The organism is Brevibacterium ammoniilyticum (genome assembly GCF_038429965.1).
Taxonomy (GTDB): domain Bacteria; phylum Actinomycetota; class Actinomycetes; order Actinomycetales; family Brevibacteriaceae; genus Brevibacterium; species Brevibacterium ammoniilyticum.
Genome location: NZ_BAABNP010000004.1, coordinates 228,953 through 285,658, shown reverse-complemented (window position 1 = coordinate 285,658; position 56,706 = coordinate 228,953). Strand labels below are relative to the sequence as shown.

Below are 56,706 nucleotides of genomic sequence, written 5' to 3'. Positions count from 1 at the left end.
GGGTCCCGGCGGCAGGCGCGCTCACCCGGGTCTCCATCTTCATCGCCGAGAGCACAGCGACCTCGTCACCTTCAGCCACCTCGGCGCCGTCGTCGACGAGGAAGTCGACGAGGCTGCCCGGCACCGGCGCACTCACCGCGGTCGACCCATCGGCCGACCCGTCGGGGTCATCCGCACCATTCGACCCCGCGGCACCCCCACCGGCAACGGCACCTCCACCGGCCGACCCGAGTGCCGTGAGCAGCGCATCCGGCAGACCGATCGTCGTCATCCGGCCGTCGATCTCGATCTCGAGCCGCGTCAGACCCTCTGCCGCGGCAGGGGCGGGCCGGTCCTGGGGAGCGAACTCGGGCAGCAGCTCCGATTCGATCCACTGCGTGTCGATGCCGATGACCTCACCGGCGAACGCCGGATGGCGGAGGATCGCCAAGGACGCCGGCAGCACCGTCGCGGGTCCCGCCACCTCGAGTTCAGAGGCCGCGGTGATCGTCCGCGCGATCGCGGTGGCCCGGTCGGGGCCGTGGACGATGAGCTTGGCGAAGAGCGAATCGAAGGCCGGCTGCACCGTGTCTCCCGCGCGCACACCCGAATCCCAGCGCACCCCCGGCCCACCGGGCACCGTGAGCGCCTCGATGCGACCGGGAGTCGGGAGGAAGCCGCGACCGGGATCCTCGGCGTTGATGCGCAGTTCGATCGCATGCCCGCGCACCTCAGGCGTCGCCGACAGGGACAGCCCCTCGCCGAAGGCGATGCGGAACTGCTCGGTGACGAGGTCGACTCCGGTGACCGCCTCGGTGACGGGATGTTCGACCTGGAGCCGCGTGTTGACCTCGAGGAACGTCATCGTCCCGTCGGCGGCGAGGAGGAACTCGACGGTGCCGGCTCCTCGGTAGTCCACCTCGGCGCAGATGGCCTCCGCCGACCTCTGCAGGCGTTCGCGCTGGTCAGCGGTGAGATTCGGGGCAGGCGCCTCTTCGACGAGCTTCTGATTCCGGCGCTGCGCGGAGCAGTCACGGTCACCGACCGCGACGACCCGGCCCTGTCCGTCCCCGACGACCTGGACCTCGACGTGGCGGGGGTGTTCGAGGAACTTCTCGACGAAGCATTCGGGACGACCGAAGGCCTCGATCGCCTCACGGGTCGCCGATTCGAAGGCCCCGGCCACCTCGGCGAGGTCCCGGACGATCTTCATGCCGCGTCCGCCGCCGCCGTGTGCGGCCTTGATGATGATCGGCAGACCGTGTTCGCGGGCGAAGTCCTCGACTTCGGCGGCGTCCTTGAGCGGCCGGTCGATGCCCGGTGCGAGCGGCGCCCCGACGCTCACGGCGAGCTGCCGGGCGGTGACCTTGTCGCCGAGCGTCGTGATCGACTCCGGTGTCGGGCCGATGAAGATCAGCCCGGCGTCCTCGACGGCGGCGGCGAAGTCCGCGTTCTCCGAGAGGAACCCGTAGCCGGGGTGGACGGCATCGGCCCCGGCGGTCTTCGCTGCGGCGACGATCGCCTCGATGTTGAGGTACGTCTGCGCGGCAGTCGTCCCGGGCAGGGCGATCGCGATGTCGGCGAGCTGCGCGTGGAGGGCCGTGGCGTCCTGATCGGCGTAGACGGCGACGGAGGTGTGCCCGTTCTGGGCGCAGGCGCGGATGACGCGCACGGCGATCTCGCCGCGATTGGCGATGAGGATTCTCGACATGGTTCAGCTTTCGTCGGTGGTGGCAGAGGTGTCGGGGGCGGAGACCCGGAAGCGGATGCGCACTCCCGGGGCGAGTTGGGCGGCGAGGTCGGTGTCCTCGACGCTGCCGATGATCGGATAGCCGCCGGTGAGCGGATGGTCGGGACCGAAGAGGACCGGCTGACCGTTCGGCGGCACCTGCAGGGCGCCGGTGACCGCGCCCTCGCTCGGCAGCTCGCCCGACCGTGCCCGTTCGAGCGGCACGTCGCCGCTCAGTCGCAGCCCGACCCGATCGGATTCGTAGGTGACCGTCCACTCCTGGCTGAGCAGGGTCTCGATGCCGGCGGCGGTGAACCAGTCATCGCGCGGTCCCAGCGTGACCGTGAGCTCGACGAGATCCCCTGGTGCCGGCAGGGTCTGATCCTCGCCGAGGCGGGGCCCGGGATCGACCAGGTGCGGTGCCGTCCTCGGGTCGTTGAGTCCGATGGTGTCCCCGGCCGTGAGCGCCGCCGGTCCGAGGTGGCCGAGCGTATCGGCCGATGCGCTGCCGAGCGCGGTCGGGGCGGCGATGCCGCCGCGGATCGCGAGGTACCGGCGCACCCCGCTTGTCACCGCACCGAGTTCGATCCGGTCCCCGTGAACGAGGGAGAACGCTTCGCCGAGGTGAGGCCGGAAGACCGTTCCTGCGGCAGAGGTTACCGTGATCGGGCCCTCGGCTCCCGTGACCGCGGCGACCCCGTCACCGGTGATGTCGAGGACGACCCCGCCGCCGAAGCTCTCCAGGCAGGCGGCCCCCTCGGCGTTGCCGACGAGACGGTTCGCGGCCAGGAGCGCGCCCCGGTCGGCGGCCCCCGCCCCGGAGACCCCCATCGACGCGAACCCGGGCCGTCCGAGGTCCTCGATGAGGAGCTGGAGTCCCGGCTGGACGACGGTGATGCTCGCCGAGGCGGCCGCCGCGGAATCGTGCGCCTGCGGTTCCGCTTCACCCTGCCCGTCAGCCGCCGTGGCCTCCCCGGCGGCCGCAACGGTGTCCCCGGCGACCTGGTCAGTCGCGTTCGTCCGCTCGGCCGCGCGCACGGTCTCGCGTCCGGCGTCTTTGAACGTCACGATCGTGCCCGGGACGAAGAGGGCCGGCGGGTCCCGGTCGAGGTCCCACAGCACGGCGTCGGTGCGCCCGATGAGCTGCCACCCGCCGGGGGAGCTGCGCGGATAGACGCCGGTGAATTCTCCGGCCAGGGCCACGGACCCGACGGGTACGCGCGTGCGCGGGCTTGACCGACGGGGCACGTCGAAGAGCGGGTCGTCGCCGGCGAGATAGCCGAAGCCGGGTGCGAACCCGGAGAATGCGACCTGCCAGCGGGCGCGCTGGTGGCGGGCGATCACCTCGGCGGAGGAGACGCCCAGGAGGTCGGCCACCTCGGCGAGGTCCTCCCCGTCGTAGACGACGTCGATGCTCACACTGCGCTCGTCTCCGCTCGCCCCGGATGCGAGGTCGAGACCGGTGATCGCGGATTCGAGCTCGCGCGCCGAAGTGCGGGCCGGGTCGAAGCGGACGAGCACGGTGCGGGCGGCGGGCACGAGCTCGAGGACTCCGGGCAGGGCAGCCGTCTCGAGGCTGTGGTGGAGGCGCATCGTCTCGGTGAGGTCGGCGCAGTCGATGAGGAGGTGCTGCCGGGAGGCTGTGCGGAAGGCGGTCACTGGCGGTAGTCGCTTTCGGGTGCGTCGGTGATGAACATCCGACCGGGGGAGTGGGTGATCGCGAACGGCGGCGCGGATTCGGCGATCGCGACCTGCGGGGTGACGCCGCAGGCCCAGAACACGGGGATGTCGCCGTGCTCGATGACGGGGGCGTCGCCGAAGTCGGGGGAGCCCAGGTCGGTGATGCCGATGGCCTCGGGGGCGCCGATGTGGACGGGGGCGCCGTGGACGGCGGGGAAGCGGTCGGTGATGCGCACCGCCTCGGCGACCTGGTGGGCCGGGACCGGACGCATCGAGACGACCATGTCACCGCGCACCCGACCGGCCGGTCGGCAGGGCAGGCTCGTGCGGTACATGGACACGTTCCGTCCGGCGTCCTGGTGGCGGATCGGGATGCCCGCTTCGGTGAGGCCGGCTTCGAAGGTGAAGCTGCAGCCGATGAGGAAGGCGACGAGGTCATCGGTCCACGCTTCGGTCGCGTCGTCGACCTCCGCGGCGAGCACCCCGTCTCTCCACACCCGGTAGCCGGGGATGTCGGTGCGCAGATCGCTGCCCGGGGCGAGGGCCGATTCGACCTGTCCGGGTTCGAGGACGTCGATGATCGGGCACGGCTTCGGATTGCGCTGGGCGAAGAGGAGGACGTCGAAGGCCCAATCGGCGGGCACCGCGATGAGATTCGCCTGGACGAGTCCCGGCGCCATCCCCGAGGTGGGGCCGGTGAAGCCGTGCCGAATGAGTTCGCGTGCGGCGAAGCCTGCCGAGGCGGGGTCGGTGCGGGCCCCGTGCGCCGAGGGGTTGGCTGCCCCCTCGGCGCCGTCGGTGCCCGTCGTCATCGGCCGGCCCCGACGAACGGGGCGATGACCACGCCCGCCCCCTCGAGGACGTCACGGGAGGCCTGGGCCATCTCGATCGAGCCCTGCGAATCGCCGTGGAAGCAGATCGACTGGGCGTCGACCCTGATCGTCGACCCGTCGATCGCCTCGATCTCCCCGGTCTCGACGAGGCGGACCACGCGGGCGGCGACGAGCGCCGGATCGTGGAGGACCGCGCCCTCCTCGGACCGGGAGACCAGCGAACCGTCGGGGGTGTAGGCACGGTCGGCGAAGGCTTCGGCGGCCACGGTCAGACCCGCCTCGGCGGCGACCCGGTTGGCGACGCTGCCGGCGAGACCGAGGAACACGAGGCTCGGGTCGAGCGCCCTGACGGCGGCGGCGACGACCTTCGCCTGCGCTTCGTCGTGGACGATCGCGTTGTAGAGCCCGCCGTGGGGTTTGACGTAGGCGACCGACCCGCCGACGGCCGTCGTCAGGCCGATGAGGGCACCGATCTGGTACTCGACCTGGGCCTGCAGGGTGGCCGCGGGAACGTCGAGGGCACGGCGACCGAAGCCCTCGTAGTCGTCGTAGCCGGGGTGGGCGCCGATGACGACGCCCCGGTCGGTCGCCTCGGCGACGGTGGCCTTGATCCCCTCAGGGGATCCGGCATGGAAGCCGCACGAGACGTTGGCGCTGGTGACGATGCCGAGCATCGCCTCGTCGTCGCTGACGATGCGGTCGGGGACGTTCTCCCCGAGGTCGGAGTTGAGGTCGATGGTCGCGGTCATATCAGGCTCCGATTCCGATCATGGCGAAGATGGGGCCGACCGACTGGACGGCCATGTACCAGGTGAGCAGTGTAGCCAGCGTACCGATGACGAGCAGCCACTTGGGGTAGGAGTCCGTGCGCAGCAGGTTCGGGCGGAACCAGCCGATGTACATGAAGATCGTCAGACCGATGGGCAGGATGAGGCCGTTGAAGCCGCCGACGAAGACGAGCAGGGTGGCCGGTGCGGTGCCGACGAGGAGGTAGACGACGAGGGAGACGACGATGAAGCCGACGGTGGCCAGCTGCAGCGGCCAGCCTCCGCCGAGCTTCTTCGAGAAGGCGGAGAGGAAGGTCGCCGAGGTGTAGGCGGCGCCGATGACCGAGCTCAGTGCCGCAGCCCAGAAGATCGCGCCGAAGATGCGGATGCCGGCGTCGCCGAGGACGGCGGCGAAGGCCTGACCTGCGGGGTTGGCGACCTGGCTCTCGAGGTCGAGGACGACGCCGGAGGCGACGACGCCGAGGATCGCGAGGAAGAGGACGTAGCGCATGATGCCGGTGACGACGATGCCCGAGAGGGCTGAGCGCATGACGGCCGGAGCGTTCTCCGGGCCGGTCTTGCCCGAGGCGAGGTAGCGGTGGGCGCCGGAGTACGTGATGTAGCCGCCGACGGTGCCGCCGACGATCGTCGTCACGGTCGCGAAGTTGATCGAATCGGGCAGGAACGACTGGCGCAGGGCCTCGCCGACGGGAGGCTGGGAGACGATCGCGACGATGCAGGTGAGCACGATCATCCCGATGCCGAGGACGAGGACGACGGCGTCGACGACCTTGCCGGCGCGCTTGAAGAGGAAGATCCCGATCGCGAGCACGCCGGTGAGCAGGCCGCCGAGCTTCGGGTCGATGCCGAGGAGGGCGTTGAGTCCGAGCCCGCCGCCGGCGATGTTGCCGATGTTGAAGGCCAGGCCGCCGGCGACGATGAGGATCGAGAGGACGATGCCGGAACCGGGCACCGCCGAGGACGCCAGTTGGGCTGCGCGCTTGCCCGAGGAGGTGATCATCCGCCAGATGTTGAGCTGGATGGCGATGTCGATGAGGATCGAGACGAGGATCGCGAAGGCGAAGGCCGCGCCCATCTGCGCGGTGAACGTGGCCGTCTGCGTGATGAATCCCGGCCCGATCGCCGAGGTGGCCATGAGGAAGATCGCACCGATGATCGCGCTGCGGCTGATGGCGGCCTTCGCGCCATCGGGGTTGAGTGCCGTCGGCTGATCCGGTGGCGGCGTGACGGGCGTCTGTGACATGGGCTCTCCGATGAGGTGTCGCGGATGTGTTCGATGTGGCGTGCCGCAGTGTTCTGCGGCGGTGTTCTGTGCGGAGGCGGCGATGGGCGACGGCTGTGTCGTGCTTCACGCTTTCCGAAGAATTGGTAAACAATCTAGCACTGATTGTTCAACAAGAATAGACCCAGATCACAGAAACTTCGGTCCGTCTGCCTCACATGACAGGGCGCTCTGTCGGGTGCTGAGTGGTCGAGACTGCCGGCGGTCACTACGATGGAGATGTGAATCACGAATCGTCCCTGGTCAATCGGCTCACTGATCGGCTCATCGCCGGAGAGCTCCCGCCCGGAACCCGTTTGTCCGAGGCGGCGCTGGCCAAGGAGTTCGACGTCTCCCGCAATACCCTGCGTGAGGCATTCAGGGTCCTCGGGGAGCAGGGGCTCGTCGATCATGTCCCCAATCGCGGCGTCTCCGTCGCCTCGCCGAGCACCGCCGACGTCATCGACATCTACCGGGTGCGGCGGACGATCGAGTGCACCGTGCTCGCCCATGCGCCCAGGAACCATCCCCGGGCCGCCGATATGCTGCGGGCCGTCGAGGAGGCGAAGGCCGCCGCCGAGGCGGGGGACTGGCTGCAGGTGGGCACCTCGAACATGAAGTTCCACAACGGGGTCGTCGCGCTGTCCGACAGCGTGCGTCTCATGCGCTCCTTCGGCAATGTGCTCGCCGAACTCCGTCTGGCCTTCCTCAAGGTCGAGCTCCTCGACTTCCTCCACGCCCCGTTCGTCGAACGCAACGAAGAGGTCTACTCCGCCTACGTCGGCGACAGTCCGGCGGCGGCCTCGGCGCTGTTGGCCAACTACCTCGGCGACTCCGAGCGGCAGGTGCTCGGCGCCTACGCCCGCGCAGGCCAAGGGTAGCGCCCGGGTCGCGAGGGGAATCGAAGCCGGGGCGGCTGTGGCGGCACCCCGGGGTCGCTGCGGCCAGGTCACAAGAAGTCCCCACGCCCAGCACTTGTCCTGCGCCTCGGGACTTCTGGTGAGCGGCGCCCCGAGGTGACCGCTCCCGGTCCGCAAGAAGTCCCCGCGCCCCGCACTTGTTCACCGCCTCGGGACTTCTGACAAGCGGCGCCCCGAGGTGACTGCGCCCGGGTGACTGCGCCCGGGCGGCGCCCAGGCCGCAAGAAGTCCCCATGCGCCGAACTTGTCCACCGCGTCGGGACTTCTGACGAGCGGCGCCCCGAGCAGCTGCCCCGTCTCGCCCGTGCCCTGGCTCAAGCTCTCCCGCCGAGCCCTCTTCACCCTTGACATTGATTATAATGAATATTATTAATTGGTGTGTCAGAGATCACAGCGAAGTGATCGGCATCCTGCGATTCGCAGGCGAAGCCGGGTGCCGACCGAGGAGAGGAGCGGCCCGATGAGACCATTGGTGCAGCGACTGGGATACGTCACGGTGGAGTCAGCGGACCCGGAGGGGCTCGCGCAGGACACCGCCGACAAGATCGGGGCGCGCGTCGTCGGCAGAGACGAGGACGGCACGATCCTCATGTCCTCGAATCAGCGCCATGCCGAATACATCATCAAGCAGGCAGACGGCAACCGGCACGCGCAGTGCGGTCTCGAAGCCGTCAGCGCCGATGCGGTCGACGAGGTCAGGCGACGCTGCCGGGAAGGCGGACTCGAGGTGCTGTCGACGACGCCGTCGTCGGACGCGATCGAGAAGTCGGTGACGTTCGTGACCACCGAGGGCCACGTCTTCGAGGTCCACACTCCGATGCGCCGCGACCGGGCCCTGCGCTACACCGGTCCGGGCATGCGTCCGAAAGGGCTCGACCACGTCAACTTCACCGCCGCCGACCCTGAGCGCTGGACGCACGAGATGAACCTCTCGTGCGGGTTCCTTCTCAGCGAACGCAGCACCGGTCATGAGATCGCGTGGCTACGCGGAGCCGATGGCCGCCACCACACGGTGGCGATCGTGGCCAGCGACGTCGGAGGCCTGCACCACACGAGCTGGGAGTTCAACAGCTTCCAGGACTTCCGGGGCGTCGCCGATTCGCTCATCCCCGACGAACGGCGCCTGATGTGGGGGCCGGGCCGACACGGCGCCGGGGACAACCTCTTCATGTACTTCACGAACTCCTCGGACTTCCTCATCGAATGCATCGCCGAGATGGAGGTCATCGACGACATCTACGCGGAGACGCGGGTCGTCGATCCCGGCGAGAACCTCTCGAATTGGAAGCTCGTCGACCTCTGGGGATCGCGACCGCCGATCGAATGGGTCGAGCAGAACACGGCGCTAGCACCCGCATCGAACGCTGCGGCCTGAGTTGGAAGGGAACGTGATCGATATGGAACTCACGACCATGGACTGGGGGATCGCCGGACTGCGCGTGATCCTCGCCTTCATCCTCTTCGCCCACTCGACGCAGAAACTGTGCGGATGGTTCTCGGGATCCGGGCCGGCTGCGACGGCGGGACTCTTCGAGAAGCTGGGGCAGCGGCCGGGGCATGTCATGGTCCGCGTCGCCTCGGTGTTCGAGCTGATCGCGGCGGTGAGCCTGCTGCTGGGCCTGCTCACACCGATCGGCCTGTGCCTGGCGGTCGCGACGATGATCGTCGCCGGGTCGGCGTTGAGTGCCCTCAGCGGCACCTTCTGGAATGCGCTGGGCGGCGGCGAATACCCCTTCTTCATCGCCGCGGTCGTCGCTATGCTCGGGATCACAGGCCAAGGTGCACTGTCGCTCGACTCGGTGCTCATGCCGCAGCTCGTCGGGTTCTACCCGGTCATCCTGCCGGTGGCCGTCCTCGTCGGCGTCCTCGGCGCGGTTCCCATGGTCCTGCGCACGAAACGGGCGATCCGCGAGGCGAAGGCCGAAGCCGAGGCATAGACGGCACACCGCAGGCCAGCACAGACAGCAGACACAGACAGCAGACACACACCGAACAGAAGCAGGAGGCTGATATGCCGCTCATCGGATATCTCGACAACGGGATCCGTCACATCGGCGAGGTCCGCGGGGGCGATGTCTACCCCATCGGCACCGTCGAGGCGTTCTATGCGGGGGAGGTCGATGCTCCCGCCGAGGATGCGACGCCGATCGCCCGCGCCGAACTCACGGAAGCCCCGTTCGTCCCCGAGACCGCCAGGGTCTTCTGCGTGGGCATCAACTATCACAGCCATGCCGAGGAATCGAAGCGCGGCGCCGGTCAGGATCTGCCGAAGTTCCCCATGATCTTCGGCCGCTGGGAGTCCACGCTGGTCACCGACGGCACAACGGTTCCCGTTCCGCCCAACGAGGAGGGCCTCGACTGGGAGGTCGAGCTCGCCTTCGTCATGAAGGACGAGGTGTGGATGGCCGATAAGGAGAATGCGCGCAGCCACGTGCTCGGATACACGGCGTTCAACGACATCAGTGCGCGGCGGAAGCAGCTGGCGACGACCCAGTTCACGCTCGGGAAGAACGCCGATCGCTCCGGGCCGATCGGTCCGGAGCTCTATCGTCCCGAGGAGCTCGGCGATGTCGACGACCTGTCGGTGCGGACGACGGTCAACGGTGAGGTCATGCAGGACGGCAATACGCGCGACCTCATCTTCAAGATCGAGGACCTCATCGCCTACATCACCGACACCGTGACGATGCTGCCCGGTGATGTCGTGGCGACCGGCACGCCCGGGGGAGTGGGGCTCGGCCTCACCCCGCCGAGGTATCTGGTCCCCGGCGATGTCGTCGAGGTCGAAGTCGAATCGATCGGGAAGCTGCGCAACGAGATCGTCGAACACGGCTGAGGCGGGAGCGGTGCAGGTGAGCGGACGGTCCCGAGCCGTCGAGGTGGCCGAGCTGATCGCGCAGCGGTCGCAGAAGGTCGGACCCGACACGCACCTGGGGACGAAGCAGAGTCTGTGCAGGGAGATCGGGGTGGCACCCGGCACCCTCAACGAATCGCTGCGCATGCTTCAGACGCAGGGTCTCATCACGATGCGCACGGGTCCCGGCGGCGGGGTGTTCTCCGCTGAACCCGATCCCTTCGTCCGCATCGGCCAGGCGATGATCCGGGTCAGCGGTGATGTCCGGTCCGTGGCCCAGTCGGCCGTGGTGAGGAACGCCCTCGAACCGGTGGTCGTGCTCGACGCCGCCCACCACCGGTCCGAGGACGATCTTGTCCGACTCCGCGAGAGGATGGCGCTGATCGAGGCATCGGCCGGGGAGGAGCTCGGGTTCGCGCACGCGATCTGGGACTTCCACCGGGCGATCTACGCTGCCGCGGGCAATGAGGTCCTCGCCTCGATCTGCCGCGGGCTGCTCGACCATATCGCCGGTCACGCCGAGTCCGTCCTGGCCAAGACACCTGCCCAGAAGCAGACCCGCATCGAGGGGCATCGTGCGCTGCTCGCCGCGATCGAGTCGGGTGACCCGGATGCGGTCGCCGAGGCGATGGAGCTCCATGAGGAGGCGCACCGCTGAACCGTGGCCGGGAGGAATGCGAAGAACCGCCGTCCGGATCATCCGAACGGCGGTTCTCATTCTGTGCGCCCCCCGGGACTTGAACCCGGAACCCACTGATTAAGAGTCAGTTGCTCTGCCAATTGAGCTAGAGGCGCGTGCCGCACTTGCCGTGCAACGAGAATTAATATTACTCAGGAGCTGTCCCGTCGTGCAAACCGAGAAGGCCGATTCTGCGATTTTGTGACTGAGGTCGCAGGTCAGGGCCGGAGTTCAGAGGTACATGCCCGCACTCGACGGCTCGGCCGGCGCGGAGATCGCATGGACGTCGCGTTCGCGCAGGAGCACATACGCCTGCCCCTCGAGCTCCACCTCGGCGCGGTCCTCAGGGTCATAGAGGACGGTGTCGCCGAGGTTGGCCTGCCGGACGTGCGGACCCGCCGCCACGACCTCGCCCCAGACGAGCCGTTTGCCCATTGACGCCGTCGCCGGAATGACGATGCCGGCGGCGGACTTGCGTTCCCCGGCCTCCTCGCCCGGATCGATGAGGATCCGGTCGTGGAGCATGCGGATCGGAAGAGCGGAGTCAGCCACGCTGGTCTCGACCGGAGAAGCCGACGACGAGGGCAGCCACAGCGAGCACCGCACCGGTGCCGAGCGCGATGGCCTCGACCTTGGGGGAGCCGTCCTCGTCGATGACGGTCGACTTCGCCTTGTTGACCGCGCGGGTGAGGAGGACCTTCGGGTGCAGGCGTCCCACCAGTTCGTCGATGCTCTCGGCGAGGCGCTCCTCGCGCAGGCGGATCGATTCCGACAGCTGAGCCGCTGTCGCATTGTCGACGGTCACATCTGAGGTGTAGACGTTGTCAGTCATCGGGGCGAGTCCTCCGGGTTGCGAGTGCTGTGCCGCCTGTGACCGGCAGTCACAGGCCTTGCGACCAGCTTAGCCGCAGACTTCTCGCACTGTCAGATCAGCGCCCCGGAAGGTCGAGAACTCACGCGGCACGCGCAGCATTAACGGCACCGGCACCTCACGGGGCAGCGAGGGCGTCCGCGGCGCTGAATCTCCTCAGCGGAGCAGGAGCGTCGCTCAGGCCGACTCGTCGCGCCTGCTGCGGCGACCGACGAGGAATAGGATGAAGCCGACCGCGGCCATGCCGAACGCGGCGAGGACGAACACCGGCCAGGAGCTCGCGAGCGTCGAGACGATCGATTCGCCGAACGAGGTCGCCGCCTGATTGTTTCCGCGCGGCATCGACTGGTCGCCGCCGGTGATGAGGTCGGTGTCGTCGGTGGGCGTGGGGGAGTCGGGGTTGCGCGGTACCGGGTCCGAGTAGTCCGGGTGAGGGCCGTCGCCGGTCGCCCCGGGCAGCCATTGGTCCCCGGTGTCGCCGGGGATGATGCTGCGGCCCGAGCTCGATCCGTTGCCGGTCGACGGGGCTTCCGTCGTGCGTCCGTCGTCGGGTTCGCCATCGGCCGATCCGGTGCCCGCGCCTCCGTTATCGGCACCGGAGCCGGCCCGGCCGCTGTCGTCACCGGTCGGCGACGGGTTCGAGCCGCCTTCGGAGGAGCCGTCGCTGCCGCCGCGGCTCGTCGAGCCGTCGGCCCGTGACCCCGCATTCGCCGAGGAGCCCGATCCTGAACTCGATGACCCGTCGTCACCGGGGGCCTTCGCATCGGCCGAGGTCGACGAACTGCCGCCACCACTCGAGCCGCCGGACGAACCTCCCGAACCTCCAGAGCCGGAATCCGAACCGCCCGAACCGGTGTACGGCGTGCCCTTGACGGTGATCCTTCCTTGCTCGACTTTGAACTTCCAATTCGGGTTGGTCGTGAAGCCGCTGAAGGTGAACGCCTTGGTCTCTCCGGGCAGGGTGACGTAGCCATCCTTGTTGAGGGAGAAGTTCGTGGGCGCCGCCGGTGCGCGTGCGTCGATCGGGTTGCCGCTGTCATCGGTCTCGCCGTTCGACCCCGTCGCATCAGCACCGGACCCTGTCGCATCCGCCGAATCACCGCTGCCCGAATCGCCGGGTCCCGCGGTCGAGTCCGCGCTGCCGGTCTCAGCGGACTCCTGCACCGGCACGCCGAACTGCACAGAGGGTCCCTCGAAGCTTCGCCCGATCCAGCTGAGCGGCATACTCTGCTTGACCTCGTCCGCAGACGAGTCCTGTTGTCGGGTGGGCAGTTTGAGGGTCTTCGCCTTCTTGTCCCATGCCGCCACGAGCGGCACGGTGGCGGCAACGCAGGGCGAGCCGCTGCTGTCGTCTTCGGGCCTCTTGCACGCGTCGTCACCCTTGAATGAGCTGTCCGCGTTTCCCGAAGACTCAGCCCCGTCGGCGTCCCCGCTCGATCCGGTTCCGTCGGCCGCAGTGGTTCCGTCGCTCGCGGATGTCCCGTCGGCACTCGCTGAGGAGTCCGCCGCGTTCGAGCCGTCCGCCGCCGATCCTGCGGTGGACCCGGCCGATGACGACGAGCCCGCCGACGAACCCGAGTCAGCCGCCGCCTCGGCGGTGGGAGTCGGGGACGGCGCGGCCACGGCAGGAAACGATGCGAGGGGGACGGCCAGGAGGGCAAGCGCAGTGCCGAAAGCGGCCGCGGTGCGGCTGAACTCTCGTGTGGTGATCGGCACTGTGATCCTTCGGACTGGGGTTCCCGGTCACTCACCCGTCAAGGCGACATGACGTCAGGGCGCGACGGCCACCATCATAGTGGCTTCGTGTTTCCTGTTAAAGCTCGGATCAGCCGTTCGCGGTCTCGGGCCGCTTCGCGTACGCCCGGATCGTCGAATCGGCGCCATCGACGATCGCCAGATCACCGCCGCCGGTGACGGCGAGCAGGCGGGTGTCGCTGCGGTACGCGGTCTGGCCGGCGAGCAGGCACGCGGCCTCGTTGTCGATCGTGCACGGGACGATCGTGCCGCGCGGTTCGGAGAGGTTGACGTCCGCGCGCGTCGTGTCGACGAGCAGCAGACCCGTCTCCAGGTCGAAGAGGTAGGGGCCGATGTAGGCGCGCTGCCCGCCCTGACCGCGGACCCAGGACATCTCACCGACGATGTCGGTCGTCGTCGTCACCGTCGAGAGGATCGACCCGTCCTCGAGGGAGTGGACGACGAGCTGGATGCGGTGGCCGCTGTTCGTCGACGCCCCCTGCTCGCCCCACAGGGCGATGACTTTGCCGTGCCCGGCGGAGATCCATTTGATGATCCGCAGGTCGTCGGCGGGGGATTCGAGGTCGATGCTGCGCTGGTCGCCCGACTCGATGTTCGTCGCGACGACGGGGCCGTCGTAGTCGGCGCTGTAGAGTTCGCCGTTCTCCACGGCCATCGGCGTCGACCCGCTGTCCGGGGTGGGCACGTCGATGAGTCTGTCGGCTCCGAATGTCGCGAGTTTGTTACCGGACTTGATGAGCACGCTCGTGCCCGCCGAGGAGATCCGGGCGTTCGTCGGCAGACTGTAGCTGCGCGGCGCGGACTCTCCGTCGAAGAGGGCCTGCGCGGTGTCTCCGACCTGCCACAGCAGCGCGGGCCTGCCGGCGATGAGGGTGTCGACGGCGAACGTCGGCGACTCTTCGACCGTGCCCGAGTACCGGACCTTGCCGGTCGTGGAATCGAGGACCTGGAGGGCGTTGCCGTCGACGACGAGCACTCCGCGGTCCGAGGCCGTCACCGAGGCGGAGGCGGGGATCTTCGCCTCCCAGGTCGGGGTGTTCTCGAAGCTCGGGACGACGTCGTCGGTCGCCTCCACGGTGAGGTCGGAGGACGGGTTGAGCTGCTGGCCGGAGTTGATCGTCTGCGGCGTCTCGGGGGCGCTGGTCGGGACGATGTTGGGGACGACGAACGCGCCGATCATGAGGATGGCGATGCCGATGAGGACGAGGCCGGGAACCGTGAGCCGGCCGAGTCGGCGCTGCTTCGTCCGCGGCGGCCGCTTGCGGGGGGCCTTCTGCTTCGGCTTCGGCGGTGCGGGAGCCGCGGGACCCGAGTACGGGGTGCCGAGCGGATAGTCCTCACCGCCGGCCCCCGCCTCGGCGGAGGTCGTGTCAGGATTGATGGGGAGGGTGTCCGCGTCGGCTGAATCGTCTTCGCTCGCCGAGGTGGGTCCGGGGTTGCCATCGGCCGTGGACTCAGGAATCGGCTCGGGGGACTGCGTAGATCCTGGAGCTGTCGTCGGTTCCGCAGCCGGGGTGGTCTGGAGGCTCTGAGCAGGGACGATCCTGCCGTCTGCGTCGAGCTCGACCTCGACGCCCTGGCTGCCGTCGTCGATCGTCACCGACACGGGGGTTTCGGTGGCGCGGGCATAGTCGCCGAGGTAGGTCATCGCCTGACCGGTATCCGAGTACCGACTCGTCGCCCCGTTGAGGGACAGGTAGGTGTACCCGTCCTGGGAGACAGAGATCAGCGCACGTGGCATGTACCGGGAGTCCTTGAAGAGGTCGACGACAGGGCGGTGACAATCCTAGTGAATGAGGATGGGGCCTCCCACCGATTTTCCGAAACCGTTATACATCGCTACGCAATCGTTGCACGTCAGGAGATCTGCGTCTCATTATGCACCTGCCTGCCTGTGGGTTTGCCCGACTGCGGGCCAGGAGGCTACGATGTATCTTGCTGTCTGCGCTTCGGTGCAGGCTGTGTGGTGGGTATAGCTCAGCTGGTAGAGCGCCGCGTTGTGGTCGCGGATGTCGCGGGTTCAAGTCCCGTTACTCACCCCGAAGTCCGGCCCCAGCATTGCGATGCTGGGGCCGGTTAAGTTTTTTGCGCTTTTCTGACTCCTACGAGATCAACCGCTGCCGTTGGATCATCCGTTGCATCGTTCATCACGCCATGCTTCCAGCGCACTGCCTGCCTCTCGAGCCCAGTAAATGTCAGACCCTATAGCTAGCATTTGAGCCATGAGAGTCGGGGTCTACATCGACGGGTACAACCTGTACTACGGCGGTCGCGGCCTGTGTGGCCGATCGACCCCAGGGTGGCGTTGGCTCGATCTGAAGGCGCTTGCATCCGACCTGATCGCCGCACACTCCCGCTGGCAAGACCCGATCGTGGAAAATGTTACTTACTGCACGGCGCGTGTGAGCGGAGCCAGCAACCCAGTCGGCCAACGGGAGCAGGACGTCTATCTTCGCGCGTTGGAGCGCTCTGGCTCAGTCACGCGAATCAGTTATGGCAACTACGTGGCTCGGGTCGCCACGGCACCACTTGCGACCTCTGGCAGGAATGGCAGGCCGATCATCAGCCGGCCTCAGTGGCCGCTGATGGTGCAAGATGGTGCCGAACATGACGTCCCCGACGCACGGTTCATGGCGTCAGTCGCCCGTCGGGAAGAGAAGGGTTCGGACGTCAACGTCGCGTCGCACCTACTCATCGACATTCTCACCGAGGCCGTGGACGCTGCCATGGTGATCTCTAACGACAGCGACCTGGCATACCCCATCTCATTCGCACGAGGTCGAGTGCCGATCGGTCTCGTCAACCCCACCAAGGGTTACCGTGCGGGCAAGCTCGCCGGCGAGCATACCGACGGCGTCGGCAACCACTGGTGGTACCAGATGCAGCCCTCGGACTGGTACGAACACCAGCTTCCAAGAACCATCGGCCCGCGTATCATCAAGCCCGAAGAGTGGTAGTCAGCACTCGGCGTACTTGATACACTGGAGGCATACCACCCGGCCCCTTAGGGGCCGGGTTTTCTCGTCTTGGAGAGTTGATTGCCCGGCTTCTTCGGATTTCGGTAGACTCGCGGCGCAATCAGTGGAACGACACGACTCGAGCCCCATTGCTTCGGCAAGTGCGCGCGTGACTATCCGACGACCCTCAGCCAATCCCGGACGCGGATGTCCATTCGTTCAACATCTGCGCCGGTTAAGCGTCCAGTATGTGCCAATGCCCGGCGTGTGCGGTTCAACTCCGCAAAGTATGCCGTCACCCATGTTTGGTCGCCGAGCAGTGGCTCAAAGAGATCCCAACGACTGAGGATGATTTCGCCGTACTGAGGGAAGTCCACGTAGGCCAACTGAGAGTTGCCGCGCGGACTGTGCCAACGTGCCTTCGCGTCGTCGGCAGCCCGCTTGTCAGCGCCTTTGCGGATCATCTCGTCCACGCCCTTGATCCACCAGTCCTGGGGTCCATACGCCTCACGTAGCGTGGACTCCACCAATTCGCGGATCGAGTTCTCCAAGCAATACAACAGTTCGTAGACTTTGCCCATGGCCCCAGCCTGGTCGCGGGCATCAGGAGAAAAGCTGTCGATCGTCTGTTGCGTAGGTCCGGGATCTTCAGCGTTGAGTTGACGGTTCACCGCCATGGATCGGAAGAAGAATGCCTGGAGGCTAATGTTCTCAGTCACATCAAGTTCTCCCGAAGGCTCTTAAAGATCGCGTCGTAGACCGCAACGTCGGTCGAAAGGGGTAGATGAACATGAATATCGTGTCGGAGCGCAAAGGTCCCGGCGGCACCGGAACCAACGCCTTCTTGGTGGCCGTCCCCTCCTCCGCCAGTTTCTACGTGGCTCTCGACGAGTTGTCCTGAGTCGCCGCCGTTTTCGGCAATACGGACTGAAGGTTCGACACCACCGCTAAAATCCGCGAGGCCTGCGAGCGCACTGAAGGTCAACCCCATCTTGGCGGTGACTGAGTCGCCCTTGTCGGAAAGCCGGGCGAACATCCCGGCCAGATCCTTGCCTGACCTCTTGTGCGCCTCGTTGTCGATTGCAAAGAGATCCGCGTATCCAGTTCGAATCCCCTTCGCCAACGCTCGCTTTGCCTGCGCCGGATCCTTGTACAAGCGATACAGCTCAGTTGGCCTTCCAGATTCGTCCAGGAACCCAATCGCCTTCAGTACGGGGATGATTGGACGGTCGCCTGAACTCTGAAACCCCAGTTGCTTCAAGAACTCGTGAGTGAAACTGTTGGGCGGCACCGAAGCCTTTTGGATCGCCGTGAAGATGTTCGCGGTGTTCTTCGTGCTTGTCAGGTAAGCCGTTGGGACTGCCATAGGGTGAGGCTATGCCCGATCGCAAGCAGAATGCGGTAAGCCACGCTGGCGAGTTATTTCTCTGAGTGCTGCTCGTCGCGCCTAGATGCCGGTTGGGCGGTTCGACGCGACAACGGCGATTGGCGCGCTGAGGCAGGACTGGGGACAGTAAGCCGAGGTGGATGACGTGCCATTTTTTACAGATGCGCTGATCACGGCTGCTTCGACCAGGCAAGCGCGAATAGCCTTCCGTCCGGCCCTTAGCCGCGGAGAGATCGTGCGCATCGCGATACCTCCACGGAACAGCCGCACCGCCTCAGCGCCCTCATCGATGTCCAGCCCTGACGGCGGCGGGGCGTGTTCCGGCGGCGCAGGTGGGCGAACACCGCCGCGCGGTGGATGCCGTACCGCTGCGCTAGGTCATCGGCGCTCGCACACCTCCCAGGTAGTCGCCGACCAAGTTGTCGATCCCGGCAGCGCTGAGAAGTGTTTGAGCCGTCTCGATTCTCTGGACTAACGGGCCGCAGGTGTCAGAAATCCGGGGTTCAGCAGCGCGTCGCTGATCCCGGTAGACTCCACGCTTCCAGCGGGTGACAAGGGTCTGCTCCCTCTGGGGAATGGTGCTGAACGTGTCACGGCGGCACCCCGAACGAGAGGCCCCATGATCGCAGGATCATGGGGGCTCTGTCATACCTCGGGCGAATCCGCGGTGGGCGCAATCGTCCCACCCACCGCTGCCTGGTATCGGCTGAGGACCTTGGGCCAACCGGCGTCGTATTCCTGGCGCGCGGCCACGGCGTCTGCGAACCGCTCCCACCCTGCGTGCTCGAGCACCACGAGGGTCTGGTCCCCGACCGCAGTGAACTCGACCGAAACCTGGCTGGCCTGCTCGGGGTCGTGCCCGGGGTGCCAGTTGATGGCGAGTCGCTTCGGCGGCACCCACTCGGTCACCTCGCCCCAGGGCGAGGTCGTGCCGTCCGGTGCGGTCTCGACGAGGACACCGTCGACGAAGGCGACGGTCGCACCGGTCCCGGAGATGCTCAGTGAGTCGAGCGGCCACCAAGCGCCGATGCGCTCAGTGAAGACTGCGAACGCGGTGGCGGGATCGGCGTGCACGACGATTTCGCGGTGGATGGGTGGCAGGCTGCTCATGTCTCCTCCTGGGGGCCGGAATCGCTCTCCGCCTGGTGGCCGGATTCGCGCTCTGCGATCACTCGTTCCGTTTCGGCTGCGAAGTCGCCCAGCGCTGTATCCCACATGTCGACAAGCCACCGCTGGGCGAGGTCGAGCCCGCCGGGGGCGAGTGCGTAGAGGTTGCGGGTGCCGACGCTGTGGTGCTCGACGAGACCGGCGCTCTGGAGCACCCGAAGGTGCTTGCTCACGCCGGGGCGACCCACCGGCAGTCGGTCGGCGAGTTCACCGACGGGGAGCGGTCGCTCGCGCAGCGCCTCCACGATGCGTCGCCGCATCGGTTCGCCCAATGCGTCGAAGACGACTTCGGCTGATCCAGTACTGCTCATAACCGTTACTCTACGGCAACGGTTGCTTGCAAGCAACGGTTGCTGCGGAGTAACCGTTCGGTTCGGGTGCGACAGTGTCGTCGGTCGGGCTCACTGCGGTGCTCTCAGCACTCGCACGTGATCGCTCCCAGCGGTGCGGTCAGCGGGTCGGGGGCGCGGGTGTTCGGCCCGGAGTCGTCCTCGATGGGCAGTCCCTCGCGTGCCCAGTACTCGAAGCCTCCGATCATCTCCCTGACTGCGAATCCGAGTTTCGCGAATTCGAGGGCGGCTCGGGTCGCGCCGTTGCAGCCCGGCCCCCAGCAGTAGGTGACGACCGGCAGGTCGCGGGGGATCTCGGCAGGCGCTCGGTCGGCGATTTCGGCCGTGGGCATATGCACGGCACCCGTGATGCGTCCCTGTTCCCATGCGGCGGTGCCGCGGGAATCGACGAGGACGAAGCGCGCTCCCCGGTGCTGGTCAGCATGGACGTCGGAGGGGTCGGTTTCGCAGGCGAGCTTCGCCGCGAAGTGGGCGGCCGCCTCGGTGTGGTGAGTGGTCATGGCCGCATGCTAGTGAGGCGAAGGAGCAGATGACAGACCGAACATCCGGTGATCATCTCGCCTCGGCGGGAGATTCGTGGCAGTCTGTTCACATGGCCGCGAAACTCACGATCGCTCTCGACAAGGTCGATACGGCGATCCTCTCCGTGCTCCAGGACAACGGTCGTCTCAGCGTCGCCGAGCTCGCCCGCCGGATCACGATGAGTCACTCGGCCACCGCCGAACGCGTGCGACGACTCGAGGAATCGGGGGTGATCAGCGGCTACGGGGCGGAGGTCGACCCCGAAGCGCTCGGCTTCCCGATCATGGCGTTCCTCCGCCTGCGCTACCCGAGCAGCGACTACGACCCGCTCCATGCGCTGCTGCGCAAGCAGCCGGAGGTCATCGAAGCCCATCACGTCACCGGCGACGACTGCTTCATCATGAAGGTCGTCGCCACGGATATGCGCCACCTCGAGCAGGTCAGCGGACGGATCGGCACCCTCGGGAGCGTGACGACCAGTGTCGTCTACTCCTCGCCGCTGCCACCGCGCCCCGTGCTGCCGCCGGCCTGAGTTGGACGGCCCGCCGGGCCGAGCTGAACGGCCCGCCGGGCCGAGCGAGCGATGTTCCCGATCTGACACGTCATTTGTCGTCCCTGGCACCTCTGAGCAGGAGTGATGCGGATAATGTTGGTCCGGTTGACGGGGCACACAGGATGGCCCCGCATGGGAAAGGACGAACATGACGCTCTCAGGACTCCGCTCGGCTCGGGTCGCCTCGTACACCGCGGCCATCGGGCTCGCGGCCGTGCTCACCCTCTCGGCGTGCGGCTCCGCCGGCTCCGACGAGGCTGCCGGCAGCTCCGAGGACTCACCGGCGGCGATGACCACCGAGGAGACCCAGGCGCCCGAGACCACCGCGGCAGCCGCCCCGGCGGGCGAGGGCACCGTGGTCAAGGTCGGCAAGGAGTTCACCGACAAGGAGACCGGCGACGTCGTCACCATCGTCTCCGCCGTCCGCAACAACCCCACCGAGTACTACGAGGCCAGCGACAATCCGGACGGCGAGATGGTCTACCTCGAGGTCAAGGTCGTTCCCGGCAAGGACTACGGCGGCACGATCAGCCCCGCCGACTTCTACCTCGACAGCGCCGGTGAGGAGGCCAACTACGCCTCGACCGCCGACGAGGAGGTCAAGAAGGCCGGCTACACGTACTTCGAGTCCGCTTCGCGCCGTGACGGAGAGGCCACCGGCTACGTCCCGATCTACGTGAGCAAGACCGCCGACACCCTCAATGGCTCCTACGTCCGCCCCGAGGCGAAGGTCCTCGGCGAGGACAAGAAGATCCCCGAGTTCCGCGGAGAGTTCGAAGTTCCCGCGTCCTGAGCGACCGGCAGCGAATGAGTGGTCGAGGGGGAGCCGCCGATTCGGCGGTTCCCCCTCGGCCTGCACTCACGGCTCAACCGCCCCCGCGAGACGCCCGCCTCACCCCTGCGAGACGAGCTTCTGGAGGACCTGGAAGGCGACGGCGACGACGAGCGCGTTGTAGAAGAACGCGACGATGCTGTGGAGCAGGACGATGCGGCGGGCCGGCACCCCGCAGACCTCGACGTCGGAGGTCGCGAACGAGGTGCCGATCGTGTACGCGAAGTAGAGGTAGTCGAGCCTCGACGGTGAGGTCGTCGTCGGGAAGCTCAGCTCGCGGTCGTCGTTGGCCGCCTCGGTGACCTCATAGATCTCCGCGAACGCAATGTGGAGCATGAGCCAGGAGAGGATGATGCCCCCGCTCGCCGCGTAGAGCAGCAGCGTCTGATCCGAACCGGCTTCACCCGTCCCCTGGGCGACCATCGCCGTGATCGCCGCACTGATGCCCACGAGCGCAGCGAGCAGCGGAGGAACCCACAGCCACTTGACGACGACCCTCGCCTCATCCCGGTCACCGGCGGCAGGACGCGAGTCCCTCCAGACGACGATGAACCCGACGACGAGGTAGAGCGTCGTCACCGCCTCCCAGAGGAACAGCGCCCACAGCGCGTCCGTGAAGAGATAGATGAGGCAGGTGATGACAATGAGCACCTGTGCCGCACCGCTCGTCCACATTCCCTTCGACGGCCGGGTCGCCACCGTGATCGAGTCTTCAGCCATGGCCCGAATATACGTCACCCGCCCCTGAACCAGCCCCCGCCGGTTGCGCTCCTTCCCGAGCCCCCCGCCGGCTCCGCTCCGTCCCGGCCCCGCCCGTTCCGCGCCCACCCCAGCCCCCGCGCGTTAGAGTGAGGCGTGCCCGGATTCGACATCGCCCTCACCGTCGTCGGCAGCATCAACGCCGACATCACCGCGGTCACCGACCGCCTGCCCGTCCCCGGCGAGACCGTCGGCGGAGGCAGGCTTCTGCGCAGCCCCGGCGGCAAGGGCGCGAACCAGGCGGCCGCTGCGGCCCGCCTCGGCGCGCGGACTCGGATGATCGGCGCCGTCGGCACCGACCCGGCGGGACGCGAAATGACCGAAGCCCTGCGGCAGGCAGGAGTCGACGTCGACCAGGTCGCCGAGGTGGACGCGGAGACCGGGACCGCGCTCATCACCGTCGACGCCCGCGGGGAGAACACGATCGCCGTGTGCGAAGGCGCGAACGCCCAGGTGAGCATCGCCGACCATGAGTTCCCCGCAACCGAGACCGTGCTCACCCAGCTCGAGATCCCGCTGGCGACCGTGACCGCGCTCGCCGCCGCCGTCCGCGGGTTCTTCGTCGTCAACGCCGCCCCTGCCCGTCCTCTCCCCGCCGAGGTGGTCGACCGTGCCGACCTCATCATCGTCAACGAATCCGAATTCGCAGCCCTCCCGCAGCTGCGCAAGGCCCGAGCGGTCGCCGTGACCTACGGCGCTCAGGGTGCCGCCCTGTACGAACGCGCCGAGCAGATCGCCGTCGCCCCCGCGCAGACCGTGACCCCCGTGAGCACCGTCGGCGCCGGCGACGCCTTCTGTGCGGCACTGACGATCGGCCTGCGCGCAGGCCTGAGCGCCGAAACCGCCCTGAGAGCCGCCAACGCCGTCGGCGCAGCCGCCGTGACCGACCCGAGCGCGAGACCGGCCTTCCCGGCCTTCGCCCATTTCCTGCCCGACACCGACGAGACCAGCACCGACCACCCCGCCACCGACCACCCCGCCGACGCCGACCACGACCACCCTGATTCAGGAGCCCGCCGATGACCGACTCAGCGACCTGCAGCGAGGCAGTTCCCATGCCGCTGCCGACCCCGGGCACGCCGAGTTCCGACCCGCTCACCGGCCTCAGCGCCTTCCCGCTCACCCCGATCCGCGACGGAAGCCTCGACACCGACGCCTTCGCCGGAATCGTCGACCGCCTCGTGAACGCCGGCGTCGATTCGATCGCCCCGCTCGGGTCGACCGGCTGCGGGCCCTATCTCCACACGGACGAACGCGCCGAGATCGCGCGGATCACCGTCGACCGTGCAGGCGGCATCCCCGTCATCGTCGGCATCGGCGCCCTGAGCACGCGGGACGTCCTTGCCAACGCCGCCTCTGCCGAGGCGGCCGGCGCCGCAGCCCTCCTGCTCGCCCCTGTCAGCTACCACCCTCTCACCGACGACGAGGTCGTCGCCCTCTTCCGCACCGTCGCCTCGGCGAGCGGACTGCCCCTCATCGTCTACGACAACCCCGGCACCACCCACTTCGCCTTCACCACCGACCTCTACGCCCGGCTCGCCGAGATCGAGACGGTCGCGGCGATCAAGATCCCCGGCCTGCCGATGAGCCCCGAGGACTGGCGGGCTCGCGTCGCCGCCATCCGGGCCGCCACCTCCGGCAGGGTGGCAGTCGGCGTCTCCGTCGATGCCTACGGTGCCGAAGGACTCATCGCCGGCTGCGACGCGTGGTACTCCGCGATCGGCGGCACCCTGCCCGGGCCCATGCTTGCAATCACTCGGGCCGCACAGTCCGGGGAGGCCGAACGCGCCCGCGAACTCTTAGTCCACCTCCAACCGCTGTGGGACCTCTTCGCCGCCCACGGCGGCAGCCTGCGGGTGGGTGCCGCGATCGCCGAACAGCTCGGCCACGTCACCGGTCACTGCCTGCCCGCCCCGCTGGCACCGCTCGACGCCGAAGGCAAGGAGACGGTCGCCGCGCTCATCGCCGCCCTCGGCCTGCACTGAGCGTCCGGCCCGCCGCCACCCGTTCACGCAGTCGTCATCTCCGGTTCCGAGCCGGGACACCTCACTCCATATATATGGAGAACTGCGGGCACAACTCACCCGCGCCCGCCTCGACTCGGAGAACCGATGACGACATCGAAGACAGTCACCGCCGCCCTCACCGCCTTCCTCCTCACCACCGGTCTGAGCGCCGGACTCACCGTCACCGGTGCCACTTCGGCCACCGCGGCCGAGGTGGCGGAGCCGATCAGCACCTCAGCCCCGGATGCGCAGGTCGCCCTCGGCTACCTCGGCGCGTATGAGACCGGTCAGTTCGACGAGTCCGCCGCAGAGATCACCGCCGTCTACGGCGACACCGTCTTCACCGTCAACGCGCAGGCCGCGACCGTCGACATCATCGACGCGAAGGACCCGGCCAAGCCGGTCAAGATCGGGGAGATCACCGGCTCCGGGACGGCGAACTCGGTCGCCGTGCGCGACGACGGCCTCGGCGTCATCGCCCTGGAGAACGAAGACAAGACGGCACCCGGGTCGCTGATGTTCTTCGACGCGAGGACCACCTCGGCGACGGTGCTCGGATCGGTCGGGGTCGGATCCCTGCCGGACATGGTCACGATCACCCCCGACGGCAAGCAGGCGCTGGTGGCGAATGAGGGCGAACCGGCCGATGACTTCTCGACCGATCCCGAAGGCTCGGTGGGCATCGTCGACCTCCCCGCCGAGGTGGCCGCCCCCTCGACCGCGGATGTGCGGACCGCGGACTTCCGGGACTTCGAGGACGGCGGGTCGAAGACCCTGCCCGAAGGTGTGCGCGTGTTCGGACCCAACCCCAACGGGGATCTCCCGGTCTCCCGGAACCTCGAACCCGAGTACATCACGGTCGCCGGCGGGAAGGCCTACGCGAGCCTGCAGGAGGCCAATGCGATCGCCGTCGTCGACATCGCCGCCGGCGAGGTCGAACGGATCATGCCGCTGGGATACAAGGACTACGGCACGGCCGGCAACGGACTCGACGCCTCCGACCGTGACCCGAAGGACGCCCCGACGGTGAACATCGCGACCTACCCGGGGCTCAAGGGCGCGTACATGCCCGACACCGTCTCGACGTTCTCCGCAGGCGGCACCGACTACCTCGTCACCGCGAACGAAGGCGACTCCCGCGAATGGGGCGACTTCGTCGACGCGGCCAGGGTCAAGGACCTCGGCGGCGACGGACTGGCACCGGTGTGCACGACTTCACCGCTGGCCGACAAGCTCGGCGACGATCAGCTCGGTCGCCTCAACGTCATCACCGACCTGGGTCTCAGCGCCGACGGCAGCTGCTACCAGGAGCTCTACGCGTTCGGCGGCCGGTCGTTCTCGATCTGGACGACCGACGGGAAGCTCGTCGCCGACTCCGGTGATGAGTTCGAGCAGATGACCGCGAAGGCCATCCCGCAGTTCTTCAACTCCAACCACACCGAATCCAACCTCGAGGGCCGCAGCGACGATAAGGGCCCCGAGCCCGAGGCGCTGACGATCGGCCAGGTGGGGGAGACGACGTACGCGTTCGTCGGCTTCGAGCGCATCGGCGGCATCGCCGTCTACGACCTGTCCGACCCGGCGAAGCCGACCTTCGCGACCTACTACAACAACCGAGACTTCTCCGTCTCTGTCGAGGACCAGATCGACGGGGCCGCGGATCCGGCCGGTCTGCTCTCGAGCGCAGGCGACCTCGGTCCCGAGGGGATCACGTTCCTCGAGGCCGCGCAGTCACCGACCGGCGAGGCTGCGCTCGTCGTCGGCAACGAGGTGTCGGGGACGACGAGCATCTACTCCGTCTCCGACCTCACCGATGACGGCGGCTCGGACTCGGGCGCGGCCGCGGATGCGGGCGGCAGCTCCGATGCGGGAGCAGCAGCGGATGCGGGTGCCGGGTCCGACTCGGGTGCCGGTTCGGATGCGGGCGCTGCCGCAAATGCGGGCGCTGCAGCGGATGCGGGCGCCGAGGCGGGGGCAGGGTCCGATGCGACTGCCGGAACCGATGCGACTGCCGGAACCGACGCGACTGCCGGAACCGACGGGGGAGCGGGAGGCGGTTCCGCCTCGGCGAACGGCGGGGCCGGTGCGACGGGCACGGACGCCGGAGCGGATACGAAGGCCGGCGAGGCGAAGGCCGACTCCGCAGGCGGCAAGGCCGACTCCGCAGGCAGCACAGCTGACTCCTCGGACAACACGGCCGATGACAGCAATGCCGGGTCGCTTCCGCGCACGGGTGCCGACCTCGGACAGTATCTCCTCATGGGAGTTGTCGCACTGCTGCTCATCGGACTCGGCGTCACCGCCTTCGTCGTGACGAAGCGCCGCTGAGCAAACTGACGCCCGTGGGGACGGTCGACGACCATCCCCACGGGCGGAGGAGTCAGTCGATCTGCCCGATCGGTTCGCGCTTCTCGGCCTGGAACTGATCCTCGGCCCGCCCGCGCGCCCAATAGGCCGAGATCGACAGGGACTCGCGGGGAACCTCACGGTCCTTGAGGATCCGTCGGATCGCCTTGATCGTCTCCCGCTCGCCGTGGGCGAAGACCTGCGGTGTGCCCTCCGGCCAGTCGAGATCGGCGACGGCGGCGATCAGCGCCTTGTCGTCCTCGACCCACGTCACGGTGATACCGGCCGGTACATCGGGAAGCAGACGATCCTCGGCGTGAGCGACATTCGCGATGACATGGCCGCCCGCGTCCGCCTCCATTGCCTCAATTGCTGCACTCACCGCCGGAAGCGCCGTGTGGTCGGCGATGAGCAGATGCCACGGCGCTGCCGGTTCGGGACGGTAGGCCCCTCCCGCACCCATGGCCACGAGGGTGTCACCGGGGGCGGCCGTCTTGGCCCACGGGCCGGCAATGCCCTCATCGCCGTGGACGACGAAGTCGATCGTCAGCTGCTTCTGCTCCCGATCCATCTCGCGCACCGTGTACGTGCGATTGCGCGGCAGCATCTCGGGGGAGTGCTCGCGCAGGGCGGCGAGGTCGTAGGGAGGGACGAGCCCGAAGGCGGGATCGGCGAACATGATCTTGACGTACTTGTCGCTCGACTCGTTGTCCCTGATCGCGTCGAAGCCCTCGCCTCCCGCGGTGATCCGGATGAGGTTCGGGGTGATCGTCTCGGTCGAGACGACCGTGAGGATCGCCTGCGGGCGGTCGGGGCGCTTCGTGCGTTCAGGGGCGGCTGTCGACATCGGAGACCTTTCGTTCGCGAGGAGTTAGGTTCACCTTAGCAAACGTGCTCGGACTCTCGGTGCTGCTTCCGCGAACGCTCCGGCCGCGCAGTCCGCCCGGCCCGCGAGTCGGCTACGAGGTCTGGTCGGCGAAGTCGTCGCGGACGCGCCGCAGTCCGCGCAGGTCGAGGTCGCGCAGCTCCTTGGGGGAGTCGACGATCTCGACATCGGGCAGCGCCGAGTCCTGACCGCTGCAGCCCATCGCGTTCTCGGGGTCGAGGAGGACGACGCGTTTGCCTTCGTCCTCGAGCCGGCGCAGCGCTTCGACGACCATCCGCCGGGCCACCTCGTTGATCGAATACACCCGGCGCATGTCGAGGGCGAAGACGTCGACGGCCTCGTCGGGAGCGGTGATCTCGCGCATGACGTTCTCCGCCCCGGCCCACTGGATGGCGCCCTGGAGGCTGACGATGCGGACCATATCGCCCTTCGCGTCGACGAACCGGCGGTCGCGGCGGATGATCGAACGGGCCGGCTCCGGAGCGTTCATGATGTGGAGGCCGAGGTCGGCCGAGAGCGAGCGGAAGATCTTCGCCCCGCGCACGCTCGTGCCGTGCTTGTCGAGCCGCGGTGAGAACGTCGCCATCCCGAGCTGACCGGGCAGGACACCGAAGAGTCCACCGGAGACGCCGCTCTTGGCGGGCACTCCGACCTCCGTCATCCAGTCCCCGGCGGCGTCGTACATCCCGCACGTCATCATCACCCCGAGCACCTGTCGGTTGACCCGGGGCGAGAGCACGCGCTCACCCGTGAGCGGATTCGTCCCGCCCCCGGCCAGGGTCGCGGCCATGATCGCCAGGTCCTTGACGCGGACGAGGACCGAGCACTGGTTGATGTAGCCGCGCACCACCTCGTCGGGGTCGTCGGTGATGACCCCGTAGGAGCGGAGCATGTTCGCGATCGCGATGTTGCGGTAGGCCTCCTGCAGTTCGCCTGCGGCGATGTGCTCGTCGACGCGCAGCTGCCGGCCGGCGAAGCGGGAGAGCCCGGCGCGCACGATCTCCGTGCGCTCGGCGAGCGTCGCCCCTTCCCCGCCGAGGAGGGAGTGGACTGTGAGCGCCCCCGCGTTGATCATCGGGTTGAGCGGCTTGCCTGAGGTCTTGTCGAGCGAGAGTTCGTTGAACGCCTCACCGGTGGGTTCGACCCCGACCTTGTCGAGCACGGCGGGCAGGCCGAGCGCCTCGAGCGCGATCCCGTAGATGAAGGGCTTCGACATCGACTGGATCGAGAACTCGAAGTCCGCGTCGCCCGAATCGTATTCGACGCCGTCGAGGGTGGAGATGCAGATCGCGAGCTTCGTCGGATCCGCTGCGGCGAGGTCGGGGATGTAGTCGGCGGTGGCGCCGCTGAGATCGTAGCGATGACGTTCGAGCGTCGCATCGAGGAAATCGGGAATGGGCGATCGCATGGCACCTCCTGCATCGTGTCGGTCGGGGATCGGCCGGGCGTTCGGCCCGACTGCCATTCTCACACACCCATCCTCCCTGCCGATGTGGGATCGCCCACCTCGCCGAGGCGGTCGCTGAGTACCCGGGTCGCCTCGCCGAGGCGGTCGTCCCTTACCCCGGCCCGCCCCGCGGAGGCGGTCGATGGCGAACGCGCGACGCCCCCGCACGTGACCCGTGCGGGGGCGTCGTCGGTGCGTTAGCCGGTGCGCTCAGGCAATGAGCGGTGACCTCAGGAGGCGTCGGGTCGGTTCCGCTGATCCTGCGGATCGGTCGAGGGATCCCGGTCCGGACGGACGTCGGGTCCCGGCTGACCGCCAGCAGGTCCGCGTCCATCGGCGGGGCCGCGCCCGTCGGTGCCGCGTCCGTCGGTGCCGATCGCACGATCGGCGGCGTCGCGAGCACCCTGGATCTTGTCGGTGTACTTGCCCTTCGTCAGCGAATCCGCGGCGCCGGCGGCCTTGTCGAGGATCTGGTCGCTGAACTTCTCCACCTTCTCGGAGTTGAGCTTCTCACGGACCTTGGGATCGTTGGCGAGGTTCTTCGCCTTGTTGAGGAACTTGTCGAAAGCCATGATGAGGCCCTTCTTCACAGGTGCGGTTCACAGATGTGACGGTCACCACCGATCGTAGCCAGCGTGACTGAGTCGGTCCTGTCAATCGCCTCCACCGATCCTTACGACCTGTCCCGGCACCCTCACGACGGTCACGTCGCCCAGGCTCTGTCGAATCCCCGGTCTCCTACGACGCCCCTGACCCGCCCGTCGCCGAGGTGTACCGCAGCGCCGCCTGCACCCGTGACTGCACGCCGAGCTTCGTCAGCACCCGGGAGACATGGGTCTTCACCGTCGCCTCGGCGATCCCGAGCTCCCTGGCCAGGGTCCGATTGTTCTTGCCCGCAGCGACCCCTTCGAGCACTTCGAGCTCACGCTCGGTGAGGTCGTCCGGCAGGGCCTCGACGGGCGGGGCCGACCCCGCATCCCCGGGCAGGGTCGAGAGCATCGCGACGACGCTCGCGGTGACCTCGCCCGAGAGCACGGTGTCCCCGGCCGCAGCGCGGACGACTGCGTCGATGAGCTCCTCGGCCGAGGCGTTCTTGAGCAGGAACCCCGCAGCCCCTGCTTTGAGCGCCCCGAGGATGACCTCGTCGAGTCCGAACGAAGTGAGCATGAGCACCGTCGAAGGGGAGTCGCGCAGCTGCCGGGCTGCGGCGATCCCGTCGAGGTGCGGCATGCGGACGTCCATGAGGACGATGTCCGGTGACAGTGCCGCCGCCATGCTCACCGCGACCCGCCCGTCGGCGGCCTCCCCGACGACGGTGATCTCCGGGGAGGTCTCGAGCACCATGCGGATGCCGGCGCGCACCGCGCCGTGGTCGTCGGCGATGAGGACGGAGATCATGATTCGGCCCCCGCGCCGTCGTCCGGGTGCGAGGGCAGTCCGATGACGGCGGTGAACCGACCCGATTCGAGGGTGAAATCGGCACTCCCGCCGAGGCGGCTGAGGCGTCTGCGGATGTTCTCCAGTCCCCTCCCGGTGCCGATGAGATCGCCGGCGTCGCGATCGGGGCCGGTGACGGGGTTGGACACGGTGAGCATTCCCGGTTCCGGCGCGGTGATCGTCAGTTCGCGCGGGTGCGCGTGTTTGACGACATTGGCGACGAGTTCGGCGAACACCGGACGCAGAGCCTCCTCATCGTCTCCGGTGAGCGTGTCGATGAGTTCGTCGCCGTGCACCTCGACCCCGACGCCGCGGGCGAGTGCGAGCGTCTCGGCGACAGACGACGTCGCCGGGTCGGCTGCGGTTGGTTCGGCGCTGAGCACGTCGATCATCCGCCGCAGTTCGCTCAGCGCTCGGTCGGCGGAGGCGTGGATGGTGGTGAGCACCTCGGCGCGGACCCGCTCGTCGTTCGCGGCCAGGGCCGCCTGCGACTGCAGGGCGATCGCGGAGATGTGACCGGCGACGAGGTCGTGGAGGTCCTCGGCGGCAGCGGTGCGGACCTTCTGCTCGGTCAGGCGGGCGCTCACCTCGGCGGTGCGGTGGGCGAGGACGGCGACCTGGGTCTGGGCGTCGGCGCGGGAGCGTTCGGCTTCGGCCCGGGCCCGTTCCGCCTCGGCCGTGTTCCGGTGCTCGCGCACACTCGACGCCCACGCGGCGGGGAGGAAGACGATGAGGGCGGCGAGCAGGGAGAACTGGAAGGCCGCCGAAAGGGCGGCTCCGGCGGCGAAGGCGAGGAGCCCGGTGAGGACCGTCGCCGCCCCAGCGAGGAGGGACACGATTCTCGCCACGGGTTTCGGGGCGTGCCCGACGAGGGCGAAGACGAGTTGGAAGACCAGCCACAGCGCGAAGTTGTGTCCGCCGGCGAGCATGTCGATGCCGATGCCTGCGAGGATGCTCGTCGTCGAGACGAGGACGCGGGGAGCGTAGAGGGTGCCGACGAAACCGCAGATCACGAGGATCGGCTGGGCCACCGCATCGGGGACGACGTCGAGGGGAAACCACTGCTCCTGCGGTCCGAGGACGATGAAGAGGATCCCGATGCAGCTGAGGACGATCGCGGTGACGAGGTCTTCGACGTCGAAGGTCGGCAGCCCGGGCAGGCGGATCGATCGGGGAGTGGGCCTCGCAGCGGACATGGTCCGAGTCTAATGATGCCGGGTGCCGAGGCGGATCATCCTAAAGTCGCATGCCCGGTGCGACTTCGGACCGACGCGCATGCCGGGTCCCGGTTCCTAGCCTGGGGACATGGACTCACCACGAGTGCAGGGCGCCGCCGGGTTCTTCAGCGGACCGGTCGAGCTCCTCGAATTCGTCCTCCCGCTCGCCGCCGCCCAGGTCCTCGGTGCCACCCCCGCCCAGACCGGGGCGCTGCTCGCCGTCCAGTTCCTCGTCTCCCTCCTCACGAGGCCGGTGGCCGGCGTCCACGTCGACCGCGCAGGGAGTGAGCGGGGGACGCTTCTGCTTGCGGCTGCCGGGGCGGGATGCGGTGCGCTCTCCTTCGTCCTCTACACCGCCGCGACCACCCTGCCGCCGGCCTTCGCCGCCGCTGGTCTCGGGGGACTGGGCGGCGCGTACTTCTGGGTCGCGATCCGCGCCCACATCGCCTCACGCATAGGTTCCGGAGACGACCGCTTCGCCGCACTCATGGAGAGCGAGTCCTCCGGTGCGTGGATCGCCTTCCTCACAGGCATCCCGCTGTTCCAGATCGCCGGAGCGTCGGCGATGTTCCTCACCTGCGCGGCATCGTGCCTCGTCGCCGGTGTCCTCCTCGCGTTCACCGCCCTCACCGGCACCGATCGCCTCACCGGCACCGCCCGGCTCACCGGCACCGACCGTCTGGTCGCGAGACCCTTCACACAGGTCGAGGCCCGGAGCCTGCTGCGGTCCCTGCGCGGCATCCTCGCGCTCACCGGCGTCGTCGCCTTCGCCGAAGGCATCGTCTCCCTCCTCCTCATCCTCCACCTCATCGAGCGACTCGGCTTCGATCTCGGGGCGATCGCGCTCGTCTACCTGCCCGGGGCGATCGTGCTCAGCATCGCCCCGAGGCCGCTGCACCGACTGGTCCGCCGAGTGCCTCCGCACCGGATCCTGCTCCTCGGACTCGGCTGCTCCGCCGTGTTCGCCGCTGCCCTGGTCACCCGACCCGGCCCGGTGTCCCTAGCCGTGCTCTGGATCCTCTCCGCCCTGTGCTTCTCCCTACTCGTCCCGTTGCTCGAACGTCTCGTCGCAGAGGTCTCCGGTGAGCACGCGGGCCGCGGGTTCGGGTGGTATCAGAGCGCTGACCTCCTCGGTTCGGCCGCGGGCGCCCTGGCCGCGGGTCTCCTCTTCGGGGCGGGATTGTGGGAGGTCGCGACGATCGGGGCGGGGCTCCTCCTCGTCGTCTCCGGCATCCTCGGCCGGCGCAGCCTCCGGTCCTTCGCCGCCGTCGCAGAAACCTCCGAGCTCACACTCGCAACACCGCACTCAGCCGGCGGGCCCCCACCCGACCGCACACCGTCAGAGCACCATGAACACGGAAAGGGGCTGACCTCAGCCATGAAGAGAACCGCCACCACACTCGCCGTCCACGTGGGCATCTACCTCCTCGCCCAGGTCGTCTTCGCGTTCCTCGGCGCGAGCTGGCCGTGGGAGGTCATCACCGGCAACACCACGCCCGCCACCATCCTCACCTGGAACTCCGAGGGCACCCAGGTGCAGCGGTGGATCGGGTCGGTCTCGCGCATCTGGACGATCGTCGTCCTCGTCGACATTCTCTGGTCCGGCTACCGGATGATCGTGCCCAAGGACAAAAGCGACCGCACCGAGGAGTGAGCGCACCGCACCAGGGCGCTCACCAGAGCACGACGCTCACTTGAGCATGACGCCGGTGCCGTGGACGCTCACCCGCAGACCGTCGTCGACGGGTTTGATGTCGGTGAGCTCGAGACCCGCAGGCAGGGCCTCGAGGTCGATGACGATGTCGGAGATCGACGAAGTGAGGAATCCAGGCAGGCTCGAAAGGTCGACCTCGGCCGAACCGAGGGTGATCGTCGAGGCGGAGACGAGGATCTGCCGACCGCTCGCGCGCGCGTCGATGCCGATGCGCACATCCTGACCGAGCAACGAACCGGTGAGGATGAGCCGACTGCCCTCCGTCGTGAACGACATGCCCGCAGGCAGGGACGCCTTCTCCTTCGCCAGGGTGTCGATCGTCGACAGCGGCAGCGTCGCCTCGGCGTCGACCGTGCCGATCGGGCGGGAGGTGTCGGTGGGGACGTCGAAGAGCTTCGCATCGACGCTGGAGAACTCGATGTTCTCGTACTTCGCGCTCGCCGCCTTCACCCGCACCGAGTCGAGACGGCCCGCGGCGAGCTGGGTGAGGACGGGGAAGCCCTCGACGGTGACGTCGGCATCGCCGTAGGACTTCAGTCCCTCGGCGATCCGCTGCTCGGTGAGGCCCGCGACGATCCGGTCGGCGGCGATGGCCCCGACGACGAGCGTGAGGACGACGAGGATCCCGGAGACGATGAGGGATCGGCGGCGGCTGCGGGGGCGAGGATACTCACGAGTCGGCATGGCCGCCATTCTTCCATCGCCGCGACCTAGGATGGGCTCATGGACTCAACGCGCACGCAGAACATCAGGACTCTCTCAGCCCGACTCAACTCGTTCCACTCGTCCATCTACTTCTCCGAGACCGTCGGCCGCTCGTATGCCGAACTCGGCCTCGAACCCGGCATCCCCGCGAACATGGCCGCCCGTTCGGCCCCCATGGGCCGGGTCACCGCAGGCGTCGTCGCCGGAACCTTCTGCAACTATTCGCCTGCCTTCATCGCCACCCTCATTCCCCGCCTCTGGGACACGGTCTCGCCCGAGGTCATGGTCTCCGCACGCTTCGACGCCGTCTCCCTCTACTTCGAGGAGCTCTTCGGCTCCCGTGACGACATCGCCCTGCTCACCGAGGCGGCCACCGAGCTCACGAGCGCCCTCGCACCCGTGCGGGCAGCCCTCGACTTCTCCGGGCGGGCCCTGGCCGCGGCGACCGCCGAGGCCGTCGACGCCCACACCCCGGCCACCGCGTTCGAGGCCCTCTGGGACACCGCCACGGTGCTGCGCGAGTTCCGCGGCGACGGTCACGTCGCCTCCCTCGTCACCGCCGGAGTGCCCGGCATCGACGCGCTCCTCCTCGACGTCGGCACCGGTGCCTCGTTCAAGCCGCGTGCCGCGCAGAAGACGCGCGGGTGGAGTGATGAGGAGTGGCAGGCCGCCCAGTCACGCCTCGCCGAGGCGGGTCTGCTGACGATCGGCACCGACGACCGCGGCTACCCGCTGCCGGAGATCACCGAGGCGGGACGGACGCTGAAGGAGGAGATCGAGGTCCTCACCGACGGCACGGTCGCCGCCGCCTGGTCGGTCCTCGACGACGAGCAGATCTCAGCCCTCGTGTCCCCGAGCCGCACCCTGGTCAAGGTCTTCGCGCAGGCCGGAGCGTTCCCGTCCTCCGTCTTCGCCCAGCCGGCGAAGAAGACGAACTAGGACGGCGTCGGGAGCGGAATCCGGGGAGTCGTCAGTCCTCGGAGGCGAACTCGGCGACGACCTCGGCGGAGATCCGCTTCGCATCATCGGAGCTCGGACCCTCGGCGGAGAAGACGGCACGACGGTAGTACTCGAGTTCGACGATGGAATCGCGGATGTCGCCGAGCGCGCGGTGACCGCCGTGCTTCTCCGGAGCCTGGAAGTAGGCGCGCGGGAACCACTGCTTGGCGAGCTCCTTGATCGAGGAGACGTCGATGATCCGGTAGTGGAGGTAGTCGACGAGTTCGGGCATCTGCTTGTTCAGGAACACCTTGTCCGTGCCCACCGAGTTCCCGCCCAACGGAGCCTTGCCGGCCTCGGGCACGTGGCCCTTGACGTACTCGAGGACTCGGGCCTGCGCGTCGGCGACGGTGGTGCCGGAGTCGAGTTCGGTGATCAGGCCCGAGGCGGTGTGCATCTTCGTGACGAACTCATTCATGTTCTCCCGCGCCGCCGCGGAAGGCCGGATGACGATGTCGATGCCCTCGTCGAGCGGCTTGAGGTCGAAGTCCGTGACGATCGCGGCGATCTCGACGAGTTCGTCGCGCGCTTCGTCCAGGCCGGTCATTTCGCAGTCGATCCACACAATTCTGTCGTTGCTCACTCTGCAAGCCTATATGCTGCCCGGCGCACGCGTGCCCGAGGCGTCGGGGCAGACGGTGCCTGTGACGCCGAGGCGGTGTGGGCGACGACACACGCTGAGTGCATCCGCAGAACCCGTCCCAGCTCAGTGGCCTAAACTTGGACTGTCGTCTGCCCACATGGGGCCGGCGAGGAAGTGCCGAGTTGAGGAGAAGGTTCGCGCGTGCGTTACACACTGGCTGTGATTCTCATGGTGGTGGGTGTCGTTGTCTCAGGCCTCGGGCTGCTGCAGAAGACCCTGTGGGCCCCGGACGACACGATCACCGCCACGACGCAGATCGAGGGGTCAGCGCCGGCCGTCATCGTCGACCCGGGCATGCTCAACCTCTATGACACCCCGGCGAAGCTCACCGCCGAGGGCACGGGCGACCTGACGATCGCCCAGGCCCCGATCGAGAGCATCGACGCGTGGATCGGCGATTCCGCCGCCGCCCGCGTCACCGGGCTCGCCACCGGCGGCGGCCTGACCGTCGAGGCCAAGGACGGTGCGGCCGAGGTGCCCAACCCGGCAGGTGCCGACCTCTGGGAGGCCGAGGTCACCGGCAGCGGAACCGTGAGCCTGGACTGGAACGCCGAGGCGAACCGCACCGGGTTCCTCATCGCCGGCACCGGACAGCCCGGCGAGGTCACCTCGGTGACCCTGTCGTGGCCGAGCAACGCCGCCACCCCGTGGGCGATCCCGCTGATGATCGCCGGCGGAGTCATCTTCGTCATCGGCGTCGTCCTCCTCATCCTCGGCCGACGCACCGCGAAGCGGGAAGCCGACCGCCGCAAGGCCCGCCAGGACCGTCGCCGCAAGCTCGCCGAGTACGGCACGGCGTTCGCGATCGTGCCCGTCCTCGCGCTCAGCGCGTGCGGGACCGAAGAGCTGCCGAAGCCCGAACCCTCGGCAGCACCCACCGCCCCGATGGCCGGGGTGAGCGCCACCCAGGCCGAGCGCATCCTCGGGGCCGTGGCCACCGACGTCGCCGCCGCCGACGAGAAGCTCGACAAGGGAGCACTCGAAGCCCGCGCCGCCGGACCCGCCCTCGACCAGCGCACCGCTGCCTACGAGGTGAAGAAGAAGGTCAAGGACGAGAAGCTGCCGCCGGCCGTCGCCGCCGACGACATCGTGGTCAACTACACCGCCGCCACAGACGCGTGGCCGCGCGTGACCAGCCTCGTCACCTCCGCCGGGGACTCCACCCAGCTCCTCGCCCTCACCCAGGAGGACCCGCGCTCGGACTACAAGCTGTGGTCGCAGACCCAGCTCGTGCCCGGCACGAAGCTGCCGGAGATCGCCGACGCCCGCCAGGGCTCCCCGCTGCTCGACGCGACCGCCGAGGGCTTTGCCAAGACCCCGCAGCAGACGCTCGCCGACTACGCGAAGGCCCTGAGCTCGGGTGCCGACTCGAAGGAGGCGAAGACCTTCGAAGCCGACGACTTCTCGAAGTCGATCTGGGCGAACCAGAAGGAGCAGAAGAAGAGCGCCGAAGCAGGCAAGGCGAGCGTGAAGTTCGCCTACGAGCCCGGCAAGCAGATCGTCGCCCAGGGCACCGCGGGAGACGCCGCCGTCGTCACCGGCGTCATCGAAGCCACCTCGACGATCACGCCCCAGTCCGAAGGCGGACGCACCGGCACGCTGACGCTGAGCACCCCGCAGAAGGAGCTCACCGGTGAGAGCAGCACGCAGAAGCCGGTGACGACCTCGACGTACCAGGTGCTCACATTCCTCGTGCCCAAGGACGGCAAGGTCCGCCTCATCGGCGGACTCGAAACCCTGAGCGGAGCCAAGCTCGGCTGAGCCGACCGCCGCAGACGAACCAGCCACTGACCAGCAAGCAAAGGAGATCCCGTGACAGTCAATCCCTCACAGGACCCAGGCCCGCAGCAGGGGCTCGACCTCTCCGCGGTCCGGTCGAAGAACATGCCCGCCGGTGAGCAGGCGAGCCCGGCCCAGGACCCGAACGCGGTGCCCCTGCCCTCCCTCGTCCTCGACGTCGACGAAGCTGTGTTCAACGACGTCGTCGCGCTCTCCGAACGCGTCCCCGTCGTCATCGACCTGGGTTCCCCGGCGAGTGAGGAGAGCACCCAGCTCAGCCGGGCGCTCGAGAGCCTCATCGCTGGCTACGGCGGGCGCCTCGTGCTCGCCCGCGTCGACGTCGACGCCAACCCCCGCCTCCAGCAGGCCTTCGGCGTGCTGGCGGCACCGACCGTCGTCGCCGTCATCAAGGGCCAGCCGGTGCCGCTGTTCCAGGGGACCCTGCCGGAGCCGCAGATCGCCGCGTACCTCGACGAACTCCTCAAGCTCGCCGCGGAGAACGGGGTGAGCGGTCACGCCGTCGTCGACGGTGCCGAACCGGAGCCGACGGGCCCGAAGCATCCCGAAGCCGAGGCGGCACTCGCCGACGGCGACTTCGACACCGCCGAATCCCTGTTCAAGGCAGCACTTGCCGAATCGCCGGCCGATGAGGAGGCGAAGTTCGGTCTCGCCCGCGCCGGTCTCGGCCGCCGCCTCATCGACGCCGACCCCGCCGAGCTGATCGCGGCCGCCGATGCCGACCCGAAGGACGTCGAGGCCGCCATGGCCGCCGCCGACGCGCAGGTGGTCACCGGCGATCCCGCCGGCGCCTTCACCCGACTCATCTCCCTCATCCGCACCTCGGCGGGGGAGCAGAAGGAAGCACTGCGACTGCGGGTCCTCGACCTCTTCGAGATCGTCGGACCCGACGACCCGGCAGTGGCCAAAGCACGCACATCACTGATGAGGGCATTGTTCTGATCCAGATAGTCCGCCTCACCACAGCCGTCCTGTTCGCGATCGCCGCGGCGATCCTCGCAGTGCTGGTCGGCTCAGCCCTGTCCGTCGTCGGCACCGACGAAGTCACCGAGACCGAGGCCTTCGAGGTCTCCGACGGCTCCTATGCCATCGTCCTCGACGAGGCGGTCATACCCTACTCGGGCACCGACGTCACGATCGAGGCCCGCAACAGCCAGGGCAAGGAGCTCTTCCTCGGCACCGCGAACGGCGTCGACACCGACAGCTTCCTCGACGGGGTCTCGCAGATCCAGATCAGCGACGTCGACTTCCCGAACTCGGTGACGAAGCGCTCCCTGCCCGGCGACCCGGCCCCGGCCGCCGACATCGCCGGACGCGACTGGTGGATCTCCCAGGAGACCGGTCAGTCGGTGACGAAGACCTTCGACCTCGACGCCGACCCGCAGATGCTCGTCATCGCCCCGGCCACGGCGGGGGAGAACCTCGACGGCACGAGCGTGCAGCTGAAGATGCGCGTCGAAGGCGTGTTCGCGCTCAGCCTCATCGGACTCGCCGTCGCGATCATCTTCGCAGGCGCCGCCGCGTACTTCTTCCTCCGCTGGTGGAACGGACGCATCCGCCCCCGGAAGAAGACGGGCACCCCGAGGACGCCGGGCACCGGAACAGGAGAGGACTCCGTGGACAGCCGCAGGACCGCACGCCGAGGATCCGGCGACTCCGCCACCGCCCCCGAGGCACCGAAGGGCGGACAGACCGACGCCCCGCGGCGGTCCCGGCGCGGAGCCCGCGCCCGCGTGGCCACCGCGCTCACCCTGACGACGGGACTCGCGCTCAGCGGCTGTGCGGCCCTGCCCATCGCCCAGCCGCACACCCCCCAGGTCACCCCGTACGAACGCACCGCGGTGCGACCGGGCGAGGCCGGGAAGTTCATGACCGCCTACACCGAGTCGCTGGACAAGATCCTCGAGAACAAGGGCGAAGGCCTCGAGACCATCCAGGGCGCCCCGCTCATCGACCGCACCCGGGCGCAGATCCAGATCGCGGACAAGACGAAGCAGAAGCTGCGCGCCCCGAACTTCGCCGAGGTCGTCGCGGGCGGTCCGAGCTTCGAGAAGTACCCGATGTGGTTCTACGCCCTCGGCACGACCGACGGGGAGGACAAGCTCACCCAGGTGCAGCTCGCGACCCGCGAATCCGCGTCGACCCAGCCGATCGTGCGCACCGCGGTCTTCATCCCCGCCGACCAGGCTCCCACCCTGCTCGCCGACGGCTCCGGCGCGGTCGAGACCGCCCCGAAGGCGTTCACCGAGTCGATGGCCACCGCGGCCGACGAGGTCTCGGCCTATCTTTCCGACGGCAAGGCCGAGAAGGTCAAGGGCCTCGACCAAGGCGGATTCAAATCCTTCCGGGACTACCTCGGCGGGCTGCGGAACAAGGACTCCGGGTTCGACGAGGTCAAGGCGGAGTGCAAGCCGTACGCCGACCTCGACTTCGGGTCGATGACGCTGACAACCGAAGACGGCGCCCTCGGCATGGGCGAGGTCCGCTGCACGCTGACGATCAAGGTGCCCGAGGACTACTCGCTCGACCTCGGCGACACGATCGAAGCGGTGAAGACGAACGACAAGAACGGCAACACCGTCAAGGTCGACACCGCCCAGCCCTACGTCATCATGGCCAAGGGCGAAGAGCTCACCGCCGTCGCCTCCGACTGGGACATCCTCTCCTCCCGCATCGAGTGAGGCCCCGGGCGGGACGGCAGACGGGAGGTTCGAGACCTCAGGCGGCGACCGCCTCGGCGGCCTTGACCTGCCTGCCCACCCGGGCCAGCCACCACAGGCCGATGAGGGGCAGGACGAGGGGGATGAAGCCGTAGCCGATGCCGAAGGTCGACCACACCGAGGGCTTCGCGAAGTCCTCGGGCACGGTGAGGCTGAGGATGCCGACGACGATGACGCCGACGAACTCGATGAGGCACGCGGCGATCGCGATGCGGTGTGTGAGGCGACTGCCGATGACGAAGCAGACCGTGGCGAGGATGTAGATCAGGGCGGCGAAGACGGAGAGCGAGTAGGCGATCGGGGCGACGTCGAACTCCCGGATCACCTGATAGCCGGCCCGCGCGGTCGCCGAGAGCGCGAAGATGCCGTACACGGCGGTCAGGGCCCGCCCGAGACCCGAATGCATCGCCGAATACGGGGAGCGGGGAGTGCGGGTGCGGCTGCGCCTCGGGTTCACTGCCAAATCTGGTCCATCCTCTCGATCATGACGATCACCGTCAGTCCGGCCGCGATCAGCACGCCGGGACCCCACCGGGACAGCTCCGCGAACGCCCAGAACCCGGCCAGGGCCATGACGAGGATCGCCGTGATGACGTAGCCGAAGAAGAGGAGCGGGTCGACATCGCCGGCGCCGCCGAACGCGACGATCGAGACGACGAGCTGGACGATGAGGAGCAGCAGGAGCAGTGCCGCGACTCCGAGCAGCAGCTTGCCGGCAGGTCGGTTGCGGATCGTCTCGACGATCGACCAGACCGCGAGCACGGCCGCGACGCCGTAGAGCACGAAGGTGAGAACGGTGAACACCCGCTCAAGTCTAGTCACCGCTTACGGCGCCGGAGAATCGTTCACGGCCCGGGCGGCGGGTGAGATCGGGCACGACTCCTGGCCGGGCCCGGGGCCGAGCGCCTAAAATGGTGGGCGTGCCGATCTACCTCGACCATGCAGCGACCTCGCCGATGCCCGCGGCGGTGCTCGACGTCTACACCGCGGAGCTGAGCCGACGGGCCAACCCGTCCGCCCTCCACGCGGTCGGTCAGGCTGCCCGCATGCGCCTCGAGACCGCCCGCGACGACCTCGCCCGCGCCCTCGGCGCCCAGTCCTCCTCCGAGGTCGTCTTCACCTCCGGCGGCACGGAGGCCGACAACCTCGCCGTCAAGGGCCTCTACCTCTCCCTCAACGACGGGTCGTTCGCCTCACCGGCACGACCGCGCGTGCTCACCTCGACGATCGAGCACCATGCGATCCTCGACTCGGTCGAATGGCTCGAGCGCCTCGGCGCCGAGGTCGTCGACCTTCCCGTCGACGGCAGCGGTCGCCTCGACCTCGCCGCCGCCGAATCCGAGCTGCGCCGCGACCCCGACCGCACCGCGCTGGTCACCGTCATGGCCGCGAACAACGAGATCGGCACGATCCAGCCGATCGCCGAACTCGGTGCCCTCGCCGCAGAACTCGGCGTCCCCTTCCACATCGACGCCGTGCAGGCGCTCGGGCAGATCCCGCTGGACTTCTCCGCCCTCGGGGCGACCGCGATGACGGTGACCGCGCACAAGATCGGCGGACCCGTCGGCATCGGCGCCCTCCTCCTCGACCGGGGTGCGGCCCCGACACCCGTGCTCCACGGCGGCGGACAGGAGCGGGGAGTGCGTTCGGGCACCCTCGACGTCGCCGGGGCCATCGCCTTCGCCGCCGCCGCCGACCTCGCCACGGCCGACCTGACCACCCGCGCCGCCGGTTTCGCGGCCCTGCGCGACCGGCTCATCACGGGCATCGAGGACACGATCGACGGCGCCCGCCTCTCCGGTCCCCGCGGTGAGGGCCGTCTGCCCGGCAACGCCCACTTCACGTTCGCCGGCTGCGAAGGCGACTCACTGCTCTTCGGCCTCGACGCCCGCGGCATCGCCACCTCGACGGGCTCGGCCTGCTCGGCCGGGGTGTCCCGTCCCTCGCATGTGCTGCTGGCCTGCGGGATGGATGAGGACGTCGCCCGATCGGCCCAGCGCTTCAGCCTCGGCCACGATTCGACCGAAGCCGACGTCGACGCCGTGCTCGCCGTCCTCCCCGAGGTCGTCGAGCAGGCCCGCCGGGCCGGAATGGTCTCGGCCACCCCACGATGGAAGCAGGAGAGCGCATGAGAGTCCTCGTCGCCATGTCCGGCGGAGTCGACTCCGCCGTCGCCGCCGCCCGCGCCGTCGACGCCGGCCATGAGGTCGTAGGCGTCCACCTCGCCCTGTCCCGCATGCCCGGGACCCTGCGCACCGGTTCGCGGGGCTGCTGCACGATCGAGGACTCCCGCGACGCCCACCGGGTCGCGGGCATGCTCGGCATCCCCTTCTACGTGTGGGACTTCTCGGAGCGGTTCAAGGAGGACATCGTCGATGACTTCATCGCCGAGTACGCCGCCGGCCGCACCCCCAACCCGTGCATGCGCTGCAACGAGCGGATCAAGTTCGCCGCCCTCCTCGACCGGGCGCTCGCACTCGGCTTCGACCGGATCGCGACCGGCCACTACGCCGAGGTGATCCGCGACGCCGAAGGCCGTCCCGAACTCCACCGCGGGGAGGACCTGCTCAAGGACCAGTCCTACGTCCTCGGTGTGCTCACCGGGGATCAGCTCGAGCACTGCTACTTCCCGATCGGGGCGACCGCCTCGAAGGCCGAGGTCCGCGCCGAGGCGGCCGAGCGCGGCTTCCCCGTGGCGAACAAGCCCGACTCCTACGACATCTGCTTCATCCCCGACGGGGACACGAAGGCGTGGCTGTCGGACAAGATCTCCATGCGTCCGGGCCTGATCAAGGACGAAGAGGGCGCTGTCCTCGGCGAGCACGATGGGGCGATGACGTACACGATCGGCCAGCGCAAGGGTCTGGGCATCGAGAAGCCCGCCGCCGACGGCCGGCCCCGCTTCGTCACCGGGCTCGACCCGGAGTCGAACACCGTGACCGTCGGCTCCCGCGAGGACCTCACCGTCCATCACCTCACCGGCATCCGCACCTCGTGGAGCGGGCCCGCCCCGAGCGACATCGGAGACACCGCGGAGACGGGCATCGACTGCGAGGTCCAGATCCGCGCCCACGCCGACCCCGTGCCGGCCCGCGCCTGGCTCGGCGAGGTCATCGCCGAGGTGCCCGCCCACGAAGCCGATGTGCCGGCCGCCCGGCCCGCCGGTCAGCTCCTCCACGTCGACGTCGCCGAGGCGCTGTCTGGGGTGGCTCCGGGACAGACGATGGTGATCTACCGGGGAACCCGGGTCCTCGGTCAGGCGACGATCGACGTCACCGCCAAGGACCGCCTCGGCGAGGGTGCGATCGCCACCGCCACGGTCTGAGGGCGCGCGCCCGACTCCGGGTGCGCGCCGCCCCCGGTGACGTCGGTGGTCGGCGGTAGCCTTGAGGTCATGAAGGAATCCCCGCAGGACGTCGTCACCGCGCCGTACGGCACGTGGTCGTCGCCGCTGAGCGCGGCCGAGGTCGCCGCGGGGGCCGCCCCGATCTTCGAGGCGAAGTTCCGCGGCGAGCACGTCTACTATTCGACGAAGTTCCCCGAGGAGAACTCCCGCACGGGTCTCGTGCGCACCTCCCTGTCCCATCCGGGTGCCGGTGAGCGGATTCTGCCGGAGACGTTCAACATCCGCTCCGCCGTCCACGAGTACGGGGGCGGGGCGTGGGCGCTCGACCCGCTGAGCGAGGTCATCTGCTTCGTCAACGCCGCCGACCAGCGGGTGTGGCAGATCATCCCCGGCCGGTCCCCGCACGCGCTCACCCGCGACACGTCCGGGCTCGTCCGCTACGGCGACCTCCACATGACGCCGTGGGGTCTGCTCTGCGTGCGCGAGGACTGCCGGTCGACGGTGCGCGAACGCGCGATCGTCCTCATCACCCGGCACGGGACGACCCGGGTGCTCTCCCGGCAGTCCCACTTCATGGCGTGGCCCAGGCTCTCACCCGACGGCCGGCTGCTCACTTTCATCGGCTGGGAGCACCCGAACATGCCGTGGGATGCGACGAGCCTGTGGGTCACCGACCTCCAGGCCTCGACCTCGGGGAGGGTGTGCGGGGTCCTCCACGGTGTCTCAGGCGCGGCCACCTCAGGCGAGGGCGTCTCGCTTCTCCAGCCCGAGTTCTCCTCCCCGACGACGCTGCGGATCATCTCCGACCACACCGGGCAGTGGGCCCTGCACTCCCTCGACCTCGCCGAGGCGATCGCCGCCTCCCCGGCGCCGCGCCCGGTGGCGTGGACGACCGAGGACCTGCGTCCCGTCCTCGACACGGGAGCCGAGATCGGGGGACCCCTGTGGCAGCTGGGGGCCACGTGGCACCTCGGCGAGGGGGACGAGATCTGGGCGCACTCGCAGTCCGACCTCGCCGCGCTCGTCCGGGCCCGGACGACGGTCCCGACGACAGCCTCGGCGACTGACCTTGACGCCTCGGCGACTGACCCTGGCGCCGCAGCGTCGACAGTCGAGACGATCGCGACGGGCGGGAGCATCGAACTCCACGACCTCGGGCGCACCCACGTCCTCCTCACCCTCAAATCGCCCGAGTCATCGGGGGCGCTGTGCGCCGTCGACCGGGTGACGGGGGAGATCCGCGAGATCGCCGTCGAACGCCTCGACGCGCACGACGACTACTACTCGCGTCCCTTCACGCGCCGCCTCGGCGGGGTCCCCGTCGTCATCCACCCGCCGCACAATCCGCGCTTCGCCGCCCTCGAACGCGAACGCCCGCCCTACCTCGTCGTCGCCCACGGCGGTCCGACCGGGCAGGCGACAGCGGACATGTCGGCGCGGATGAGCTACTTCGCCTCCCGCGGGATCGGCGTCATGGAGGTCAACTACGGGGGATCGACGGGCTTCGGCCGGGCCTGGCGGGAGCGCCTGCGCGGTCAGTGGGGCATCGTCGACGTCGACGACATCGTCACCGCTGTGAAGGCGCTCGTCGCCGACGGCCTCGCCGACCCCAAGCGCATCGCGATCTCCGGCGGCTCGGCGGGAGGCTGGACGGCACTCTCGGCGCTCGCCTCCTCCGACGTCTTCGCCTGCGGCACCTCGTACTTCGGCGTCACCGACCTCATGCGCTTCATCGTCGACACCCACGACTTCGAGAAGCACTACGTCGACGGGCTCGTGGGCGCCTGGCCGGAGGCCCAGGACGAGCTGTTCTCCCGGTCGCCGATCCACCGCACCACGCAGATCAGCGTGCCCGTCGCGATCATGCAGGGCGACCGGGACCCGATCGTCCCGCCGAATCAGGCTGCCCAGTTCGTCGACATGCTCAGGCTTGCGGGAGTGGAGTACATTTACCGTCTGTACAAAGGCGAATCCCACGGCTTCGTCCGCACCGAGACCATCATCGATTCCCTCGAAAGCGAGTTCCGTTTCTATGTCGACGTCTTCGGAATCCCCCGCAGCCGCAGGCACCCCTGAGCGGGGGAGCGAGGCGGTGACCTCGGGCCGGTCGGACGCCGGTCCGAGCGCACCGGCACCCTCGGCGACGACGACGGGTGTGTGGATCCCCGAGGCCCTCGACCTCGGTCCCGGGCAGGCTTCCCGGCAGGCCGCCTCGGCGGGATTCGGCCTGCTCTCGGACGGTCTCCCGCCCGTCCCGCTCATCGCCCGCCCCTCCGGCGACCGGTGGGGTGCCGACGCGATCGGTCGGGCGGTCGGACTCCTGCGCGACCTCCACGTCGACCGCGTCTCCTACGGGTGGCGGCTGACGAGCACGGCCGGTCGGGACGAACGCCTCGAAGCCTCGGGTCTCGGGGAGGCCCTCGACGCCGTCGCCGAATACGGTGAGGGATTCGCCGGCCCGGTCCAGATCTCCCTGCCGGGCCCGTGGACGCTCGTCACCGCGCTCAGCCTCTCCTCGGGGGTGCGTGTGCTCGGCGACCCGGGGGCCCGCCGCGACGTCATCCAGTCCTACGCCTTCGGGATCGCCGATCTCGCCGAACGCCTGCGCCGACTCGGCCTGTCCTCCGTCGTCCGCTTCGCCGAGATGCGCCTCGACCCCGTCCTCACCGGCACCTGGCCGACCGTGTCCGGGTTCGCGAGCCTGCCCGCGATCGGCGAGGCCCAGGTCTACGCGGCCCTGACCTCGACCCTGCGCCACCTGCCGCCGGTCATCCTCAGCCTCCCCGACCTCGCACCGCTCAACGTGCGGGGCAAGACGATCCCCGCCGCCGAGGTGGTCCGCAGCACCGGTGCCGCCGCCGTGTCAGTGCCGTTGGCTAGTCTGAGGGCAGCAGGATGGGAGCAGCTGGCGACGCTGTCGGAGGCGGGTGTGGGCACATGGCTGCGACTGCCGGCGGAAGCCGGGTCACGACCGGAGGAGGTGAGGCGATGGCTCGAGGGCATCGCCGAACCGTGGCACCGGGTCGGCATGGGTGCCGCCAGCCTGAGCCGCTTCGGTGTGCTCACCGGTGAGGAGCTGTCGCTGAGCCACCCGCCGCTGCTCGACCCTGCCGCGTCACCGGCACGGGCGGACCAGCCGGCGATGCGGCTCGCCGCCGGGCTGCGCCGCGCCCTCGAGGAGGCGTAGATGAGCGGAACGGACACACCGCCTCGGGTTGGAGAGGCAGCATGGACATCGGGTCAGGCAGCACGGACATCGGGCGAGACAGGAGAGGGACGAATGGACGACACGGTCAAGGACGGCAGCACGGGCCAGAGAGACGCTGGCCACGGAGTTGCCGGCAGCGGCGACTCGGGCAGCACCGGCCACGACGGCACCGCTGCCGGCGAGGTCGACCTCAGCGACGCGGCGGCCCGGGCGAAGCTGCACGCCGAACTCGCCGAGCAGATCGAGACCCACCGCGGCGCCTACTACCGTGACGACCAGCCCCTGGTCTCCGACGCCGAATACGACGAACTCTCCCGTCGCCTCGAAGCACTCGAGGAGCAGTTCCCCGAACTCGTCACGGACTCCTCGCCGACCCAGACCGTCGGCGGCAGCGTCGACACCTCGACGTTCGCGCCCGTCGAGCACATCGGCCGGATGTACAGCCTCGACAACGTCTTCGACTTCGAGGAGCTGCGCGCCTGGCACGACCGCGTCCGCGACGCCGTGAGTGCGAAGTCGAAGTTCCTCTGCGAACTCAAGATCGACGGGCTCGCCGTCAACCTCCTCTACCGGAACGGCGAACTCGTCCGCGCCGCCACCCGCGGCGACGGCCGCATCGGCGAGGACATCACGGCCAACGTCCGCACGATCGCCGACATCCCGCAGCGCCTCGACACCGAGTTCCCACCCGCCGAGGTGGAGATCCGCGGGGAGGTCTTCTTCCCCGTCGAGAAGTTCGCCGAACTCAACGCCCAGCTCGTCGCCGAGGGCAAACCCCCGTTCGCCAACCCCCGCAACTCCGCCGCCGGGTCCCTGCGGCAGAAGGACCCTGCGGTCACCGCATCCAGGCCCCTGCACATGCTCGTCCACGGCATCGCCGCCTGGACGCCCGCCGACGACTCCCATCCCGAACCCGCCCACCAGTCGGAGGTCTACGAGCAGTTCCGGCAGTGGGGGCTGCCGATCAGCGAGTACTACAAGGTGCTCGGCACGCTCGACGAGATCGAGGAGTTCATCTCCTACTACGGCGACCACCGGCACGACGTCACCCATGAGATCGACGGCATCGTCGTCAAGATCGACGACTTCGCCGTCCAGGAGGCCCTCGGCTACACCTCCCGGGCTCCCCGGTGGGCGACGGCGTACAAGTACCCGCCGGAGGAGGTGACGACGAAGCTGCTCGACATCCAGGTCCAGGTCGGGCGCACCGGCCGGGTCACCCCGTTCGCGGTCATGGAGCCCGTCACCGTCGCCGGCTCCACCGTCGAACGCGCCACCCTCCACAACGGCTACGAGGTCAAGCGCAAGGGCGTGCTCATCGGCGACACCGTCACCCTGCGCAAGGCCGGCGATGTCATCCCCGAGGTGCTCGGCCCCGTCGTCGCCGCCCGCGACGGTTCGGAACGCGCATTCGTCATGCCCACCCACTGCCCCTCGTGCGGGACCCTGCTCGGGGAGCAGAAGGAGGGAGACAAGGACGTCCGCTGCCCCAACGCGCGCTCGTGCCCGGCGCAGCTGGCCAACCGCGTGTACTACCTCGCCTCCCGCGCGGCCTTCGATATCGAAGCCCTCGGTGAGGAGGCCGCCGTCGCGCTCACCGCCCCCGCCGAACCCGAGACCCCGCCGCTGACCTCCGAGGCGTTCCTCTTCGACCTGCGCCCCGAGGGCCTCGCCGAGGTGAAGATCTGGCGGAACAAGCGGGTCAAGGGCGTCGAGACCGGGGAGCGGGAACTCGTTCCCTACTTCTACACGCGCGGGACCGCGAAGAAGCCGAGCGCACCGAGTGCGAACACGGTCAAGCTCTTCGCCGAACTCGACAAGGCCAAGGACCAGGATCTGTGGCGGGTGCTCGTGGCGCTCTCGATCCGGCACGTCGGTCCGACGGCCGCGCGGACGCTGGCCGCTCACTTCCACTCCCTCGCAGCGATCCGGGCGGCGAGCCTCGAGGAGCTCTCCGCCGTCGACGGCATCGGGGAGACGATCGCGCAGTCCATCCGCGACTGGTTCTCAGTCGACTGGCACGAGGAGATCGTCGACCGGTGGCAGGAGGCGGGTGTGCGCATGGAGGACGAAGCCGGCGAATCCGCCCCGCAGACCTTGGCCGGTCTGACGATCGTCGCGACCGGGTCGCTGAGCACGTTCACCCGTGACGGCATCAAGGAGGCCATCCTCGCCGCCGGCGGCAAGGCCGCGAGCTCGGTGTCGAAGAAGACCGACTACGTCGTCGCCGGGGAGAACGCCGGTTCGAAGCTCGAGAAGGCCGAATCCCTCGGGGTGCCCGTGCTCGACGAGGAGGGATTCCGGAACCTGCTCGCCACCGGCAGCCTCGACTGATCGCAGGCGGCGTCGACCGGACCGATCAAGCAAGAACACAGACAGAGCCAAGACCTCGGACAGTTTCGTCTGGAAGAGTGGAGGACATGAAGGCCATTCCCCGCGTGATCGCCGGCACGGCGGTCGTCCTCGCTGCCGTCCTCACCGCCGCACCGCTGTCCGCCGGGCTCGCCGACCTCGTGCTCAACCCGGCCCAGCACGGCAAACGACTAGCCGCCGAACTCACCGCGGGTCCCGCCCCGAGCCGGTCGGCCGGGGACCTCGTGGAGGCGGAGCCGTGGTTCGGCGGTCCGGCGGAGGAATCGCCCGGGGGCCTCGACACCGCCGAGGTCGCCCCGATCACCCCGCGCACCCTCGACTCGACCGTGCCGGAGCGATCGACCCCGACCTCCTCGATCGCGGCAGGGTCGGGAGCGGAATCGGCCGAAGCCCGGGTTCTCGAACTCGCCGCCGACCTCCAATCCGGGGTCGATGCCGGTGAGATCACCCAAGCCGACGCCGACAGAGTGCTCGGCGACATGGCCTCCTACATCCGCGGAGAGAGGACCTGGCCGGAACGGGTGAGCGTGTGAGCACGGTTCCGCACAGTTCGCACTGGGGAGCCTTCACCGCCGTCGTGACCGACGACGTCCTCACCGACATCCGTCCACCCGCCGACGACGCCCACCCGAGTCCGATGCTGCGCGACTTCGCCGAATCCGTCGACTCACCGCTGCGAGTGCGCCGCCCCGCCGTCCGCTCCTCCTGGCTCGAGGCAGTGCGCGCCCGCCGCGAAACCCCCGTACGAACCGGCGAGGACCGCCTCGGCGGGCAGCACCTCGGCGAGCACGACTGCCCCAGCCACCTCGGCGAGGAGCGGCGAGCGCACCTGCGCGGATCCGATCCCTTCGTCGAGATCGACTGGGAGCAGGCCCTCGACCTCGTCGCGGGCGAACTCGAACGGGTGCGGGCCGTCCACGGCAACGCCGCGATCTTCGGCGGGTCCTACGGGTGGGCGAGCGCCGGCCGCTTCCACCATGCCAGGACCCAACTGCACCGCTTCCTCAACGCGATCGGCGGCCACACCTCCCAGGTCGGCAACTACAGCTTCGGGGCGGCCGCGGCGATCCTGCCCCATGTGCTCGGACCCGCCCAGTTCGCCAACGGCCGGCTGAGCAGCTGGGACGTCGTCGCCGAGCACACGCAGCTGTGGGTGATGTTCGGCGGCCTGGCTCTGAAGAACACTCAGCTCGAATCCGGGGGCCTCTCCGCGCACCCGATCCCCGAACGGCTGCGCGAGACCCGGGCCCACGGCTGCCGGTTCGTCTCGGTCTCACCGATCAGGGACGACGCCCCCGATGTCGTCGACCCCGAGTGGATGCCGATCCGACCGAACACGGACACCGCGCTCATGCTCGGCCTCGCCCACACCCTCCTCGTCGAGGACCTCCATGACGCGGACTTCCTCACCACGCACTGCGTGGGGTGGGAGCGGTTCCGTGCCTACCTCCTCGGCGAGGCCGGCGACGACACCATCGTCAGGGACGCCGACTGGGCGGCGGCGATCACGCAGATCCCGGCCGCGACCATCCGGACCCTCGCCCGGGACATGGCCGCCCACCGGACGATGATCTCCGTCGCCTGGTCGCTGCAGCGCGCCGACCACGGGGAGCAGCCGTTCTGGGCAGCGCTCGCGCTGGCTGCGATGCTCGGGCAGATCGGTCTGCCCGGCGGCGGCTTCGGGTTTGGTTACGGGGCGACGGGGACGATGGGCAGCTGGCAGCACCCGTTCCCCTCGCCGAGGCTGCCCGTCGGTGACAACCCCGTGACCGCACCCATCCCCGCCGCCCGGATCGCCGACATGCTCCTGGGCCCCGGTGAGGAGTACGAGTTCGACGGGGCGATCCGCCGCTACCCGGAAACCCGGCTCGTCTACTGGGCCGGCGGCAACCCGTTCCACCACCATCAGGACCTCAACCGGCTGCGCCGCGGGTGGACCCGACCGGAGACCGTCATCGTCCACGAACCGTTCTGGACGGCCACCGCCCGGCACGCCGACATCGTGCTCCCGGCGACGACGAGCCTCGAGCGCAACGACCTCGGTGCCGCCTCGGGCGACAGGCGGATCGTTGCGATGCACCGGGCACTGACCCCCCGCCACGAGGCGCGTTCGGACTGGGAGATCTTCCGGGCACTGGCCGCCCGCCTCGGCGAAGCCGAGCGTTTCACGGCCGGCCGGGACGAGATGGAATGGATCGAGCACCTCTACACCTCGACCCGCACCGCGGCCTCCGCCCACGGCATCGAACTGCCTGAATTCGCGACGTTCTGGGAGGCCGGAGGCGTCGACATCCCGCAGGGCTCGACCGTGATCCTCGAGGACTTCCGCACCGACCCGGAGGCGCACCCGCTCACGACCCCGAGCGGACGCATCGAACTCTTCTCCGAGACCATCGCCGGCTTCGTTTACGACGACTGCCCAGGTCACCCGGCCTGGATCGAACCCGGCGAATGGCTCGGCGCCGCCGACGCCCCGCCGGGATCCCTCCACCTCGTGTCCAACCAGCCGGGACACCGACTCCACAGCCAACTCGACATGTCCGGCGGCAGCCGGGCCGCGAAGGTCTCAGGACGCGAACCGTGCCGCCTCAACCCCGCCGATGCCGCCCGACGCGGGATCGCCGACGGCGACACCGTCCGGGTCTTCAACGACCGCGGCGCGTGCCTGGCCGGAGCCCGCCTGAGCGACGACGTCCGGCCCGGCGTCATCCAGCTCTCCGCCGGAGCCTGGTATCAGGCCGCCGACCCCACGGTCGACGGGTCCCTCGAGATCCACGGCAACCCGAACGTCCTCACAAAAGACCGCGGGACCTCCCGACTCGGACAGGGACCTGCGGCGCTCTCGACGCTCGTGCGTGTCGAAGCCCACCGGGACGCGGCACCCGCGGTGACCGTGACGAGCAGGCCTCCGACCTTCGTCGGCTGAATCGACGCCGGCACCGAGCCTGCCCACTCTCGCCGGCCCCACCCCAGCCGGCACCTCAGCCCGGGTTCGCACGGACCCGGGGGAGCACCTCGGCGAGGAGGAGATCACGTGCGGACTGCACGGGCGCAGGCAGGGGAGAGACTAGACTTGTCGCAGTGTTGAACGACGATGAAAGGCAGGGAATGACGGAGTCCTCCGCAATCACCCCCGCACAGGTGGCGCACTTGGCGTCGCTGTCGCGGATCGCCATGAGCGAAGACGAACTGGCCGCACTCGCCGGCGACCTCACCACGATCGTGGGGAACGTGGCGCGGGTCAACGAGGTGGCCGGGGACGACGTTCCGGCCACGAGCCACCCGATCGCCCTGTCCAATGTGCTCCGCCCCGATGAGGTGGGTCCGACGCTGACCAGCGAGCAGGCGCTCGCGGCCGCCCCCGCCTCGGCGGATGAGAAGTTCCTCGTCCCGCAGATCCTCGGGGAGGAGTGACATGAGCGAACTCATCACCGCCGATGCCCTCGAACTCGCCGCAGGACTGGCCTCCGGCGAGTTCTCCTCCGTCGAGGTCACGCAGGCCCACCTCGACCGGATCCGGGAGACGGAGGACGACTTCGGTTCGTTCATCACCGTCACCGACGACTTCGCCCTGACGACGGCCAAGGACGTCGACGACCGTCGCGCCCGCGGTGAGGAGCTCCACGCGCTCGCCGGTGTGCCGATCGCGCTCAAGGACCTCGTCGTCACCGAAGGCGTGCGCACGACCGCGGCCTCGAAGATCCTCGAGAACTGGGTGCCGCCGTACGAATCGACCGTCCACCTCAAGGTCAAGGCCGCCGGACTGCCCGTGCTCGGCAAGACCAACCTCGACGAGTTCGCGATGGGCTCGACGACCGAGCACTCGGCGTTCGGCACCACCCGCAACCCGTGGAACCTCGACCACGTCCCCGGCGGCTCCTCCGGTGGTGCCGCCGCGGCGCTTGCCGGGTTCCAGGCGCCCCTGTCCGTGGGCACCGACACCGGCGGCTCCGTCCGCCAGCCCGCCGCCTTCACCGGCACCGTCGGCGTCAAGCCCACCTACGGGTCGATCTCGCGCTACGGCATCATCGCGATGGCCTCGAGCCTCGACCAGGTCGGCCCCATGGGCCGCAGCGTCGCCGACGCGGCAGCCCTCCACGGCCTCCTCGCCGGACACGACCCGCTCGACTCGACCTCACTGCCCGACCCGGTCGCCGACTTCGTGAGCATCGCGCAGAACGGCAGCCTCAAGGGCAAGAAGCTCGGCGTCATCAAGCAGCTCATCGGCGACGGCTACGAGGCAGGGGTGACCGCTGCGTTCACCGCCGCCCTCGACGTCGCCGCGGCCGCCGGCGCCGAGATCGTCGAGGTCGACTGCCCGGCGATCTCCTACGCCCTCGACGCGTACTACCTCATCATGCCCTCCGAGGTGTCCTCGAACCTCGCCCGCTACGACGGCATGCGCTACGGCCTGCGCGTCGAACCCGAGACCGGCCCGGTGACCGCGGAGACCGTGATGTCAGCGACCCGTGCCGCCGGCTTCGGCGCCGAGGTCAAGCGCCGCATCATCCTCGGCACGTATGCGCTCTCGGCCGGCTACTACGACGCCTACTACGGTTCGGCGCAGAAGATCCGCACCCTCGTCCAGCGGGACTTCGCGAAGGCCTTCGCCTCCGCCGACGTCCTCGTCTCCCCGACGGCCCCGACGACGGCCCTGAAGTTCGGCGCGGAGTCCGCGTCCGACCCGATGGCCCTCTACCTCGGCGACGTCGCGACCCTGCCGGCCAACCTCGCCGGCATCCCCGGACTCTCCCTGCCGGCCGGGCTCTCCGACGGCCTGCCTGTGGGCTTCCAGATCCTCGCCCCGGCGCGTGAGGACGCCCGCATGTACGCGGTGGCCGGTCCGCTCGAAGCGGCGCTCGAAGCTGCCGGATCCCGCGTGCTCAACACCCTTGCGGAAGGACTGACGAAGTGAAATACGACGAGGCGATCAAGAAGTACGATCCCGTCATCGGCATCGAGGTCCACGTCGAGCTCGGCACCGCGACGAAGATGTTCGACGCGGCCCCGAACACCTTCGGCGGGGGCCCGAACTCGAACATCACCCCCACCTCGCTCGGCCTGCCCGGCTCGCTGCCGGTGGTCAACGCCAAGGGCGTCGAGTACGCGATCAGGATCGGGCTGGCGCTCGGCTGCGAGATCGCCGAATCCTGCCGGTTCGCGCGGAAGAACTACTTCTACCCCGACGTGCCCAAGGACTTCCAGACCAGCCAGTCCGATGAGCCGATCGCCTCCGAGGGCTCCGTCGAGATCGAGCTCGAGGACGGCACCGCGTTCACGATCCCCGTCGAGCGCGCCCACATGGAGGAGGACGCCGGGAAGAACACCCACATCGGCGGTGCCGCCGGGCGCATCCACGGAGCCGACCATTCGCTCGTCGACTACAACCGGGCCGGGGTTCCGCTCGTCGAGATCGTCACCCACCCGATCACGGGGACGGGGGAGCGGGCCGCCGAGGTGGCCGCCGCCTATGTGCGGACCCTGCGCGACATCTTCCGCGCCCTCGGCGTCTCCGAGGCGAAGATGGAGCAGGGCAACGTCCGTGCCGACGTCAACGTCTCCCTGCGCGAGAGCCCCGAGGCACCGCTGGGCACGCGCACCGAGACGAAGAACGTCAACTCGTTCCGGTCGATCGAACGCGCCGTGCGCTTCGAGATCGCCCGGCAGGCCACCGTGCTCGAGGCCGGGGAGACCGTGGTCCAGGAGACCCGGCACTTCCACGAGGACACGGGGGAGACCACCTCGGGGCGCGTGAAGTCCGACGCCGACGACTACCGGTACTTCCCGGAACCCGACCTCGTTCCCCTCGTGCCGTCTCGCGAGTGGGTCGATGAGATCAAGGCGTCCCTGCCGGAGCTGCCGGCGCAGAAGCGCCGCCGGCTGACCGCCGAATGGGGTTTCTCCGACCTCGAGATGCGCGACATCGTCAACGCCGGTCTCCTCGAGGCCATCGAGGACACCGTCGTCGCGGGCAGCCCCGCCCCGGCGGCCCGCAAGTGGTGGACCGGTGAGATCGCCCGCCTGGCCAACCAGCGGGAGATCCACCCGACCGAACTCGTCACCCCCGTCCAGGTCGCCGCGCTCACCGCGCTGCTCGCCGACGGCAAGCTCAACGACCGTCTGGCGAAGGACGTCCTCGCAGGCGTCGCCGACGGTGAGGGCGAACCCGCCGAGGTGATGAGCGCCCGCGGACTCGAGATCGTCGAGGACACCGGTGCGCTCGAGGCCGCCGTCGACGAGGCGATCGCCGGAAACCCCGACGTCGTCGAGAAGATCAAGGGCGGGAAGATGCAGGCCATCGGCGCCCTCATGGGACCGATCATGAAGGCCACCCGCGGTCAGGCCGACGCCGGCAAGGCCAAGGAGCTCATCCTCGCCAAGATCAACGGCTGAGCCTCCGGCGGACTCAGCGTTGGTCCAGCCACGCCCTCTAGACTCTCCCGAAAGGGAGTCGGGATCCGCCTCGGATCCGGCTCCCATGGATGAGTCGGAGGGTGTGGCTTCTCGCATTCTCCGTGGTGGCGGCGTCGCATCAGCGGTCGTCGTCATCGTGCAGAGCGTGGAGGTGGACGCGATGGCCCATGCGTGGAAGGCGCTGTGGAAGAGCGAATGCGGCAGGACCGTGCCGATCTACCGCGTGCTCGTTCCCGAGAGCGTCAACGATGAGATCCTCGAGGCGTGGAAGGCCCGCGGCTACCGGTACACGGCCGGGTCTCCGAGCGCGATCATGCTCACCGGCGCGATGCGGCGGAACTTCTTCCGCTCGAGTGCGATGTTCAAGGGCGGCACCGCCGCCGGCAGCGCGGTCACCGTGGGCTTCGCCGCCCCCGGCGGACTGGCCCTGATCACGGGATTCTTCGATGCCGCGCTGACGTTCGGCATCCTCGGCGGGGCGACAGCCGTGGGCACGGGCGTCTACGCCGCGGTCACGGCCCCGAAGTACCTCCGGGACCCCAAACGACTCAACCGCCGCAATCGGCAGCGCGCCGCCGGCGCCGAATGGCTGACACCCGCGAACCTCGGCTACCTGCCGGGACGCAAGGAGGGCCGGGACACCGACGAACAGCGGCTCTTCCACCTTGCGGTGACCACCGCGCGGAAGATCGTGCGCACCCGTGCGTGGACGCATCCGATCCTCACCGACCATGTCTCGCGTGTCGACCTCGACCATGCGGTCGCGTCGATCGGGGTGCGCCTGGCCGAACTGGTGCGGCTGCGCGAGGAGATCGAGAGCATCAAGGACGCAGGCACGGCGGCGACGGTCGAGGCGTACCTGACGAAGCTCGCGGTCGCGTTCACCTCGATGGCGAACCGGGTCGTGTCGATGCACGAGTACTATCTGCGGCTGCTCGAACTCGATCAGCAACTCGTCCTGCTCCACAACTCGGAGCGCTCCCGCGAACTCGGCGACCGGGTCCTCGACGTGCTCTCCCGCACCGCCGCCGACGATTCCGCCGACTGGCAGTTCCGGGAGCTGCGCATCGATGCCGACTCCCAGTCCGAGGTCATCTCCGGCCTGCTCGCCGAACTCGAGCAGACGGCCGACACCTTCGACGACTTCGACACCCGCCTCGCCGCGGCGCAGAAGTCGCTCGAGACCGAGGCGGGACCGGGGCCGCAGCAGCCGGCGCAGTGACCGGGGGCGCGTCCTGAACTCAGTGGCCTGAGATCAGTGGCCGAACGGGTCCGGGTCGACCCCGGGCATCCACGAAAGTCCGGGCTCGTCGAAGCCCGCGGCGGCCTGCTCCTTCTTCCACTTCTTCGACCAGCGCTTGTCGAGACGGTCGACGTAGAGCGTGCCGAGCAGATGGTCGTACTCGTGCTGCATGATGCGGGCGAACCATCCCTCGGCGCTCAGCGAGACCGGCTCTGCGAATTCGTCGACGCCGTTGATCGTCACCCGCTCGGCCCGCTTGAGCGGGAAGTCGAGGCCGGGGACCGAGAGGCAGCCCTCGGTCTCCTCGGCGGGGTCGGGGCGGGTGTCGG

At 68.9% G+C, this 56,706-nt stretch carries 52 protein-coding genes and 2 tRNA genes (2 of these 54 only partly in view); 28 read left to right on the top strand and 26 right to left on the bottom strand.

Translation table 11 applies throughout. The features are described 5' to 3' along the window. The 5 genes in view from AAHA49_RS06945 to AAHA49_RS06925 are tightly spaced (at most 3 nt apart) and all read right to left on the bottom strand, a layout consistent with a single transcriptional unit that may run on beyond the window. Positions 1-1,690, bottom strand: the 5' portion of a protein-coding gene (locus AAHA49_RS06945) for an acetyl/propionyl/methylcrotonyl-CoA carboxylase subunit alpha (RefSeq protein ID WP_342037745.1). Its footprint begins 65 nt before the window's first position; only the first 1,690 of its 1,755 coding nucleotides appear in the window; the start codon lies at positions 1,688-1,690; its stop codon lies beyond the left edge, outside the window. Positions 1,691-1,693: 3 nt separating this feature from the next. Beyond that, the gene (locus tag AAHA49_RS06940) at positions 1,694-3,367 is read right to left on the bottom strand and encodes a 5-oxoprolinase subunit B/C family protein (RefSeq protein WP_342037744.1); all 1,674 of its coding nucleotides are present in this window, start codon (positions 3,365-3,367) and stop codon (positions 1,694-1,696) included. Further along, positions 3,364-4,200: a putative hydro-lyase gene (locus AAHA49_RS06935; RefSeq protein WP_425286502.1), complete on the bottom strand. Its 837-nt coding sequence runs from the start codon at positions 4,198-4,200 to the stop codon at positions 3,364-3,366. Before AAHA49_RS06935 ends, AAHA49_RS06940 begins: the two co-directional genes overlap by 4 nt. Then, positions 4,197-4,970, bottom strand: coding sequence for a LamB/YcsF family protein (locus tag AAHA49_RS06930; RefSeq protein ID WP_342037743.1), 774 nt, complete (start codon positions 4,968-4,970; stop codon positions 4,197-4,199). Before AAHA49_RS06930 ends, AAHA49_RS06935 begins: the two co-directional genes overlap by 4 nt. A gap of 1 nt (position 4,971) precedes the next feature. Continuing rightward, the gene (locus AAHA49_RS06925; protein WP_342037742.1) at positions 4,972-6,252 is read right to left on the bottom strand and encodes an NRAMP family divalent metal transporter; all 1,281 of its coding nucleotides are present in this window, start codon (positions 6,250-6,252) and stop codon (positions 4,972-4,974) included. A 260-nt stretch (positions 6,253-6,512) separates the two neighbouring features. Between AAHA49_RS06925 and AAHA49_RS06920 the strand changes: the two genes are divergently transcribed. The 5 genes from AAHA49_RS06920 to AAHA49_RS06900 all read left to right on the top strand — a co-directional run bounded on the left by AAHA49_RS06920 (position 6,513) and on the right by AAHA49_RS06900 (position 10,702). Next, positions 6,513-7,151: a GntR family transcriptional regulator gene (locus tag AAHA49_RS06920; RefSeq protein WP_342037741.1), complete on the top strand. Its 639-nt coding sequence runs from the start codon at positions 6,513-6,515 to the stop codon at positions 7,149-7,151. A gap of 499 nt (positions 7,152-7,650) precedes the next feature. Next, a complete protein-coding gene (locus tag AAHA49_RS06915) occupies positions 7,651-8,565 on the top strand; it encodes a VOC family protein (RefSeq protein ID WP_342037740.1) in 915 nt (304 codons plus the stop codon). A gap of 22 nt (positions 8,566-8,587) precedes the next feature. Continuing rightward, the gene (locus AAHA49_RS06910) at positions 8,588-9,127 is read left to right on the top strand and encodes a DoxX family protein (RefSeq protein WP_342037739.1); all 540 of its coding nucleotides are present in this window, start codon (positions 8,588-8,590) and stop codon (positions 9,125-9,127) included. A gap of 74 nt (positions 9,128-9,201) precedes the next feature. Then, positions 9,202-10,026: a fumarylacetoacetate hydrolase family protein gene (locus tag AAHA49_RS06905; RefSeq protein WP_342037738.1), complete on the top strand. Its 825-nt coding sequence runs from the start codon at positions 9,202-9,204 to the stop codon at positions 10,024-10,026. Positions 10,027-10,042: 16 nt separating this feature from the next. Further along, the gene (locus AAHA49_RS06900; protein ID WP_342037737.1) at positions 10,043-10,702 is read left to right on the top strand and encodes a FadR/GntR family transcriptional regulator; all 660 of its coding nucleotides are present in this window, start codon (positions 10,043-10,045) and stop codon (positions 10,700-10,702) included. Between the two features lie 64 nt (positions 10,703-10,766). Here the strand turns inward: AAHA49_RS06900 and AAHA49_RS06895 are convergent. The 5 genes from AAHA49_RS06895 to AAHA49_RS06875 all read right to left on the bottom strand — a co-directional run bounded on the left by AAHA49_RS06895 (position 10,767) and on the right by AAHA49_RS06875 (position 15,090). Further along, a tRNA-Lys gene (locus AAHA49_RS06895) sits at positions 10,767-10,839 on the bottom strand. 115 nt (positions 10,840-10,954) lie between these two features. Beyond that, complete coding sequence (locus AAHA49_RS06890) at positions 10,955-11,275, bottom strand: GroES family chaperonin (RefSeq protein WP_342037736.1); 321 nt, start codon at positions 11,273-11,275, stop codon at positions 10,955-10,957. Beyond that, entirely contained in the window at positions 11,268-11,555 is a 288-nt protein-coding gene (locus AAHA49_RS06885; protein ID WP_342037735.1) for a DUF3618 domain-containing protein, read from the bottom strand. The genes AAHA49_RS06890 and AAHA49_RS06885 overlap by 8 nt, the downstream gene beginning before the upstream one ends. A 216-nt stretch (positions 11,556-11,771) precedes the next feature. Further along, complete coding sequence (locus tag AAHA49_RS06880) at positions 11,772-13,310, bottom strand: hypothetical protein (protein ID WP_342037734.1); 1,539 nt, start codon at positions 13,308-13,310, stop codon at positions 11,772-11,774. A 109-nt stretch (positions 13,311-13,419) separates the two neighbouring features. Continuing rightward, a complete protein-coding gene (locus AAHA49_RS06875) occupies positions 13,420-15,090 on the bottom strand; it encodes a hypothetical protein (protein WP_342037733.1) in 1,671 nt (556 codons plus the stop codon). Between the two features lie 225 nt (positions 15,091-15,315). Here AAHA49_RS06875 and AAHA49_RS06870 point away from each other — a divergent pair. Then, positions 15,316-15,388: transfer RNA gene (locus tag AAHA49_RS06870), tRNA-His, on the top strand. A 183-nt stretch (positions 15,389-15,571) separates the two neighbouring features. After that, on the top strand, positions 15,572-16,306 hold the full coding sequence (locus tag AAHA49_RS06865) for an NYN domain-containing protein (protein ID WP_342037732.1): 735 nt from the start codon (positions 15,572-15,574) through the stop codon (positions 16,304-16,306). A gap of 173 nt (positions 16,307-16,479) precedes the next feature. Here AAHA49_RS06865 and AAHA49_RS06860 read toward each other — a convergent pair whose 3' ends face one another. From AAHA49_RS06860 to AAHA49_RS06840, 5 genes are all read right to left on the bottom strand, one after another. After that, a complete protein-coding gene (locus AAHA49_RS06860; RefSeq protein WP_342037731.1) occupies positions 16,480-17,025 on the bottom strand; it encodes a Swt1 family HEPN domain-containing protein in 546 nt (181 codons plus the stop codon). Then, a complete protein-coding gene (locus AAHA49_RS06855) occupies positions 17,022-17,672 on the bottom strand; it encodes a DUF5343 domain-containing protein (RefSeq protein WP_342037730.1) in 651 nt (216 codons plus the stop codon). Before AAHA49_RS06855 ends, AAHA49_RS06860 begins: the two co-directional genes overlap by 4 nt. A gap of 666 nt (positions 17,673-18,338) precedes the next feature. After that, positions 18,339-18,803, bottom strand: a complete 465-nt coding sequence (locus AAHA49_RS06850) for an SRPBCC domain-containing protein (protein ID WP_342037729.1) — start codon at positions 18,801-18,803, stop codon at positions 18,339-18,341. Beyond that, entirely contained in the window at positions 18,800-19,171 is a 372-nt protein-coding gene (locus AAHA49_RS06845; RefSeq protein ID WP_342037728.1) for an ArsR/SmtB family transcription factor, read from the bottom strand. Before AAHA49_RS06845 ends, AAHA49_RS06850 begins: the two co-directional genes overlap by 4 nt. A gap of 104 nt (positions 19,172-19,275) precedes the next feature. Continuing rightward, positions 19,276-19,710, bottom strand: a complete 435-nt coding sequence (locus tag AAHA49_RS06840) for a rhodanese-like domain-containing protein (RefSeq protein ID WP_342037727.1) — start codon at positions 19,708-19,710, stop codon at positions 19,276-19,278. A 92-nt stretch (positions 19,711-19,802) separates the two neighbouring features. Here AAHA49_RS06840 and AAHA49_RS06835 point away from each other — a divergent pair, with 92 nt between their 5' ends. Next, a complete protein-coding gene (locus AAHA49_RS06835) occupies positions 19,803-20,264 on the top strand; it encodes an Lrp/AsnC family transcriptional regulator (RefSeq protein WP_342037726.1) in 462 nt (153 codons plus the stop codon). Positions 20,265-20,433: 169 nt separating this feature from the next. Next, positions 20,434-21,078, top strand: coding sequence for a hypothetical protein (locus tag AAHA49_RS06830; protein WP_342037725.1), 645 nt, complete (start codon positions 20,434-20,436; stop codon positions 21,076-21,078). A 99-nt stretch (positions 21,079-21,177) separates the two neighbouring features. Here AAHA49_RS06830 and AAHA49_RS06825 read toward each other — a convergent pair whose 3' ends face one another. Beyond that, complete coding sequence (locus tag AAHA49_RS06825; RefSeq protein WP_342037724.1) at positions 21,178-21,837, bottom strand: DUF1345 domain-containing protein; 660 nt, start codon at positions 21,835-21,837, stop codon at positions 21,178-21,180. A gap of 135 nt (positions 21,838-21,972) precedes the next feature. Here AAHA49_RS06825 and AAHA49_RS06820 point away from each other — a divergent pair, with 135 nt between their 5' ends. The 3 genes from AAHA49_RS06820 to AAHA49_RS06810 all read left to right on the top strand — a co-directional run bounded on the left by AAHA49_RS06820 (position 21,973) and on the right by AAHA49_RS06810 (position 26,210). Then, a complete protein-coding gene (locus tag AAHA49_RS06820) occupies positions 21,973-22,899 on the top strand; it encodes a ribokinase (protein ID WP_342037723.1) in 927 nt (308 codons plus the stop codon). Beyond that, positions 22,896-23,861 (top strand): dihydrodipicolinate synthase family protein, encoded by a 966-nt coding sequence (locus AAHA49_RS06815; protein WP_342037722.1) that lies wholly within the window; start codon positions 22,896-22,898, stop codon positions 23,859-23,861. Before AAHA49_RS06820 ends, AAHA49_RS06815 begins: the two co-directional genes overlap by 4 nt. A 126-nt stretch (positions 23,862-23,987) precedes the next feature. Beyond that, positions 23,988-26,210 carry a choice-of-anchor I family protein gene (locus tag AAHA49_RS06810; protein WP_342037721.1) on the top strand — a complete coding sequence of 741 codons (2,223 nt, stop codon included), beginning with the start codon at positions 23,988-23,990 and terminating at the stop codon, positions 26,208-26,210. A 52-nt stretch (positions 26,211-26,262) separates the two neighbouring features. Here the strand turns inward: AAHA49_RS06810 and AAHA49_RS06805 are convergent, their stop codons facing one another. The 5 genes from AAHA49_RS06805 to AAHA49_RS06785 form a co-directional block, all read right to left on the bottom strand. After that, complete coding sequence (locus AAHA49_RS06805) at positions 26,263-27,075, bottom strand: siderophore-interacting protein (protein ID WP_342037720.1); 813 nt, start codon at positions 27,073-27,075, stop codon at positions 26,263-26,265. 112 nt (positions 27,076-27,187) lie between these two features. Continuing rightward, on the bottom strand, positions 27,188-28,522 hold the full coding sequence (locus AAHA49_RS06800; RefSeq protein ID WP_342037719.1) for a glutaminase: 1,335 nt from the start codon (positions 28,520-28,522) through the stop codon (positions 27,188-27,190). Positions 28,523-28,791: 269 nt separating this feature from the next. Further along, a complete protein-coding gene (locus AAHA49_RS06795; protein ID WP_342037718.1) occupies positions 28,792-29,133 on the bottom strand; it encodes an antitoxin in 342 nt (113 codons plus the stop codon). 166 nt (positions 29,134-29,299) lie between these two features. Further along, on the bottom strand, positions 29,300-29,959 hold the full coding sequence (locus AAHA49_RS06790; protein ID WP_342037717.1) for a response regulator: 660 nt from the start codon (positions 29,957-29,959) through the stop codon (positions 29,300-29,302). After that, the gene (locus tag AAHA49_RS06785; RefSeq protein ID WP_342037716.1) at positions 29,956-31,194 is read right to left on the bottom strand and encodes a sensor histidine kinase; all 1,239 of its coding nucleotides are present in this window, start codon (positions 31,192-31,194) and stop codon (positions 29,956-29,958) included. The genes AAHA49_RS06790 and AAHA49_RS06785 overlap by 4 nt, the downstream gene beginning before the upstream one ends. Before the next feature lie 109 nt (positions 31,195-31,303). On the opposite strand from AAHA49_RS06785, the gene AAHA49_RS06780 reads away from it, so the two are divergent. After that, positions 31,304-32,869, top strand: coding sequence for an MFS transporter (locus AAHA49_RS06780; protein WP_342037715.1), 1,566 nt, complete (start codon positions 31,304-31,306; stop codon positions 32,867-32,869). Between the two features lie 36 nt (positions 32,870-32,905). On the opposite strand, the gene AAHA49_RS06775 is transcribed toward AAHA49_RS06780, so the two are convergent. Beyond that, on the bottom strand, positions 32,906-33,613 hold the full coding sequence (locus AAHA49_RS06775) for an LmeA family phospholipid-binding protein (protein WP_342037714.1): 708 nt from the start codon (positions 33,611-33,613) through the stop codon (positions 32,906-32,908). 39 nt (positions 33,614-33,652) lie between these two features. Between AAHA49_RS06775 and AAHA49_RS06770 the strand changes: the two genes are divergently transcribed. Further along, complete coding sequence (locus tag AAHA49_RS06770; protein ID WP_342037713.1) at positions 33,653-34,573, top strand: SCO6745 family protein; 921 nt, start codon at positions 33,653-33,655, stop codon at positions 34,571-34,573. 31 nt (positions 34,574-34,604) lie between these two features. Here AAHA49_RS06770 and orn read toward each other — a convergent pair whose 3' ends face one another. Beyond that, complete coding sequence (gene orn, locus AAHA49_RS06765) at positions 34,605-35,216, bottom strand: oligoribonuclease (protein ID WP_342037712.1); 612 nt, start codon at positions 35,214-35,216, stop codon at positions 34,605-34,607. Between the two features lie 228 nt (positions 35,217-35,444). On the opposite strand from orn, the gene AAHA49_RS06760 reads away from it, so the two are divergent. Genes AAHA49_RS06760 through AAHA49_RS06750 form a run of 3 tightly spaced genes read left to right on the top strand, consistent with a single transcriptional unit; the run spans position 35,445 to position 39,754 of the window. Next, positions 35,445-37,037 carry a hypothetical protein gene (locus AAHA49_RS06760; RefSeq protein ID WP_342037770.1) on the top strand — a complete coding sequence of 531 codons (1,593 nt, stop codon included), beginning with the start codon at positions 35,445-35,447 and terminating at the stop codon, positions 37,035-37,037. 51 nt (positions 37,038-37,088) lie between these two features. Beyond that, positions 37,089-38,015, top strand: coding sequence for a tetratricopeptide repeat protein (locus tag AAHA49_RS06755; RefSeq protein ID WP_342037711.1), 927 nt, complete (start codon positions 37,089-37,091; stop codon positions 38,013-38,015). A gap of 59 nt (positions 38,016-38,074) precedes the next feature. Then, entirely contained in the window at positions 38,075-39,754 is a 1,680-nt protein-coding gene (locus AAHA49_RS06750; protein WP_342037710.1) for a hypothetical protein, read from the top strand. A gap of 37 nt (positions 39,755-39,791) precedes the next feature. Here the strand turns inward: AAHA49_RS06750 and AAHA49_RS06745 are convergent, their stop codons facing one another. Continuing rightward, positions 39,792-40,199, bottom strand: coding sequence for a hypothetical protein (locus AAHA49_RS06745; RefSeq protein WP_425286505.1), 408 nt, complete (start codon positions 40,197-40,199; stop codon positions 39,792-39,794). Between the two features lie 47 nt (positions 40,200-40,246). Further along, on the bottom strand, positions 40,247-40,597 hold the full coding sequence (locus AAHA49_RS06740) for a hypothetical protein (protein ID WP_342037709.1): 351 nt from the start codon (positions 40,595-40,597) through the stop codon (positions 40,247-40,249). A gap of 116 nt (positions 40,598-40,713) precedes the next feature. Here AAHA49_RS06740 and AAHA49_RS06735 point away from each other — a divergent pair, with 116 nt between their 5' ends. From AAHA49_RS06735 to AAHA49_RS06685, 11 genes are all read left to right on the top strand, one after another. Next, positions 40,714-41,925 carry a cysteine desulfurase family protein gene (locus tag AAHA49_RS06735; RefSeq protein ID WP_342037708.1) on the top strand — a complete coding sequence of 404 codons (1,212 nt, stop codon included), beginning with the start codon at positions 40,714-40,716 and terminating at the stop codon, positions 41,923-41,925. Then, on the top strand, positions 41,922-43,118 hold the full coding sequence (mnmA, locus tag AAHA49_RS06730) for a tRNA 2-thiouridine(34) synthase MnmA (protein WP_342037707.1): 1,197 nt from the start codon (positions 41,922-41,924) through the stop codon (positions 43,116-43,118). The genes AAHA49_RS06735 and mnmA overlap by 4 nt, the downstream gene beginning before the upstream one ends. Before the next feature lie 69 nt (positions 43,119-43,187). After that, positions 43,188-45,215 carry a S9 family peptidase gene (locus AAHA49_RS06725; RefSeq protein WP_342037706.1) on the top strand — a complete coding sequence of 676 codons (2,028 nt, stop codon included), beginning with the start codon at positions 43,188-43,190 and terminating at the stop codon, positions 45,213-45,215. Then, positions 45,172-46,326 carry a uroporphyrinogen decarboxylase/cobalamine-independent methonine synthase family protein gene (locus AAHA49_RS06720; RefSeq protein WP_342037705.1) on the top strand — a complete coding sequence of 385 codons (1,155 nt, stop codon included), beginning with the start codon at positions 45,172-45,174 and terminating at the stop codon, positions 46,324-46,326. Before AAHA49_RS06725 ends, AAHA49_RS06720 begins: the two co-directional genes overlap by 44 nt. 93 nt (positions 46,327-46,419) lie before the next feature. Continuing rightward, on the top strand, positions 46,420-48,681 hold the full coding sequence (ligA, locus tag AAHA49_RS06715) for an NAD-dependent DNA ligase LigA (RefSeq protein WP_342037704.1): 2,262 nt from the start codon (positions 46,420-46,422) through the stop codon (positions 48,679-48,681). 86 nt (positions 48,682-48,767) lie between these two features. Beyond that, positions 48,768-49,253, top strand: coding sequence for a hypothetical protein (locus tag AAHA49_RS06710; RefSeq protein ID WP_342037703.1), 486 nt, complete (start codon positions 48,768-48,770; stop codon positions 49,251-49,253). Beyond that, positions 49,250-51,646: a molybdopterin-dependent oxidoreductase gene (locus AAHA49_RS06705; protein ID WP_342037702.1), complete on the top strand. Its 2,397-nt coding sequence runs from the start codon at positions 49,250-49,252 to the stop codon at positions 51,644-51,646. The genes AAHA49_RS06710 and AAHA49_RS06705 overlap by 4 nt, the downstream gene beginning before the upstream one ends. 182 nt (positions 51,647-51,828) lie before the next feature. Next, positions 51,829-52,134: an Asp-tRNA(Asn)/Glu-tRNA(Gln) amidotransferase subunit GatC gene (gatC, locus tag AAHA49_RS06700; RefSeq protein WP_339392690.1), complete on the top strand. Its 306-nt coding sequence runs from the start codon at positions 51,829-51,831 to the stop codon at positions 52,132-52,134. Position 52,135: 1 nt separating this feature from the next. Further along, entirely contained in the window at positions 52,136-53,635 is a 1,500-nt protein-coding gene (gatA, locus tag AAHA49_RS06695; RefSeq protein ID WP_342037701.1) for an Asp-tRNA(Asn)/Glu-tRNA(Gln) amidotransferase subunit GatA, read from the top strand. Further along, on the top strand, positions 53,632-55,113 hold the full coding sequence (gene gatB / locus AAHA49_RS06690; RefSeq protein WP_342037700.1) for an Asp-tRNA(Asn)/Glu-tRNA(Gln) amidotransferase subunit GatB: 1,482 nt from the start codon (positions 53,632-53,634) through the stop codon (positions 55,111-55,113). Before gatA ends, gatB begins: the two co-directional genes overlap by 4 nt. Positions 55,114-55,216: 103 nt before the next feature. Then, positions 55,217-56,356 (top strand): hypothetical protein, encoded by a 1,140-nt coding sequence (locus AAHA49_RS06685; RefSeq protein ID WP_342037699.1) that lies wholly within the window; start codon positions 55,217-55,219, stop codon positions 56,354-56,356. A 33-nt stretch (positions 56,357-56,389) separates the two neighbouring features. On the opposite strand, the gene def is transcribed toward AAHA49_RS06685, so the two are convergent. Then, positions 56,390-56,706, bottom strand: partial view of a peptide deformylase gene (def, locus tag AAHA49_RS06680; RefSeq protein ID WP_342037698.1) — the 3' portion only. Its footprint extends 256 nt past the window's final position; 317 of the gene's 573 nt are visible here — the last part of the coding sequence; its start codon lies off the right edge, out of view; its stop codon occupies positions 56,390-56,392.

What these genes read in the sequence shown, in the direction of transcription:
- AAHA49_RS06935 (WP_425286502.1), bottom strand. Translation starts at nt 4,200, where the DNA reads ATGACGACGGGCACCGACGGCGCCGAGGGGGCAGCCAACCCCTCGGCG.
- AAHA49_RS06930 (WP_342037743.1), bottom strand. Translation starts at nt 4,970, where the DNA reads ATGACCGCGACCATCGACCTCAACTCCGACCTCGGGGAGAACGTCCCC.
- AAHA49_RS06925 (WP_342037742.1), bottom strand. Translation starts at nt 6,252, where the DNA reads ATGTCACAGACGCCCGTCACGCCGCCACCGGATCAGCCGACGGCACTC.
- AAHA49_RS06915 (WP_342037740.1), top strand. Translation starts at nt 7,651, where the DNA reads ATGAGACCATTGGTGCAGCGACTGGGATACGTCACGGTGGAGTCAGCG.
- AAHA49_RS06910 (WP_342037739.1), top strand. Translation starts at nt 8,588, where the DNA reads ATGGAACTCACGACCATGGACTGGGGGATCGCCGGACTGCGCGTGATC.
- AAHA49_RS06905 (WP_342037738.1), top strand. Translation starts at nt 9,202, where the DNA reads ATGCCGCTCATCGGATATCTCGACAACGGGATCCGTCACATCGGCGAG.
- AAHA49_RS06885 (WP_342037735.1), bottom strand. Translation starts at nt 11,555, where the DNA reads ATGACTGACAACGTCTACACCTCAGATGTGACCGTCGACAATGCGACA.
- AAHA49_RS06875 (WP_342037733.1), bottom strand. Translation starts at nt 15,090, where the DNA reads ATGCCACGTGCGCTGATCTCTGTCTCCCAGGACGGGTACACCTACCTG.
- AAHA49_RS06865 (WP_342037732.1), top strand. Translation starts at nt 15,572, where the DNA reads ATGAGAGTCGGGGTCTACATCGACGGGTACAACCTGTACTACGGCGGT.
- AAHA49_RS06855 (WP_342037730.1), bottom strand. Translation starts at nt 17,672, where the DNA reads ATGGCAGTCCCAACGGCTTACCTGACAAGCACGAAGAACACCGCGAAC.
- AAHA49_RS06850 (WP_342037729.1), bottom strand. Translation starts at nt 18,803, where the DNA reads ATGAGCAGCCTGCCACCCATCCACCGCGAAATCGTCGTGCACGCCGAT.
- AAHA49_RS06845 (WP_342037728.1), bottom strand. Translation starts at nt 19,171, where the DNA reads ATGAGCAGTACTGGATCAGCCGAAGTCGTCTTCGACGCATTGGGCGAA.
- AAHA49_RS06840 (WP_342037727.1), bottom strand. Translation starts at nt 19,710, where the DNA reads ATGACCACTCACCACACCGAGGCGGCCGCCCACTTCGCGGCGAAGCTC.
- AAHA49_RS06835 (WP_342037726.1), top strand. Translation starts at nt 19,803, where the DNA reads ATGGCCGCGAAACTCACGATCGCTCTCGACAAGGTCGATACGGCGATC.
- AAHA49_RS06830 (WP_342037725.1), top strand. Translation starts at nt 20,434, where the DNA reads ATGACGCTCTCAGGACTCCGCTCGGCTCGGGTCGCCTCGTACACCGCG.
- AAHA49_RS06825 (WP_342037724.1), bottom strand. Translation starts at nt 21,837, where the DNA reads ATGGCTGAAGACTCGATCACGGTGGCGACCCGGCCGTCGAAGGGAATG.
- AAHA49_RS06815 (WP_342037722.1), top strand. Translation starts at nt 22,896, where the DNA reads ATGACCGACTCAGCGACCTGCAGCGAGGCAGTTCCCATGCCGCTGCCG.
- AAHA49_RS06810 (WP_342037721.1), top strand. Translation starts at nt 23,988, where the DNA reads ATGACGACATCGAAGACAGTCACCGCCGCCCTCACCGCCTTCCTCCTC.
- AAHA49_RS06805 (WP_342037720.1), bottom strand. Translation starts at nt 27,075, where the DNA reads ATGTCGACAGCCGCCCCTGAACGCACGAAGCGCCCCGACCGCCCGCAG.
- AAHA49_RS06800 (WP_342037719.1), bottom strand. Translation starts at nt 28,522, where the DNA reads ATGCGATCGCCCATTCCCGATTTCCTCGATGCGACGCTCGAACGTCAT.
- AAHA49_RS06795 (WP_342037718.1), bottom strand. Translation starts at nt 29,133, where the DNA reads ATGGCTTTCGACAAGTTCCTCAACAAGGCGAAGAACCTCGCCAACGAT.
- AAHA49_RS06790 (WP_342037717.1), bottom strand. Translation starts at nt 29,959, where the DNA reads ATGATCTCCGTCCTCATCGCCGACGACCACGGCGCGGTGCGCGCCGGC.
- AAHA49_RS06785 (WP_342037716.1), bottom strand. Translation starts at nt 31,194, where the DNA reads ATGTCCGCTGCGAGGCCCACTCCCCGATCGATCCGCCTGCCCGGGCTG.
- AAHA49_RS06780 (WP_342037715.1), top strand. Translation starts at nt 31,304, where the DNA reads ATGGACTCACCACGAGTGCAGGGCGCCGCCGGGTTCTTCAGCGGACCG.
- AAHA49_RS06775 (WP_342037714.1), bottom strand. Translation starts at nt 33,613, where the DNA reads ATGCCGACTCGTGAGTATCCTCGCCCCCGCAGCCGCCGCCGATCCCTC.
- AAHA49_RS06770 (WP_342037713.1), top strand. Translation starts at nt 33,653, where the DNA reads ATGGACTCAACGCGCACGCAGAACATCAGGACTCTCTCAGCCCGACTC.
- AAHA49_RS06760 (WP_342037770.1), top strand. Translation starts at nt 35,445, where the DNA reads ATGGTGGTGGGTGTCGTTGTCTCAGGCCTCGGGCTGCTGCAGAAGACC.
- AAHA49_RS06745 (WP_425286505.1), bottom strand. Translation starts at nt 40,199, where the DNA reads ATGCATTCGGGTCTCGGGCGGGCCCTGACCGCCGTGTACGGCATCTTC.
- mnmA (WP_342037707.1), top strand. Translation starts at nt 41,922, where the DNA reads ATGAGAGTCCTCGTCGCCATGTCCGGCGGAGTCGACTCCGCCGTCGCC.
- AAHA49_RS06725 (WP_342037706.1), top strand. Translation starts at nt 43,188, where the DNA reads ATGAAGGAATCCCCGCAGGACGTCGTCACCGCGCCGTACGGCACGTGG.
- AAHA49_RS06720 (WP_342037705.1), top strand. Translation starts at nt 45,172, where the DNA reads ATGTCGACGTCTTCGGAATCCCCCGCAGCCGCAGGCACCCCTGAGCGG.
- ligA (WP_342037704.1), top strand. Translation starts at nt 46,420, where the DNA reads ATGGACGACACGGTCAAGGACGGCAGCACGGGCCAGAGAGACGCTGGC.
- AAHA49_RS06710 (WP_342037703.1), top strand. Translation starts at nt 48,768, where the DNA reads ATGAAGGCCATTCCCCGCGTGATCGCCGGCACGGCGGTCGTCCTCGCT.
- gatC (WP_339392690.1), top strand. Translation starts at nt 51,829, where the DNA reads ATGACGGAGTCCTCCGCAATCACCCCCGCACAGGTGGCGCACTTGGCG.
- gatA (WP_342037701.1), top strand. Translation starts at nt 52,136, where the DNA reads ATGAGCGAACTCATCACCGCCGATGCCCTCGAACTCGCCGCAGGACTG.